The organism is Streptomyces sp. NPDC047525 (assembly GCF_040643025.1).
Classification (GTDB): domain Bacteria; phylum Actinomycetota; class Actinomycetes; order Streptomycetales; family Streptomycetaceae; genus Streptomyces; species Streptomyces durmitorensis.
Window position 1 is genome coordinate 1 of record NZ_JBEYTL010000030.1, and the last position, 54,924, is coordinate 54,924.

Genomic DNA, 54,924 nt, shown 5'->3' on the forward strand with positions numbered 1-54,924 from the left:
ATGTCCGTCCTCGCTATCGTCCGGTGGCCGTGGGGTTGCTTCGGTGGGGGAGTGCTGGGAGCCGTGCTCCGGGCGGACATACCGGCACGTCCCCTTGGGTGCGTTGCCGACTGCGGGCGCATTTGTGCTGCGGTGCCACTTGGCCTTGGGGGCGGGGCCGTGCCGGTATGTCCGTCCTCGCTATCGTCCGGTGGCCGTGGGGTTGCTTCGGCGGGGGAGTGCTGGGAGCCGTGCTCCGGGCGGACATACCGGCACGTCCCCTCGCGAGCGTTCCCGGCTGCGGGTGCGTGTGGGCCGACCTCCCTGGCTGAGGGGGCGTGACGACGCTCCCCACCCACCCCCGTCTCTGTCGGTCACCCACCCACCACGCGGCCCCCCCACCCACCCCTTGTCACCGCGGGGCAATCGGGTGGGTGGGCGGGAAAGGCTTGTTCGGTTGCTGAGCGCTGCGGGGGGCCGAGCCCCGCAGGGCTACGCCGGGAGGCGGGGGTAGCGGGACTGGAGGGTCCAGATCGCCGGGTTGTCTGCAAGGGTCTCGTGGAGGTCCGTGAGGTCCGCCAGGAGGTCCTGGAGGAAGTCCCGTGCCTCGCGGCGGAGTTCGGAGTGGGAGAAGGTCAGCGGGGGGTCCTCCGCCCGCATCCAGTCCGCCTCGATGTCCACCCAGCCGAACCGCCGCGTGAACAGCATGCGGTCCGTCGACTCCGTGAAGTCGAGCTCCGCGTACTGAGGGCGGGAGGCCCGGCTCCCCCGGGGATCCTGGTCCACGAGCTCGACGATGTCGCACAGCGCCCACGCGAAGTCGAGGACGGGAACCCATCCCCAGGCTGTGGACAGCTCCCGGTCCGCCTTCGTGTCCGCGAGATACACGTCCCCGCAGAACAGGTCGTGCCGCAGCGCGTGGACGTCCGCGCGGCGGTAGTCGAACTGCGGGGGGTCGGGAAAGCGGTGGGAGAGGGCGTAGCCGATGTCGAGCACGTGGTTGATGGTGTCATGGCCCGTGAGGGGGACGACCGCGCTGCTCACGGCAGCAGGCGTTGTTCCTTTGCCACCGCCACCGCTCCCGCCCTCGTGTCCACGCCGAGCTTGTCGTAGATGCGGCCCAGGTGCGTCTTGACCGTGGCCTCGCTGATGAACAGCGCGCGGGCGATGTCGCGGTTCCCGAGCCCGTGGGAGAGCTGCGCGAGGATGTCGAGCTCGCGGTCGGTCAGCGTGGGCAGCGGCTTGCGCATGCGGGCCATCACGCGGGACGCGACCGGCGGGGAGAGCGTGGTGCGGCCCTGCGCGGCGGCGTGGATCGCGGCGAAGAGCTCCTCGGGGCGTTCGGCCTTCAGGAGGTAGCCCGTCGCGCCCGCCTCGATGGCGCGGGTGATGTCGGCGTCCGTGTCGTATGTGGTCAGGACCAGGACGTGGGGTGGGCGGGGCGTGGCGGATGACGTGATGTGGCGCGTTGCCTCTACGCCGTCCATTCCCTCGCCCAGCTGCAGGTCCATCAGGACCACGTCCGGGGTCAGCTTCGCGGCAAGGGCGATCGCCTCCTCGCCCGTGCCCGCCTCGCCGACCACCTCGATGTCCGGCGCGCTGCCGAGCAGGGCGAGCAGTCCGGCGCGTACGACGATGTGGTCGTCGCAGACCAGGAGGCGGACCGGGGGTGCGGGGGGCGTCATGGGGACTCCTGGGGGGTCAGCGGGATCGAGACCGAGAGGACCGTGCCCTCGCCCGGTGCCGACTCGATCGTCAGTGTGCCGCCGAGCTGCCGCGCACGGGCGCGGATCGCGGGCAGGCCGTGCCCCCGCCGGTCCGATGCGGGCGGCTGCTGCGCCGGCGTGAAGCCGCGGCCGTCGTCCGCGACGTCGAGCACCACCTGGTCGTCCAGGTGCGTGAGCGTCAGCGCCGCCGTCGTCGCAAAGGCGTGCTCCGTCACGTTGGCGAGGGCGCCCTGCGCGATGCGCAGGAGCGCGGACTGCGTCTGGTCGGGGAGCGGGGCGGGGGTGCCCTCGGAGTGGAAGCGGACCGTGAGGCCCGCGTCCTGCGCGGTGCGCGCGGCCAGCGTCCGCAGCGCCTCGTCGACGCCGCCGCCGTCGGCGAGGTCGGCGGGCGCCAGGTCGTGCACGAAGCGGCGTGCCTCGGCCAGGCCGCGTTCGGTGATCGACTCGGCCGTACGGACATGGGTGCGGGCCTTGGCCGGGTCCGTGTCCCAGACGCGGTCGGCGGCCTGGAGCAGCATCTGCTGGCTGGACAGGCCCTGGGCGAGGGTGTCGTGGATCTCCATGGAGATGCGCTGGCGTTCGGCGAGGGTGCCTTCGCGGCGCTCGGTGGCGGCCAGTTCGCGGCGGGTGCGGATGAGGTCGTCGATCAGTTCGCGCTGGCGGGCCGCCTGGCGCTGCATGTAGGCGAAGACGGCCGTCGCGATCGCCGAAACGGCGGGCGGCCCGAGGATCAGGTCGGGGTCGTAGCGGCCCGCGAGCCGCAGCTGTGACGCGATGACGCAGCCGGTCAGGACGGCCACAAGGACCAGGGCCGCGCGCGGTGGCAGCGTACGCATCCCGGTGAAGAAGAGCGGCACCGCGCACCATCCGAAGCTCGGCGCGAGGATCACGAGGACCAGCCAGACCGCGACGACCAGGGCGAGCCAGGCAAGGCGGCGTGGGGTGCGGCGGGTGCCGGGTGCCGGGCCGCCGGGAGGCCGGGGCGCGGAACGGTTCCCCAGCAGCGGCAGGGCGTAGAGGACGGCAAGGACCACGGAGAGCGCGATGATCCACGGGACGCGCGCGCCGCCGGGGTGGCGCAGCAGGAAGCGGGCCAGCGAGGCGCCCAGGAGCAGGTAGAACGCCGTGTGCATGACGGCCGCGAGCCAGCGGGCGTCCGGGTCCGGCGTCCGGGGGGCCGGGCCGGGCGGGCGCTGACCCTGCCCCTGACCCTGTCCGTGACCGTGTTGTCCCTGTCCGTGTCCGTGTTCCTTGTCCACTGGGCGCCTCCTCTCGTAATGCCGTCACGCGGTCGCTGAACTGGGCAAACACCCTCATTGTGACCCGGTGGGGCCACGGGAGGGTCAACCGATCGGTTGACCCTGGTGTCGGCCGAGTCGCGCGCGGCTCCCAGCCGGTACGCCGAGGGGTTCGGACCGGAAATGGCCGGAGGATCGATGGCAGAGGAAACAACCTCCCTCCCTCCCGATCCCCGCCTCATCTCAAGGAGCCCCCGATGAAGAAGATCTCCCGCCGCACCCGTGTCCTGACCATCGCCGCGACCGCCGCCGTCCTCGGCGCCGGCACCTTCGGCGCCGTCTCCGCCAGCGCCGAGGCCCCGGCCGCCGCCGCGAAGGCCGCCGTCACCGCCGACGCGGGCAACAAGAACCTCACGCAGTCGACGCACCTGAACATCGACGCCGCGACCAAGGCCGCCCAGGCCACCCTCGACGCCGCCGAGAAGGAGAACCAGCGCGTCACGGTCGCCGTGGTCGACCGCAACGGCAACACCATCGTCACGCTGCGCGGCGACGGCGCGGGCCCGCAGTCGTACGAGTCCGCCGAGAAGAAGGCCTACACCGCCGTCTCCTGGAACGCGCCCACCTCCGAGCTGGCCAAGAACCTGGAGAAGACGCCGAACCTGAAGGACATCCCCGGCACCCTGTTCCTCGCGGGCGGTGCGCCGGTGACCGCCAAGGGCGCGCCCATCGCGGGCATCGGTGTCGCGGGCGCCCCGTCCGGCGACCTGGACGAGAAGTTCGCGAAGGCGGGCGTCGCGGCGCTCGGCCGCTGAAGCCGCTGAGCCGCTGAGCCGCTGAAGCCGAGACGCTGAGCTGCCGAAGCCGCCGGATCTCATCATGCCGAGGCTGTTCCCGGTCCGTACGACGACGAGGAGAACGATCATGACAAGGACCGCTGACGACCAGCGGCTGCTCGACGCCGCACGGGCCGGGAACACCGCCGGTGTGAGGGCGGCCCTCGACGCGGGCGCCCGCGTCGACGCCCGCGACACCGAGCTGCGCACGCCCCTGCTGCTCGCCGCACTCGGCGACCACGTGGAGGCCGCCCGGGTCCTGGTGGCCGCGGGCGCCGACGTCGACGCGCAGGACCACCGCGCCGACAGCCCCTGGCTCGCCACCGGCGTGACCGGCAGCGTCGCCATGCTGCACGTCCTGCTTCCCGCGGGGCCCGACCTGAAGCTGCGCAACCGCTTCGGCGGGATCTCCGTGATCCCGGCCTCGGAGCGCGGACATGTCGCGTACGTACGGGAAGTCCTGCGCGTCACGGACATCGACGTCGACCACGTCAACGACCTCGGCTGGACCGCCCTGTTGGAGGCCGTGATCCTCGGCGACGGCGGCCGCGCGCATCAAGAGATCGTGGAGCTGCTGCTCGCCGCGGGCGCCACGCCCGGCCTCGCCGACCGGGACGGCGTCACGCCCCTCGCGCACGCCGAGCGCCGTGGGTTCGCGGAGATCGCCGCGCTGTTGAGCGGCGCTGCCTCGTGAAGGCGTCCCGGACGGTCGTCGTGGCCCTCCTGGGCGCCGCCGCCCTCGCGGGCTGCGGTGCCGGCGGCGACGGGTCGGCCCCGTCCGAAGAGCCCGAGCCCGCCGCCGCCACGTCCACCCTCCCCGCCTCGCAGCGCACCCCCGAAGGCACCCTCCTGGTCGCCGACTTCGGATCCGACACCGTCACGTTCGTCGACCCCGAGCGCGGGCCCATCGGCTCCGTGAAGGTCGGCACCGCCCCCTACGGGATCACCGTGGGCGATGACGGCCGCGCCTGGGTCGCCACCGCCGACGCCGTCGCGGTCGTCGACACCGGCACCCGCGAACGCGTCGACCGCATCCCGTACGAGACGGACAGCGGCCCGGCGACGACCGGCGAGTACCGCGGCGGCGGCATGGGCATCGCCCTCGCCCCGGACGGCGAGCACGTCTATGTGGGGGTCAACGTCCCTGACGGAAAGGGCACGTTGGAGGTCATCGACACCAAGAAGCGCGAGGTCACCGACACCGTTCCGGTGGGCCGGCGCCCCTTCGACGTGGACGTCTCGAAGGACGGCCGCGAGGTCTACGCGACCAACCACGACTCCTTCGACGTCACCGTCGTACGCGCCGACTCCCTGAAGCCCCGCCGCATCGAAGTCGCCCCCTACGGCACCGAAGGCGGCCTCGGCTCCTGGCTCAAGCCGCACTACGCCGCCGTACGCCCCTCGGACGGCAAGCTCCTGTTCCCCTTCGAGGGAGAGAAGCTCGTCGTGGTCGATCCGCGCACCGGTGAGTCCGACATCGAGCCGATGACGGCCAACACCCATCAGCACGGCGCGCAGATCACCGAGGACGGCACCTTGTTCGCGGTCGGCACGGGACCCATCGATCCCGCGGAGGACAAGGGGCCCTCGCTGACCATGCGTACGAAGGACGGCGAGGAGAAGGTCTTCCCGCTCGAAGGCCCGCACGAGGACGTCGCCGTCTCCAAGGACGGCGGCACCGCCTACGTCTCCGGCGGCTTCACCCGCGACGGGTTCTGGAACGGGATCACCGTCATCGACCTGGAGAGCGGCGACACGCGTCGACTCCCGGCAGGGGAACGCCCGTTGGGCATCACCGTCCTCTAGGCCTTCCGCGCCTGTCCACAGGCCCAGGTGCTCCTGCTACAGGCCCAAGTGCGCTCCTACGTACGGAGTGCCTGGGCCGTGCGGGACGCCTGGGCCGCGATGCCGGGGACGCTCGACGTGATGAACGAGCCCCCGCCGGTCAGGTCTCCGACCACATGCACGCGCGGGTCGGCAGGTATCAGCCCGCCTGCCGGGTGGAGCGTGGCCAGGCCGGTCTCCACCAGGGACCGGACCAGGGGCCCGGCGGCGGCAGGGACCGCCTGCGGCGGCGGGTTCACGGCGTTGACGACTGTCTGCGCGGTGCGTTCGCCGCCGTCGTCCCGAACTCGCACCCGGAATCGTCCGCCGTCCGCGGGCTCGATCGACCGGAGTCCGCGGGCGACGGTGAGCTGGCCCGAATCCAGGAGCCGCAACAGGACGGTCGCGTTCCGCGGAATCATCGGCGAGGCCACGCCGGCGGCCGTGCGGAGGTGACGGCGCAGCCACGCGCGGTCGGTCTCCGGCAGCAGCCGCCATGCGTACGGGCCGACGGTGTGCGCCGTCTGCTGAAGCAGGCGGCGGCCGGTCCGGGGGTCGTCGACCGCGGCGAGCTGCCGCCGGAGCCGCTGGACCGGGTCCTCGGACGCGGCGCCGGCGAGGTCGGCCCTGAGGTCGTCGAAGTCCTCACCGGCGTCCGCCAGTTCCGCGCGCAGAAGCCCGGTGAGGTCGTCGAGGGTGATGCCGCCCCGCGCCCTGTGCAGCTCGGCCACGCGGTCGGTGGTCATGTGCCGGGGGCGCAGGTCGTCCGGGCGCTGCCAGACGTGCGGCAGCGCCCCGCCGCGCGAGAGGAGCGTGATCCGCCCCGTGTGCCCGCGCGCGGCCAGTGACACAACGACGTCCACGGCGGTCAGGCCGCTGCCGATGATCGCGACACCGCTCCCGACGGGCACGCGGTCGAGCGTGTCCGCCAGCGGATACGGATCGGCCGTGAAACCCGGGGTGCCTGCGAGGCCATGGAGGTCCGGTGGCGCTCCGCCGCCCACGCACAGCGCCGCGTGGGTGGCCCTGTGCTCCTGCCCGTCATGCGTACGCAGCACGAGATGTGCCCCGGAGCGGGCGGCCCCGGTCACGCGGGCGGCCACGACGCGTACGGGCCTGCCCTGTTCGGCCAGGGCCGCCATCGCCTTCTCCGCGGTGTGCTCCAGATACTCGCCGTAGAGCGCCCGCGGGACCAGCGGCTGGCCCAGGAGCTCGTCCAGGTGGGCGGCGCCCCGCTCTCCCAGCCAGGCCGCGTAGTGGCCGAAGTCGCCGCTTCGGATCGACATGATGGCGGGCGGGGCGTTCACAAGCACCGAGTCGAGGTCCGGGCCGTACGCCCGGCCGCGCCACAGCCGTGGCGACGGCTCAAAAACGGTGATCGTGCCGGTCCCGCCCTCCGTGGCAGCCGGTGCGGCCAGTGCGTCCAGCAGGCCGACCGCTGCCGCGCCTCCTCCGACGATCGCGATGTCCATGTGCGCCCTCTCCCTCTGCGTCCCTCTGTGTCCCTCTGCGTCGGCCGTGAGTCGTCAGGCCGTGTGTCATCGACCTTCGTCAACGCGGCCGCAGAGCCCCATCCCCCGCCCGCGGGCGACCGGCCCGGGGCGACCCCCTCAAACGGGGGGTTGGTGCCGTGCGAAGGACAGGGCAGGCTGACCCGCGGAGGGGATGCGCATGACCGATCCACGCCGTGCGGTGCTTTCGGCCGCCGAACGGGCCGCGAACGCGGGGGAGTTGTTCGGCCGGGCCTCGGCCGCTCTGCGGCGCCGCGTGCCGTTCCACTCCGCCGTGTGGACGGCCGCCGACCCGGAGACCGGCCTGATCACGGCGCCGATGCTGGTGGAGAACCTCGGCTCGGGGGACGGCTGTTACGCCTACTGGGAGAGCGAGCTCCTGGAGGAGAACGTCCTGCCGTTCCGCGAGCTGGCCCGCGCGGCCGTACCGGCTGCCGGGCTGCGCGCCGCCACCGGCGGTCTGCCCGCCCGCAGTGCCCGCTTCCGGCGCCTGTTGCTCGGCCAGGGAGTCCACGACGAGCTGCGCGCCGTACTGCGGACCGGCGGTCGCCCCTGGGGGCTGGTGAGCCTGTTCCGCACCTCCGAAGCGCTCCGGGCCACCGACGGCTCCCACTCCACCGACGCGCCCCACGCCACCGAAGCGTTCCGCCCCGACGAGATCGCGCTGCTCGCCGACCTGTCAGGGCCGCTGGCCGCCCGCCTCCGGGAGTTCGCCCGGCCGCCCGAAGCCGCGCCCCGCACGGACGCCCCCGCGCCCGGCCTGATCCTCTTCGACCCGTCCGGCGAGGCCATGTCCGTCAACGACGAGGCGCGGCAGCACCTCGCTCTGCTGCCGGACGGGCCGTCCTTCCCCTCGCCGCTGGGCCTGAAGCTGCCCATCTGGGTCATCGGCACGGCCTTCCAGGCGCGGGCCGTCGCCGAGGGCCGCGACCACTCCGGCAACGCCCGTGTGCGCATCAGGACCACCGAGGGCCGCTGGCTCGTCTGCCACGCCTCCTGCCTCACCGGGCCCGGCGGAAGGCCGGGCCCCGTGGCCCTCGTCGTCGAGCCCGCGACCCCCGCCGACCTGGCGGTCCTGGTCGCCGACGCCTACGGCCTGACCTCGCGGGAGCTCCAGATCACCCAGCTCGTCGCGCGCGGGATGACCACCGCCGAGATCGCCGCGACGCTGTTCATCTCCCCGCACACGGTCCGCGACCACCTCAAGACCGTCTTCACCAAGGCCCGCGTCTCCAGCAGGGGCGAGCTGGTCGCCCGGCTCTTCACCGACCACTACTGGCCCGCCCTGCCGCAGGCCGCCCCCGGGTGAAGCCGGAAGCCGACGCGGCCCCACCGAACATATGCCGCATAAGATCACAGGCGTGCACCCACGATCCACGGCGCTCCGCGGCACATCCGTCGCCGCCCTCACCGCCCTCGCCCTCACCGCCTGCAGCGGCTCCGGAGTGCACGGCACACCCGGAGCCGACGGCCTGCGTGACCCGTACTTCCCGAAACTGGGCAACGGCGGCTACGACGTCGCGCACTACGACCTGACCCTCGGGTACGACCCCGACGCGCGCCGCCTCACCGGCACGGCGGAGGTCACGGCGCGCGCCACCCAGGACCTGAGCGCCTTCAACCTCGACCTCAAGGGTCTGGACGTGAAGAGCGTGACCGTCGAGGGGAAGGACGCCTCCTTCCACCGTGACGGGCAGGAGCTGACGATCCGCCCGCCGGACGACCTCGACAAGGGCGAGACGTTCCGCACGGCCGTCCGCTACTCCGGCGACCCGGAGACCATCACCGACCCGGACGACTCCAAGGAGGGCTGGCTGCGGACGAAGGAAGGCTCCCTGGCCCTTGGCGAGCCGACGGGCTCCATGGCCTGGTTCCCCTCCAACAACCACCCCTCGGACAAGGCCTCGTACGACATACGCGTCACCGTCCCCAAGGGCCTGAAGGCCATCTCCAACGGCGAGTTGACGCGCGAGTCGACCAAGAACGGCCGCACCACCTTCGCCTGGCACAGCGCGGAGCCGATGGCGAGCTATCTGGCGACCGTCGCCATCGGGCCGTACGAGGTGAAGAAGTCGACGACGAAGTCCGGCATCCCGGTGCTCACGGCGGTGGAGCCATCCGAGGCCAAGGACAGCGCGAAGGCGCTCGGCCGCATCCCCGAGATCATGGAGTGGCAGGAGCTGAACTTCGGCCCCTACCCCTTCTCGTCGACCGGCGCGATCGTCGCCCGCGAGGGGGACGCGGGGTACGCCCTGGAGACCCAGACGCGCCCCACCTTCCCCGGCGCCCCCGACACCGGACTGGTCGTCCACGAGCTGGCGCACCAGTGGTTCGGGAACTCCGTGACGCCCAAGTCCTGGCAGGACATGTGGCTCAACGAAGGCTTCGCCACGTACGCCGAGTGGCTCTGGGAGGAGGACCACGACGGCGACAGCGTGCAGGAGACCTTCGACCAGATCTACGCCGGTGACTACTACGAGGACAAAGAGGACAACGACGCCATCTGGGCCTTCCCGCCCGCGAAGCCGCCGTCCGCCGCGAACATCTCGGACAGTCCGGTGTACGAGCGCGGCGGCATGGTCATCCACAAGATCCGCCAGGCGGTGGGCGACGACACCTTCTACGACATCGTGCAGGGCTGGACGAAGGCGCACCGCCACGGCAACGCGGACACCGAGGACTTCACGCGGTACGTGGAGAAGCACGCGGGCGGCGAAGCGGCGCGCGAGAAGGTGCGGGCGATCTGGGGCCCGTGGCTGTACGGGGACGGGAAGCCGGAGCGCCCGTGAGGCGTCACGGCAGCGGCTTGCGGAGCACGGAGCAGGGGCGGTCCGCGGCGAGGTCGCGCCGGTGGCCGATGACCTCGTAGCCGAGCGAGCCCCAGAAGGCCAGCCCGGCCTCGTTCCCGTCCAGGACGGCGAGCCGCACCCCTGTCCGCCCGTCCTGCCGGAAGCGCTCCTCGATCAGGCCCGCCAACTCCCGCCCGTATCCACGGCGTTGCTGATCCGCGTCGACCATGAGCAGGCCGATCCATGGATCGGGGTCGGCGGGGTCGGGGTGCCGGTCCAGCGTGATGCCGACCCCGACGACCCGCCCCTTCGACCGCGCGAGGAGCACCTGGGCCGCCGGCTCGGCCAGCTCGTCCGCGAGCGCGGCGGCGACCTGTTCGGGCCGGATGTCGTCCGGGTCGGGGAAGTCCCCGGAGAGGGCGTGGAAGGCGCGGTTCGACGCGTACAGGGCGGTGAGCTCGGTGAGCAGCTCACCGGGGAGTGCGCCGTCCTCCGCGGAGGTGAGCGGTTCGAGGATCATGCGGCGCAGGTTAGCCGTGTTCAGCCGTGCGGCTTCGGGGATTCGCCGTGTGCCGCCAGGGATTTGAAGGCCCGCGTCTGGTCCACGATCGCGCGCTCCGTGGGGAGGCGTTCGATCGACGAGGCGCCGAAGAAGCCGACGATTCCCGTGGTGCGCGACAGGACGTGGGCCGCGTCCTCCGGCTCCGCGATGGGGCCGCCGTGGCACAGGACCAGGATGTCGGGGTTCACGCGCTTGGCCGCGTCGTGCATCTCCTGGACCGCCGTCGCCGCCTGGTCGAGGGTCAGGGCCGTGCCCGCGCCGATCGCGCCCTTCGTCGTCAGGCCCACGTGGGGGACCAGGACGTCCGCGCCCGCCCGTGCCATGTCCGCCGCCTGGTCGGGGTCGAAGACGTACGGGGTCGTCAGGAGGTCGCGGGCGTGGGCCTCGCGGATCATGTCGACCTCCAGGCCGTACCCCATGCCCGTCTCCTCGAGGTTGGTGCGGAACGTGCCGTCGTACAGGCCGACCGTCGGGAAGTTCTGTACGCCCGTGAAGCCCATCCCCTTCAGCTCGTCCAGGAAGCGGCCCATGTCCCGGAACGGGTCGGTGCCGCAGACCCCGGCGAGGACCGGGGTGTCCTTCACCACCGGGAGCACCTCTCTGGCCATGTCCACCACGATGGCGTTCGCGTCGCCGTACGGGAGCAGTCCCGCGAGGGAGCCGCGGCCCGCCATGCGGTAGCGGCCCGAGTTGTAGATGATCAGGAGGTCCACGCCGCCCTCCTCGGCGCACTTGGCGGACAGGCCCGTGCCCGCTCCCGCTCCGATCACCGGACTGCCCTTCGCCACCTGGGAGTTGAGGCGAGCCAGTGCTTCCTTGCGGGTGATCTGTGTCATCAGCTTCTCCTCGGGTGAAGTCGTGCGGCACGGCGACGCGTGGGTCACGGCGGGTCGTGGGTCACGGCGTCCGCTTCAGCGCGCGTGCGGCGATCAGTTCGTCCAGGCGGTCCGCCATCGCCACCGCGAACTCCGCGTCGTTGATGTGCGCGTCCACTTCATGGAGCCGTACGCCGCTGCCCCGCACCGTCGTCCGCAGCGCGCTCAGCCCGGCCGCGTCCGCCGCCGGGTCCTCGAAAGGACCGCCCTCGACGTCCACCGCCGAGACCCCGCGCAGCGGCCAGAAGAACTCGACGGGGCCGCGCGCGGCGGCGAGCTTGTGGCCCAGGGTGGTGCCGAGCGCGGCCATCTCGTCGGCCGTCGTGCGCATCAGCGTGACCGTGGGGTTGTGCACGAGGAGCGTGCGGTCCGCGAAGCGGGGCGGGACCGTCGGTGCGGGGCCGAAGTTGACCATGTCGAGGGCGCCGGGGGCGACCACCTGCGGGATGCCCGCGCGGCCCGCCGCGGTGAGGCGCTCGGGGCCCGCGGACAGGACGCCGCCGACCAGTTCGTCGGCCAGCTCGGTGGTCGTCAGGTCCAGTACGCCGTCCAGGAGGCCGTCGGAGGCCAGCTTCTCCACCGCCCGGCCGCCCGCGCCCGTCGCGTGGAAGACGAGCACCTCGTAACCGAGTTGGTCGAGGCGGGCGCGGGCCGCGTCGATCGCGGGCGTCGTCACGCCGAACATCGTCGCGGCGACCACCTTGCGGCCCTGGCCCGCCAGTTCGTCGTGGTTGCGCTCGAAGCGGCGTGCCATGCCCGCGGCGGCCGCCGCCGCGTTGCCGAGTACCTGCCGGGAGACCGCGTTGATGCCGGAGATGTCCACGACGCTGTACATGAGCGTGATGTCGCTGCTGCCGACGTACGGCGCCACATCACCGCCCGCCATCGTGCTGACCAGCACCTTCGGCACCCCGATCGGCAGCGCGCGCATCGCCTGCGCGGCGATCGACGAGCCGCCGCTGCCCCCTGCGGCGAGCACCGCGTGCAGCTTGCCCTTCCGGTGCAGGTCGAGGACCACCTCGGTCACGCCGTCCGCCATCGCGGCGACGGCCGCACCCCGTTCGCCTGCGGTGCGCAGCTTCGCCAAGTCGTGCCCGGCCGCGCGGGCCACGGTGTCGGCCGTGACGTCGGGGGCGGGGGCCTGGGCGGGCGGGGGCAGTATGCCGGTGTCGACGAGCAGGGTGTCGCTGCCGTACTCCCTGAGCCGCTCGCGCAGCCAGGCGTACTCCGCGCCTTTGGTGTCGAGCGTCCCGACCAGCACCACGGTCGCCATGGCCCTCACACTCCCTCAAGTGGTGGGTGGTGCTGCCGATCCTGGTGCCGCCGCCGCGTGGAAGCAATGACCGGAGGGCCGGTCGACGGGGGCGCCGGACACACGAGGGCCCCCGGCGGAGACTCCGCCGGGGGCCCTCGTGAACGTGGCTGTGAACCTCAGTGGCTGTGAACCTCAGACGTTGACGCCGAAGTCCTGCGCGATGCCGACGAGGCCGGACGCGTAGCCCTGGCCCACCGCGCGGAACTTCCACTCCGCGCCGCTGCGGTACAGCTCGCCGAAGACCATGGCGGTCTCGGTGGCGGCGTCCTCGCTCAGGTCATAGCGGGCGATCTCCGCGCCGCCGGCCTGGTTGAGGATGCGGATGAAGGCGTTGCGCACCTGGCCGAAGTTCTGCGAGCGGTTCTCCGCGTCGTAGATCGAGACCGGGAAGACGATCTTGTCGACGTCGGCCGGGAGGCCGGCCAGGTTGACGTTGATCTGCTCGTCGTCGCCCTCGCCCTCACCCGTGACGTTGTCACCGGTGTGCACGATGGTCTGGTCCGGCGTCGCCTTGTTGTTGAAGAAGACGAAGTGCTGGTCCGAGAAGACCTTGCCCTGCGGGTTCACCGCGATGGCCGAGGCGTCCAGGTCGAAGTCGGTGCCAGTGGTGGTACGGACGTCCCAGCCGAGGCCCACGGTGACGGCGGTCAGGCCCGGAGCCTCCTTGGTGAGCGAGACGTTGCCACCCTTGGACAGGCTTACTGCCATTGTTGGGAGTCCCTTCCCTCGTTGCGTACGAACGGGCTTCGTACTGGGGACGAAGCTACCGTCACCCCTATGAACGTCGACCGGGGTCCCAGAGGTTCCAGGTCCTTTTACTTTCTTTACTCGTCTCTTGCGCCCCTCCCGTCACAAGCGGGGCGCGCCGTAAATACGGGTGACGTGGACCGGACAGACGCGGGACCATAGGACTCATGTCCGGTCCCTATGTCATCCGCGGCTCCGTCTGTCTGCCCGAGGCCGAGCTCATGTGGCGCTTCTCCAGGTCCTCCGGGCCGGGCGGTCAGCACGTCAACACCAGCGATTCGCAGGTGGAGCTGCGCTTCGACCTGGCCGGCACGGAAGCGCTGCCTCCGGTGTGGAAGGAACGCGCCCTTGAGCGGCTCGCGAGCCGTCTCGTCGGCGGCGTCGTCAGCGTGCGGGCATCCGAGCACCGTTCCCAGTGGCGCAACCGCGAGATGGCGGCCACCCGCCTCGCCTCGCTGCTCGCCGAGGCCACCGCGCCGCCGCCCCGGCCCCGCCGCGCCACGAAGATCCCGCGGGGGATCAACGAGCGGCGGCTGCGCGAGAAGAAGCAGCGCAGCCAGACCAAGCGGGGCCGCGCGGGGGAGGGCTGGGGCTGAGCCCCCGGCCCGCCCGGCAAAGGTGCGCGAGCAAAGACCGCGCAGCCCGGATCCGTCAGCCCAGCTGTCGGTACTTCCCCTTGAAATACATCAGCGGGCCCCCGTCGGCGCTCGGCAGATCAGCCGAAAGTACTCGCCCGATGACGAGGGTGTGATCACCCGCCGTCACTGTCTGTTCGGTCCGGCATTCCAGCGTCGCGAGCGCGCCGCCGACCAAGGGCGCCCCTGACGTCTCTCCCCTTGCGTAGGGGATGTCCTCGAAGAGCAGCCGGTCGCTGATCCTGCCCTTCATCGCGAACCGGCCCGCGATGTGGCGCTGGCTCTCGGAGAGCACCGAGACGCCCCACAGCGGCTGCTCGTCGAGCAGGTCGTCCATCCGGGAGCCCGCACGCAGGCTGACCAGCACGAGCGGCGGGTCGAGGGACACGGAGAGGAAGGCCGTCGCGGTCATGCCGACGTCCTCGCCGACCGGTGCCTGCGGGTCGTCCGCGTCGAGGGACGGCTCGCAGGCGGTCACCAGGACCACGCCCGCGGCGAGCCGGGACATGGCGGCGCGGAACTCTTCGTTGCTCACCCCCACAGGATGCCCGCCGGGGGACGGGACGCGTGGGGAGGGAGGTGCTGGGGGAGTCGCTGGAGCGCTCTCCGGAGATGTCTTCAGTACGGGAACCACGGGAGCGACGCTAGCCCCGCCGACCCCGTCACCACATCGGGCCCTGGGCCGAGACCAGGCCTAGGACCGATGGCCGAGGGAGGCCGTCGGTGGCCTCACCGGGCACGCTTCGGGCCCGCTTCGGGCAAGTGGACTGGACCAACGAAGGCTTCCCACCTGTGACTTGAGTCACAGGACCCATATTTTGTTGACCCTGTGTACCGGGTGAGCTGCTCGCTGTGATTCAGTGACGGTGGCAATCAGACACTGAGAGAACTCAGGTACTGAGAGAACAGTAAGGGCGCTGCGAATCCTGGAGTTGCTGTCGAGGTCTCGGGGAGAGCGAGCAATGGAGACCGAGTCGGAGCCGTACGTCCGTCTTGCGACCCTGCGGCAGCTGCATCAGGTGGTGGCGGATCTCAACACGGCCCGGAGCCTGGCGGACACGCTGCAGACCGTCGCCGACGGCGTGGTCAACGGCCTTGGCTATGAGCTGGCGTGCGTCAATCTCGTGCGCCCTGACGGCGATCTCGTCGTCGCCGCCTTCGCGGGCAACACCGCCGCCGAGGCGCTCATCACCGGCCGGGTCGGCTCCCGTGACGCCTGGGAGAAGCGGCTCTCCATGGGCGAGGCCTGGGGCGCCCTGAGGTTCATCTCGTACACCGAGGGCTGGGTCCTGGACGAGGACGACGTCCCGCAGTGGTACACCGACGGACCCGAGCCCCGCTTCGAGGACGAGTGGCACCCCGCCGACCGCCTCTTCGCTCCGATGTACGCCACCGGAGCCGCCGGCGGCGAACTGCTCGGCGTGATCTCCGTGGACCGGCCGCGCAACGGCCGCAGGCCCGGCGCCTGGGGCCGCGAGGCCCTCCAGATGTACGCCTTCCAGGCCGCGATCGCGATCAGCAACGCACGGCTCCGCGCCAACATGCAGCGCGCCCTGGTCCGCCTGGAGCGCGAGCAGCAGGCGCTGCGGGCCAGCGAGGAGTCCTTCCGGCAGGCCTTCGAGTACGCGCCCTCCGGCATGGCCATCGCCGAGATGGGCGGTGACCAGCACGGGCGGATCCTGCGCACGAACGACGCCCTGTGCCGCCTGCTCGGCCGCCCCGCGTCCGCGATGCGCCGCTATTCGTTCTCCGACCTGGTGCACCCCGAGGACATCGGCACGCTCCTGCGGACCTCCGCCGAGGGCGGCCGCGCCGAGCTGCGCCTGGCGCGGCGCGACGGGACGTACGTCTGGGTGTCCCTGCGCAACTCGGTCGTCGCGGACGCGGCGGACGGGCCGCGCTTCCTCCTGACCCACGTCGAGGACATAGAGGAGCGCAAGCGCCGCGAGCTCCAGCTCGCGCACCGCGCGTCGCACGACTCCCTCACCGGCCTGCCGAACTCCGCCGAGCTGCGCTCGCGCCTCAGCGCCCGTCTCTGTCGTCGGCCGCACGCGGGTCAGCCGAGCGCGGTGGACTCGCTGGATGCGGCGTACGACGGCGTGTACGACGCGGACGGGCAGCACAGCTTCGACTACGGCTCGAACAACGCGCACGCCCTCCAGCAGGGCGGCGAGGGCTTCGACCACCACGTGCACACCGTCGCGCCGCCCGAGGGGCACGGCGACACGGACGACGGCACCAAGGGCCTCGCGGTGCTCTTCTGCGACCTCGACGGCTTCAAGTCGATCAACGACCGCTTCGGGCACCACACCGGTGACGCCGTCCTCATCGAGGTGGCGAGGCGGCTGACCAGCGGCGTCCGCGACGGGGACACGGTCGCCAGGCTCGGCGGCGACGAGTTCGTCGTCCTCGCGGACGGGCTCGGCCGCGCCGACGCGCAGGACCTCGCGGTGCGGCTGCGGAACGCGATCATCCCGCCGATCCGGGTGGACGGGCGTGCGGTCCGTGTGGGGGCCAGTTTCGGCATCGGCTGGGCGCACTGCGGGATGTCGGCAGACGAAGTCTTGCACTCCGCTGACCAGCGGATGTACGTGGAGAAACGGTCCCGTGCCAAGCAGCACAGGCGGGCGGGCTGAGGGTCCGGATGAGGTCAACGCCACCCCGTGACCTCACCCGGAGCGGGTAGGCTCCCCCGGTCAGCGATATGAGGGAGTGACCTGGGAATGACGCCCGGCAATAACGGCGAACCTACGCCGAACGCGCCAGAGGGCGACGACGACGTGTTCGGCTATCTGTACGAAGACGGACAGGCGGCCGGCGCCACCCCGCCCAGCGGCGGGGGCGGCTACGGATACCCGGGCACCCGGTCCTCGTACAACCAGGTGCGCGCGGTCGGCGACCGCCGCCCGAACGCCTACGGCACGCAGGCCGCGCCCACGTACGGCCAGCAGGTGCCCCCGCAGCAGCAGCAGGCCTACGGCCAGCCGAACGCGCACTACGCCGCCCCGGAGACGCAGCCCGGCGGAGCCCCCGCGGGACCGCAGTACACCCCGGCGTCCCGAGGCTCCGGCGGTCGCGGCGGCGGCCCCAACACCAAGGGCCTCCTGATCGCGGCGATCGCGGTCGTCGCGGTCGTCGCCATCGGGATCGCCGCGGCGATGCTGTCCGGCGGCGGCGACGAGGGCGACGGCAAGGAGGCGGGCGGCGGCTCGACGCAGGGCGAGACGGTCAAGCCCAGCGAGAAGCCGACGAAGGACCCGGCGGACCCGGTCGAGCTCCCGAAGACGGACGCGAAGGCGCTGAAGCTGGAGGGCGGCACGACGACGGCCTCGGACATAGAGGGCGCCGAGTCCGCGGGCGGTTCCTATGTGGCCGGGTTCGACAAGGTCGGCGCCCAGGTGACGTGGACCGTCAACGGCATCCCCAAGGCAGGCTCGTACAGCCTCCACGTGAAGTACGGCGTCCCCGGCAAGGACTCCAACGCCACGATCCTCGTGAACGGCAAGAAGCAGACCCGTCCCCTGAACATGAAGAACTTCGCCCACGCGGAGGAAGGGGACTGGGAGAAGGGCTGGACCAACACCTGGGCGGTGGTCCAGCTCAACAAGGGCACCAACGCGGTCACGCTCACCTGTGCCCAGAGCGACCTGTGCGGGACGACCGGGGCGAACATCGACCAGATGTGGCTCGTGGAGGGCAGCAACGGCTGACCCTCCACCGCCCGCCCGGGGTCAATCCTGGGGCTGCTTCAGGAGCCCCAGGAACCCCGCCACCGTCCCGGCCATCGCCTCGCGAGCCGGGGCGAGGTATTTCCGGGGGTCTACGCCCGTCTCGTGGGTGGTGAGGTACTCCCGGACCGCTCCCGTGAACGCCGTGTTCAGGGCCGTGCCCACGTTGATCTTCACCATGCCGGACGCGATCGCCGCCCGGATCTCCGTGTCCGGTACGCCACTTGAGCCGTGGAGCACCAGCGGGACCGGGACGGCGGCCGTGAGGGCGGCTATCAACTCGTGGTCCAGTGTTGCCGTGCGGGACGTCATCGCGTGCGAGGAGCCGACGGCCACCGCGAGGGCGTCCACTCCTGTGTCCGACACGTAGGACGCCGCTTCCGTGGGGTCCGTGCGGACGCCCGGAGCGTGTGCGTCCAGCGGGGCCTCGCCCTCCTTGCCGCCCACCTTTCCCAGCTCCGCCTCGATCCAGATGCCCCGCTCGTGGCCCCAACGCACCGCGTCCGCGGTCGCCTTGACGTTCTCGCCGTACGGCAGCTTCGACGCGTCGAACATCACCGAGCTGAAGCCGTCGGGGTGCGCGGCCCGCAGCAGTTCCGGGTCCGTGACGTGGTCCAGGTGCAGGGAGAGCGGGGACGAGGAACTCTTCGCCACCGCCGCTGCCGCCGCCGCGATCGCGGACAGGTTGCCGCCGTGGAACTTCACGGCGTTCTCGGAGATCTGGAGGATCGCGGGGCTGCCCGCCTGCTCGGCGCCCGCGGCGATCGCCTCCGCGTGCTCCAGCGTGATCACGTTGAACGCGGCGACTCCGCGCCCCGCGGTGCGCGCGTCGGCTACCAGGTCGCCGGTGGATACGAGTGGCACGATGAATGTCCCCAATTCCTGGGCCGGTACGGCCCGTTGTGCGTCGCCCACGCGGTGACGCGTGCCGTCACGCCGCGGTGGCCTCCCCGGTCACCGCGACCCGCGTGAGCAGGTCTTCGTACACAGAGGGCACGAACTCGCCCGCCACGGGGGACGAGACCGTCGCCGCCGAGAGCGCCACGGCCCGTGCGAGGCGCTCGGGCCACGGGAGTTCCTCCACCAGGGCGGAGAGCAGGCCCGCCACCGCCGAGTCACCGGCGCCGGTCGGATTGCCGCGCACGAGGGCGGGCGGGGCCGCCTGCCAGGTGCCCTCCGGAGTGACGGCACGCAGGCCCTCCGCGCCCAGCGATGCCACCACCGCGTGCGCGCCCCTGCGGCGGGCGTCACGGGCCGCCTGGGCGGGCTCGTGGGAGCCGGTCAGCTCGGCCAGCTCGTCGGCGTTCGGCTTGACGATGTCGGGGCGGGCCGCGACGCCACGGCGCAGCGCCTCGCCGCTGGTGTCCAGGAGGACGGGGACCTTGGCGGCGCGCGCCGCCCGTACGAGCGTCGCGTACGCGCCGACCGGGACCCCCGGCGGCAGGCTCCCGCAGAGCGCGACCGCGGTCGTGCCCCGGCGCAGCAAATCCTCGTACGACTCACGGAACGCGGACCACTCCGCGGGTGAGATCGCGGGGCCCGGCTCGTTCAGCTGCGTGGTGTCGCCGGTGGCCGCGTCGACCACGGCGAGCGTGCGGCGGGTGGAGCCCTCCACGGGCACGAGCGCGTCCGTGACGCGGGGCTCGTGCGCGAGGCGCTCGTGCAGGACGCGGCCCGTGTCGCCGCCCGCGAAGCCCGTCACCGTCACGTCGTGGCCGATGGCCGCGAGGACGCGGGCGACGTTCAGGCCCTTGCCGCCGGGGCGTTCGGTGACCTCGGTGACGCGGTGCGAGGCGTGCGGGACGAGGGCGGGGACGCGGTAGGTGATGTCCAGGGCGGCGTTCAGCGTCACTGTGAGGATCACTTGTCACTCACCCCCGAGATCACGTGCGAACGCGCTTGCTGTCGGCTTCTTTCGGGGCTGATCATGCCAAAGAGAAGGCGGTTGGCCCAGAGGTCCGGGCCAACCGCCTGCTGTTTGTTGCCACTTCAACGGCGCGGCAGCGGGAGGTGAAATCGCCCCAGTTGCGCCTAATGGGGCGCAACCACCCACTCGCCCTTGCGCATGACGCCCTTCAGCTCGAACTCCGCGTCCAGGACCACCAGGTCGGCGTCCTTGCCGGGCTCCAGCGAGCCGACCGTGTCGTACATCCCCAGCAGCCTGGCCGGGTTGGCGGAGATCGCCCGCACGACGTCCTCGACCGGGAGGCGGTCGACGGTCACCGAGCGCTTGAACGCGCGGTCCAGGGTGAGGGTCGAGCCCGCGATCGAGCCGCCCTCGACGAGGCGCGCGACGCTGTCCAACACCACGACCTCCAGCGGGCCGAGCATGTACTGCCCGTCGCCGAAGCCCGCCGCGTCCATCGCGTCCGTGATGAGCGCGGTGCGGGCCGCGCCCGCGTGGTGGAAGGCCAGCTCGAACGAGGCGGGGTGCAGATGCGTGCCGTCGTTGATCAGCTCGACCGTGATCCGCTCGTCCTCCAGGAGCGCGGCGATCGGGCCCGGCGCGCGGTGCCCGAGGGCCGGCATCGCGTTGTAGAGGTGCGTGGCGACGGTGGCGCCCGCGTCGATGGCCTCCTGCGTCTGCTCGTACGTCGCGTCCGTGTGGCCGATGGCCGCGATCACGCCGTGCTCTGCGAGCAGGCGCACGGAGTCGATGCCGCCCGGCAGCTCGGTGGCGAGCGTGAACATCTTGGCCCGCCCGTGGGCCGCGTCCATCAGCTTGCGGACGTCGGCGGGGTCGGGGTCGCGCAGGAGCGCCTCGCTGTGCGCGCCCTTGCGGCACGGCGAGATGAAAGGACCCTCGAAGTGGATGCCCGCGATGTCGCCCTGCTCGGCCAGCTCGGCCAGCAGCCCGGCCCGCTGGGCGAGGAAGTCCATCTCGCCGGTGACGGTGGAGGCGACGACGGTCGTGGTGCCGTGCAGGCGGTGCGTGTGGACGCCCTTGAGCACGTCCTCGACGCTGCCGGAGGTGAAGGAGGCACCGCCGCCGCCGTGGTTGTGGATGTCGACGAAGCCGGGGACCACCCAGTGGCCGGGCGGGAGGTCGATCGTCTCGGCGTCCGCGGGAGCGCTCCCGGAGATGCGCGTGCCGTCGACGATCACACGGCCGTTGGAAAGGGTCCCGGTGGGCAGGACCACCTGAGCACCGGCGAGGACCTTGCTAGTGGCCATCAGGCGGTTACCTCCGTGGATTGGGTGGGGTCGGGAGCGGGGTCGGTTCCTTCGAGCAGATCCCAGGCGAGCAGGCCCGCGCCCAGGCACCCGGCGGTGTCCCCCAGGGCGGCCGGGACGATGACGGGCTGGGTCTGGAACGTGACGATGCGTGCCGTCATGGCCGCCCGCAGGGGTGTGAACAAGGTTTCCCCGGCCTCGGCCAGACCGCCACCGATGATCAGAGTGTGCGGGTCCAGGAGGGTGAGGGCCGTGATGAGGCCGTCGGCGAGCGCGTCGACGGCGTTCTGCCAGACCTCCCGTGCCCGCGGGTCGCCCGACTCCACGGCCTTCGCGCAGTCCGCGGCGTCCGCGTCCGGGTCACCGCTTGCCGCGGCCCAGGCCTCGCTCACCGCGGACGCGGAGGCGAGCCGCTCCAGGCAGCCGCGCTGGCCGCAGCCGCAGGGGGGTCCGCCGGGGCGCACGATGATGTGGCCGATCTCGCCCGCCGAGCCGTGGGCGCCGGGCTCGATGCCGCCGCCGATGCCGATGGCTCCGGCGATGCCGGTGCCCAGCGGCACGAACAGGAACCGGTCGGCACCCTTGCCCGCGCCGATCCGGCCCTCGGCGAGGCCGCCGGTGCGGACGTCGTGGCCCAGGGCCACGGGTACGCCTTCCAGCCTGCGGCTGAGGAGCTCGCGCATGGGGACGTCGCGCCAGCCGAGGTTCGAGGCGTAGACGGCGATGCCGCGCTCGGTGTCGACGATCCCGGGGATCGCGACGCCTGCCGCGGCGGCGGGTTCCCCGAACTCCTTGATCCCGTGGGCGCGGAGGTCGGCGGCGAAGTCGAGGATGGACTCGACCACGGCGTCGGGCCCGCGCTCCCGGCCGGTGGCCCGCCGCGCCTCGTGGAGCAGCGCGCCGTCCGTCCCGACCAGGGCGGCCTTCATTCCGGTGCCGCCCACATCGAGGGCGATGACGTGTCTCACGGGGACAGTCTCGCGCGTCGGCCGCGAGAGGTCTAGTCCACTTTGGGTAATCGCTGCGGGGTAAACGGGTGGGTGGGTGGGAGACATCCGCCGCGAAGCGGCGGTTTAGGGTCACCCACCCACCCTCCGGAGGAGACCGGGCCCGCTCAAGACGGGACGGGACTAGCTCAGGATGACGCTCCGCGTCAGGTTCCGCGGGCGGTCGGGGTCGAAGCCCCGGGACTCGGCCAGGGCCACGGCAAGCCGCTGGGCCCGTACGAGGTCCGCCAGGGGATCCAGCTCCTCGCGGGCGACCAGTTCCCCGCCCACCCGGGCCACGTCCCCCGCGAGCCCCTCAGGAAGCACGCCGAACATCCACGCCACCCGGCCGGGGCCGGTGATGGAGATCGGCCCGTGGCGGTACTCCATCGCCGGGTACGACTCCGTCCACGCCCCCGCCGCCTCCCGCATCTTCAGCGCGGCCTCAAGGGCGAGCCCGTACGTCCAGCCACGCCCCAGGAACGTCCACTGCTCAGCGGCGACCACGGAGGCCGGCAACGGCTCCGTCACCGCGAGCTCCGCGTCGACCGCCGCGTCGGCGATCGACTTCACGCCGGGGATGTCCCCGAGCCCGGCCCGCAGGAAGGCAAGGGCGGTCGTGGCGAAGCGGGTCTGGACGACCGACTCCTCGTCCGCCCAGTCCAGGACCGCCACCGAGTCGGCCGCGTCCATGACCGGCGTCTTCGGGTCGGCGGTCAGGGCCGTGGTGGGGACGACGCCCTTCAGCTCGCCGAGGAGTTCCAGGACCTCCGTCGTCGTACCGGAGCGGGTGATCGCGACCACCCGGTCGTACTTCCGCCCGGCGGGGAACTCCGACGACGCGAACGCGTCCGTCTCGCCCTGCCCGGCGGCCTCGCGCAGCGCCGCGTACGCGATGGCCATGAACCACGACGTCCCGCACCCGGTGACGGCGACCCGCTCGCCCGGCTTCGGCAGTCCGTCGAAGGCCGAGGCGGCATCGGCCGCCCGGTGCCAGCAGGCGGGCTGAGTTGCTATCTCTGCTGCGGTACGCGACATGCGTCAAGGCTCCTTGCCGGTGGGACGTCATTGGTACGCCGTTGCACAAGCGATACTGAGGTGGTGTAGACCTCGTGTCCATACGCGAGGGAAAATCGCAGTTCACGTAGATCATCGAGGGTGGGAACAGCTGTGCAGCGGCGCGCGACAGGACTGACCGCGGCGATAGCCGCACTGGGCATGGCGGCGGTACTCGCCGGCTGCGGCGGTCCGGGCGACTCCGGCGACGTCACCCTCAAGCTGGTGGCCGCCGACTACGGCGACTCCAAGGCCAACAGCTCCCAGAAGTACTGGGACGCGCTGGCCGAGAAGTTCGAGGCCAAGAACCCCGGCATCAAGGTCGACGTCGACGTCTACTCCTGGACCGACGTCGACCGCAAGGTCAAGGAGATGGTCAAGGCGGGCGACGCCCCTGACATGGCCCAGATCGGCGCGTATGCCGACTACGCCGCGCAGGACAAGCTGTACCGCACCGAGGACCTGGTCTCCATCTCCACCCAGGCCGACTTCATGGCCCCCCTCTCCGAGGCGGGCGAGGTCAAGCGCGTCCAGTACGGCATGCCGTTCGCCTCCTCCACGCGCCTGCTCTTCTACAACGAGAAGATCTTCAAGGACGCCGGCCTCACCCCGCCGCAGAGCTGGACCGATCTCGCGGCCGACGCCAAGGCGCTCAAGGCGCGCGGCGTGAAGATTCCCTACGCCCTGCCGCTCGGCAAGGAAGAGGCGCAGGCCGAGACGATGCAGTGGCTGCTCAGCGGTGGCGGCGGCTACACCGACAACGTCGGCACGTACGACATCGACTCCACGCAGAACGTGAAGACCTTCACCTGGCTGAAGGACGAGCTGGTCGGCAAGGGCCTGACGGGCCCCACGCCCCCCGCCAAGCTCGACCGCGCCGAGGCCTTCGCCGCCTTCACACGCGGCGACGTGGGCATGCTCAACGGCCACCCCACGCTGATGCAGATGGCCGCGAAGAAGGGCGTGAAGTACGGCATGGTGCCGATGCCTGGGGTGAACGGCAAGGCCCAGGCCACGATGGGCGTCGCCGACTGGATGATGGCCTTCAAGCAGAAGGGCCACCGCGAGGAGGTCGGCAAGTTCCTCGACTTCGCCTACAGCACCAAGAACGTCCTGGACTTCTCGCGCGAGTACGACCTGCTGCCCGTGACGACCTCCGCCGCGCAGGAGATGACGGGCAACAAGAACGACAAGGCGCTCGCCGAGTTCCTCGACGAGCTGCCCACCTCGCAGCTGTACCCCGTGGGCAAGACGTCCTGGGCGCAGGTCTCCGTCGACGTCAAGAAGTACATCGGCAAGACCGTCGACGAGAACGGCAATCCGGCGTCGATCCTCGGTCAGATCCAGACCAAGGCGGCGACGGAGGAGAACGCGGAATAGCGTGGCCGGTATGACGGACGACACCGGCCTCTCCGAGCGCGACCGCGCGATCCTCGCCCTGGAGCGCCGCGACTGGGTGAGTGGTCCCGGCGCCAAGGAGCGGGCCGTGCGCGAGCAGCTCGGCCTGGTGCCGGTGCGCTACTACCAGCTCCTGAACGCCCTGCTCGACGACCCCCGCGCCCTGGCGCACGATCCGGTCACCGTCAACCGGCTTCGGCGCGTCAGGGAGTCCCGGCGCGGGGAGCGTTGAGCGTAGGGTCAGGCCCATGGGTGACCTTGTGTACTCTCCCGAGCTGCCCGAGCCCGTGACCGCCGCGGGGCGCGAGGGGCTCGCCGCGCTCCTCGCGCGGCCCGAGAAGGCCGTGATCGCGCTCGACTTCGACGGCACGCTCGCCCCGATCGTGCCCGACCCCGAGCAGGCCCGCGCCCACCCCGACGCCGTCCCCGCACTCGCGGCGCTCGCGCCGAAGGTGCTGTCCGTCGCCGTCGTCACCGGCCGCCCCGCGGGCGTGGCGGTGCGCTACGGCGGCCTCGCGGGCGTCCCTGCCCTCGAACACCTCGTCGTGCTCGGGCACTACGGAGCCGAGCGCTGGGACGCCGTCTCCTCCACCGTGCACGCGGCCGAGCCGCACCCGGGCGTGGCGTCCGTGCGCGCCGAACTGCCGGGCTTCCTGGACACGATCGGCGCCTGGCGCGGCACGTGGATCGAGGAGAAGGGCCGCGCGGTCGCGGTCCACACCCGCCGCGCACAGGACCCGCAGGCCGCCTTCGAGGCGCTGCGCGAACCCCTCGCCGAGCTGGCGTCCCGCCACGGCCTGATCGTCGAACCGGGCCGCCTGGTCCTGGAGTTGAGGCCCCCGGGCATCGACAAGGGCGTGGCCCTCGCCGACTACGTACGCGAGGTGGGCGCCGAGACCGTCCTGTACGCGGGCGACGACCTGGGCGACCTGCCCGCCTTCGCGGCCGTGGAGAAGCTCCGCTCGGACCAGGTGAAGGGCCTCCTGGTGTGCAGCGGCAGCGGTGAGGTGGCGGAACTGGCCGAGCGGGCCGACCTGGTGGTGGACGGCCCGCCGGGCGTGGTGGAGCTGCTTGCCGCGGTGGCGGCTCAACTCCCCTGATCGGCGCCGAGGTTGGGCGGGTCGGGGATGGGATTCCCGAAGTAGTCGCGGACGGTCCCGTCGTCGACGGCGGTGCCGATCCCGCGAGCGGGCGATCCCGGCTTGAGCCGTATGTCGCCGGGGGAGCCCGGAGCCGTGGAGACGAACTGCGGGTCCGCGTTGACGGCGCTGGTGTCGCGGGGCTGAGAGGTGCGCCAGTACAGGTTGTTGCTGAAGGTGCTGACGGTGTCCTTGATGGGTGACCCGGCGCCAGGAGCACCCACGAAGACATTGTCGCGGAAGGTGACGCCGGTGGGCCCGTTGTTGGAGACGAGAGCGGTGTCGGCGCGGTCGGTCACGACGGTGTTCCGATAGACCTGAGTATCGGTGGCGGCTCCGCAGACGACGGAGATCACGGCGTAAGGAGATGCCGTGTTGCGGTCGTTGACGCTGATGTTGTCGTGGATGCGGTTGCCGTCGCTGACCTTCCCCTCGCCGTTGCAGACGAGGAGGAATCCCCCCTCGTTGTCGTGGCTGTAGTTGTAGCGGTAGGTGTTGCGTACGTTGCCGCCGTCGATGTCGTACGCCATCGAGTCGCGCGTCCCGTGGCCGCCGGTCACCTCGTTGTACTGGTAGAGCGCGTCCTGCGACTCCCAGGCCCAGATGCCCGCGTTGTATCCGGCCGAGCGCATGTTGAAGCCGTCCACGTAGTTGTGCTCGACGCGGGCCTTGCGGGTCTCGTGGATCACGATGCCGTCGCCGCCGATGTCGTACGCCTTGTTGCGTACGAACTCGACGCCGCTGGCGAGGAGTTCGGCGTCGGCGTCCGTGCCGCTGCCCCAGGTCGACATGGTGCCGATGCCGGTGCGGTCGACGCGGCGGACGGTGGAGTCCTCGACGCGGAGGCCGTTGAAGCGGGTGGGGGTGGTGTCGCCCTGGACGACGAAGAGGATGCCGCCGGAGGGGTCGGGGTCCTTGAAGTCGGCCCCGTTCACGTCGTGGACGTCGACTCCGTCGACGAGGAAGTGGTCGGCCGTGCCGTAGTCGGTGAGCTGGACCAGGAGCCCTGCGCGGCGGTCGGTGGTGGTTGCGGGCCCGGTGTTGGAGAGATCGAGATTCTTGATCTCCCACTGCTCGGTGTTGACGAGGTGGAGGGCGGCGCGGGCGCCGTTCGCCTCGATGCGCGGCTTGGCGGCGCGCTTGCTCCCGTAGGCGTCGATCAGCACGGGGGCGCCGGCCGCACCCGCACCTTTGGGAGCCAGCACCCCCGTGCAGCTTGTGCCTCGCTTGAGGAGGAGTTTCTCGCCGGGGGCGTAGGTGTGGGCGCCGGCCTTCTCCAGGCTGCGCCAGGCGGTCCCTCCGGTGGTCCCGGCCGCGGAGTCGTCGCCTTTCTCGCAGTCGAGGTAGTACGTCGCCGCTTTGGCGGCGGTGGCTGGGCCTGTTGTGGCCCCTGCCAGGGCCAGGGCGGTGAGGGCCACGATGCTTGTGCGGCGTAGGGGCATGTGCGGGAACGTAGTGACTCAGGTTGCCGCGGGCCCATGGACAAACGTGGGCCGTGGTTGGACGGAGTTTTGTCCCCAACCCCGCCCCTTCCCGGCTGCATCTATTGGCGGCTCCGCCGCGGGCCGCTGGCGCGGGGGGCCTTGGTTGCCGTCATCACCGGCTTCGCCGAGTTCGTCCTCAAACGCCGGACGGGCTGACAGTCCAGCCCGGCCGGCGTTTGAGGCCATCTTGTTCGGGGTCTGGGGCGGAGCCCCAGTCAGGCCCTCGCGCCCAGCGAGTTTTCGGGAAGGGGCGGGGTTGGGGACAAAATCAGTTCTCCAGCGCCCGCAGCTGATCCAGGAACCACTGCGCCGGGGGCAACGCCGTAGCCGCCGCAGCGAGCCGCTTCGTTCGTTCCGCCCGCTCCTCCACCGGCATCGTCAGCGCAGCCCGCAACGCGGCCGCCGTCCCCGTCACGTCATACGGGTTCACGACAAGCGCGTCCTCGCCCAGCTCCTCGTACGCCCCCGCCTCCCGCGAAAGCACCAGCACGCACCCCTCGTCGGAGACGACAGGCACCTCCTTGGCCACCAGGTTCATCCCGTCCCGGATCGGATTCACCAGCGCCACGTCCGCCAGGCGGTACGCCGCCAGCGACCGCGCGAAGTCGTCCTTCACGTGCAGCACGACCGGGGTCCAACCCTCCACCCCGTACTCGGAGTTGATCTCGTCGGCCACCCGCTGCACTTCCGCCGTGTAGTCGCGGTACACCGCGAGGTCCTGCCGCGAGGGGTAGGCGAACGCCACGTGCACCACCCGCTCCCGCCACTCCGGCCAGGACGCCAGCAGCTCCCGGTAGGCCAGCAGCCCCCGCACGATGTTCTTCGACAGCTCCGTCCGGTCCACCCGGACGATCACCCGTCGGCCCGCACCGACCTGCTCCCGCAGTGCGACAAGACGCTCCTCCACGTCCTCCCGGTGCGACCGCTCCCGCAGGAAGTCCGCGTCGGCGCCGAGCCCGTGCACCCCGATCCGCGTACCCGACGTACCGCCGAGGACCGCCACGCAGCACTCCGTGAACGCGTCCGCCCACCGCCCCGTCAGGAACGCCGCACGGTCGGCGCCGAGGATGCCCCGCAGGAGCTGTTCCGCGACGTCGTCCGGCAGCATCCGGAAGTAGTCCACCGGCGCCCACGGCGTGTGCGAGAAGTGGCCGATGCGCAGGTCCGGGCGGAGTTCGCGCAGCATGCCCGGCACCAGCGCCAGGTGGTAGTCCTGGACGAGGACCGCCGCACCCTGAGCTGCGCTCTCCGCGAGCGCCTCGGCGAAGGCCCGGTTGTAGGTCTCGTACGACGCCCACTGGGCCCGGAACTCCGGTCCGAAGGCCGGTTCGAGCGGCGTCTGGTAGAGCATGTGGTGGACGAACCACAGCACCGAGTTCGCGATGCCGTTGTACGCGTCGGCGTGTACCCCCTCGTGCGAGCCCGCGTCGATGTCGAGCATCCGGACCCCGGGCTCGCCCACCCCGCGCCGCACGGCCTCCCGGTCGCCGTCACCCAGCGCCGCGCAGACCCAGAGGGCAGCAGGATCGGAACCGTCGGAGTCCCCGATCGCGCTCAGCCCGGAGACGAGTCCTCCGCCGCCCCGCTTGGCCGTCAGTTCCCCGTTCTCCTCCAGGGCGTACGTGACGGGGCCGCGGTTGGACGCGACGAGGACCTGGGCGGTGGCGTGCTCGGAGACCATGTGCCGAACCTAGCCCTTCCCGGAAGCGGTCAAACGTACGGCCGGACCCGTGGCGGGCCCGGCCGTATACATTCAGCGAAATCAGGGAATCCGGGGAACCCGGGGAACCCAGGGACCCGCGGCTAGTCCCGCCTGCTCCTCGCCGCCGCCACCGCGAGCGCGCCCAGTGCGCACAGGGCGATCGCGAGGCCCGCGTACAGCATCGTGTCCGAGTCGCTGCCCGTGTCGGCCAGCTGAGGCGGGCCGTCCGCACGTCCCACGGGGCCGTTCTGCGGCTCCTGCGGCGCAGGACGTGCCTGCACCCGCTGGGCGAGGACCGCCGAGGTGCACGGGTCGTCGCCGCCCCGGACGGATGCGGGGCAGTTGCTGCCGGGCGCCGTCACGGTGACCACCCTGACCTGGCCCGCCGTGCAGGAGACCGTCAGCTTCTGGGTGACGGTGACCTTGCCGTGCGGGCGGACGTCGCCCTTCCAGACGTACTTCGAACCCTGCTTGGTGACCTTCCCGCTGCTCGCGACGGGCTTCGAGCCGGGCGTCACCTGCCAGGACGCGGTGGCTCCGGTCCGTGTGCTGCCCGAGGGGTTCTTGATGGTGATGGTGTTCTTGACGTCGCTGCACACCGGCGCGGTCCGCCGTGCGGGCACGTTGGTGATCCTGACCGGCGGCTGCTTCCGCTCGATGACCGGCGCGGCCCCGCACTTGGGGTCGGTGCTGCCCGCGTCGCAGTTGGAGCGCGGGGTCTCGACATCGACGTTGTTGAGCAGCTTGCCGTCGCCGCTGACGGGGTCCTTGATCTTGACCGAGTACGTCACCGTCGCGGTCTCACCGGCCGGGATGTCGCCGGTGTAGCTGATCTTCGGCTTGGTGTACGAGACGTCGCCGGTGCTCGCCTGCGCGTCGTCGTTGTACGTCGCGTCGTCGAGGTTGTCCGTCAGGTCGTCGCTGAACTTGGCGTTCGGGTAGTCGAGCTTGCTGATGTTCTTCGCCTTGACCGTGTAGGTCAGGGTGGAGCCCGGCTTGATCGTCTTGGGGCTCGCCGTCTTCGTCACCTCCAGGTCGGGGACCGGGACGGAGAGCGCGAACGCCGAGGGGACGTAGGTGTCGCCCTTCGTGGAGAAGCTCAGCGTCGTGGAGGTCGCGCCGACGGGGATCGGCTGCTCGGCGGCCGGCGCGCGGGTCCCGCTGCCGGTGACGTCGAACTCCTTGGCGTCGATGGACAGGTTGTTGGTCATCTTCGGGTCGAGGGCGCCGTCGTCCTCGCTGATGAAGAAGTTGTTGGTGCTGCCCGTGTGCGCCTCGGTCATGGTCTGGCCGCCGACCAGGAAGCGGTCGCCGGGGGTGTTCCAGTCGCCTTCGTACGCGGTGACGCTGGCGCGCGGCTTGCCGTCCGTGCGGTAGAAGCCGTCGACCGTGACGCTGGTGGCGGGCGACGTGGAGCGCTGCAGGACGTGACCGCCGTAGACGTAGACGTTGCGGCGGTCGGGGGCGTGGTCGTCGTTGGGGCCGTCGTACTTGTAGACGACGGTGAGCGACCAGCCCGCGACGCAGCCCTTGCCGGTGGGCGCCCAGATGTCGCCGACCGCGACCGGGACGGGCGCTCCGGTGCCGGTGACGCCGCTGAAGAGGCCCGTGATGTCGGCCTCGCCGGTGTAGTAGTGCGGGCCGTTGGCCGACGCCGGGTCCTTGACCAGGTTCGCCGGGGTGACCTTCGAGGGAGGCGTGCCGTCCACGCCGACGGCGGGCACCGCGTCCAGCGGCTCGCCGGGCGATGGCTGCACATCGGCGCCCGAGATGTCGCAGCGCTTGAGCTGGGCGCCGCTGGGCCCCTTGTACGTTCCGTCGTTGCCGCCGAAGAAGAGGCGCGCGTACGCGACCTTCGCGCCGGGCGGGATCGTGACCTGTCCGGTGCTCGATCCGTGTTCGGGGTCCATGCCCGCGGCGTTGATCCGCTGCATGACGAAGGTGTTGTTGTTGTCGCGGCCCTGGCCGTCCGCGGCGGTGGCGCAGCGCGCCGCCATGTCCGCGGGCGTCGTCGGGCAGCCCATGACCGTGTTGCCGATGGTCCTGAAGTCGCCGTACAGCGATTCGTCGTAGCGCTTGGCGAAGGGCTCGATCACCTCCGCGGCGGCGGGTGCGGCCGCGGCGCCGAGCGCCCCTGCCGCGAGTCCGGCCGTGGCCATGGCCACGCCGCCGATGCGTCGCGCGCTTCCCATTACCTGTCTGACCCACATAAGTGGGAAATGTAGACAAAACGCCCGGTCTTGGGTGGTTACGCCACGCGGCGGGCGGTGTACTCCGCGATGTCGGCCATCGGCGGCCGCTCCTCCGTGTCCACCGAATGGGTCCGCGGCTCGAACCCGTCCTCGCCCCGCTCGAACTGCGTGAGCTCGGGGCGTACGAGATGGCCGCGCGCGAGCCGCAGCTGCGCCGTCCGGTAGATCGCCGCGGCCATCCGGCCGAGCGCCTGCCCGTCCTGGTGCCGGTGCTTGCGCACGCCGACGTCGACCTGCGCGAGCGCGTCCAGGCCCACGGTGTGCAGCGCGTCCACGAGCAGGCCCAGCTCCACTCCGTAACCGACGGGGAACGGCAGCCGCTCAAGGAGTGACCTGCGCGCCGCGTACTCGCCGCCCAACGGCTGGACGAAACCGGCCAGTTGGGGCCAGTGCATGTTCAGCAGCGGGCGCGCCATCAGCTCGGTGACCCGGCCGCCCTGACCTGCGGCTGTGGCCAGCGGGCGGTCGTACATCGCCTTCACGAAGTCCACGTCGGGCTCGGTCAGGAGCGGGCCCACGATGCCGGTGACGAAGTCCGCGGAGAACTCCCTCAGGTCCGCGTCGACGAACGCGACGATGTCACCGCCGGTCACCAGGAGTGAGCGCCACAGGACCTCGCCCTTGCCGGGCACGGCCGGGATGCGCGGCAGGATCTCGTCCCGGTGCACGACCCGCGCGCCCGCCTCACGGGCGACCTCGGCCGTGCGGTCCCGGGAGCCGGAGTCGATCACCACGAGCTCGTCGACCAGGCAGGCCTCCTCGACCAGCTCCCGGCGGATCTCGGCGACGATCTCCCCGACCGTCTCCTCCTCGTCGAGCGCGGGCAGGACGACACTCACCGAGGCTCCCGACGCCCGTTTGGCGGCGACGAGTGCGCTGAGCGGACGGTCGGCAACGGACCAGGAACGCCTGGTCAGCCAGCGCTCGGCCTCTTCCAGCACGGGTTGCTCCTCCTGTGTGTGGCCTACATGTGATCCATCTCGCGGTTCGGACGACTATCTCAAGGGTCCAGGCCGTCGGTTACAGTCTTGAACAACGCGGATGACCATCGCATGTCGGGGGTCGACGCGTAACAAATGCCCTGGGCCCCTGAAGCCCCGGCGCCATACCGCTCATCCAGAGGGGCAGAGGGATACGGCCCGTTGAAGCCCCGGCAACCATCCCGCCGACCGCGCACGCGAGGTCTCGGTGGGGAAGGTGCCAATTCCGTCTCGTGACGAGATGCGTCACGGGGAAGATGAGGAGAAAGGGCCTCGCCTCCATGGCTGCGCAGACTGTCGCAACGAACGAAAACACCCCCTCCACGACGCCTTCCCACAGTGGGTCCGTGGACCTCGGCCCCGCATCGGGCCTTTCCTGCCGCGAGTGCGGCGAGCTGTACGCGCTCGGCCCGATCTTCGCCTGCGAGGCCTGTTTCGGCCCGCTCGAAGTCGCGTACGACCTGCCGACCGGTGACCCCGAGGCACTCCGGAAGCAGATCGAGTCCGGCCCCGACAACATCTGGCGTTACGCGCCCCTGCTGCCCGTCCCGGCGGACGTGGCGTCCAAGCCGAACATCAACCCCGGCTGGACCAAGCTCGTCAAGGCCGACAACCTCGCGCGTGAACTCGGCGTCGAGCAGGGCAAGTTGTTCGTCAAGGACGACTCCGGCAACCCGACGCACTCCTTCAAGGACCGTGTCGTGGCGCAGGCCATCGAGGCGGCGCGCGCGTTCGGCTTCACCACCCTCTCCTGCTCCTCCACCGGCAACCTCGCGGGCGCCGTCGGTGCCGCAGCGGCCCGCGCCGGCTTCCGCTCCTGCGTGTTCATCCCGCACGACCTGGAGCAGGGCAAGGTCGTCATGGCCGCGGTCTACGGCGGCGAGCTCGTCGGCATCGAGGGCAACTACGACGACGTGAACCGCTTCTGCTCCGAGCTCATCGGCGACCCGCTGGGCGAGGGCTGGGGCTTCGTGAACGTGAACCTGCGGCCGTACTACGGCGAGGGCTCCAAGACCCTCGCGTACGAGATCTGCGAGCAGCTGGGGTGGGTCCTTCCCGACCAGCTGGTCATCCCGATCGCCTCGGGCTCGCAGCTCACGAAGATCGACAAGGGGCTCAAGGAGCTCATCGCGCTCGGCCTCGTCGAGGACAAGCCGTACAAGATCTTCGGTGCGCAGGCCGAGGGCTGCTCGCCGGTGTCGACCGCCTTCAAGGCCGGGCACGACGTGGTCCGGCCGCAGAAGCCGGACACCATCGCCAAGTCGCTGGCCATCGGCAACCCCGCCGACGGGCCGTACGTCCTGGACATCGCGCGTCGCACGGGCGGTGCGGTGGAGGACGTGAACGACGAGCAGGTCGTCGACGCGATCAAGCTGCTCGCCCGGACCGAGGGGATCTTCGCGGAGACCGCCGGTGGTGTGACGGTCGGCGTCACGAAGAAGCTGATCGAGGCGGGGCTCATCGACCCCTCCCTGACCACGGTCGTCCTGAACACCGGTGACGGCCTCAAGACGCTTGACGCTGTCGCTGAGACTTCGCAGGCCACCGCTACCATCCGGCCCAGCCTTGACGCGTTCCGCGCCGCAGGGCTTGCAGGCTGAGCCTGTTCGCTTGACTGCGAGCCGGCTGTGGCTGGTCGCGCAGTTCCCCGCGCCCCTGACGGGGCGCCCCAGACGGGCGCCCCTCCTGAACTACCGAGGTGAATTCATGAGCGTCAAGGTTCGCATCCCCACCATTCTTCGCACCTACACCGGCGGTCAGTCCGAGGTCGCCGCCGAGGGGGCGACCCTCTCCGAGGTCATCGCCGACCTGGAGGCCAAGCACGCCGGTATCGCGGCCCGTGTCCTGGACGACCAGGGCAAGCTGCGGCGCTTCGTGAACGTGTACGTGAACGACGACGACGTCCGTTTCGAGCAGGGCCTGGAGACCGCGACGCCGGACGGCGCGGGGGTCTCGATCATTCCCGCCGTCGCCGGTGGTTGATCCTTTAAAGAAACACCCTGCGTAATCTTCATTGCCCCCTCCGCGAGAGAAGTGGAGGGGGCAATTCCATGTGGTTGAGCGCGGTACAGTTGGGAAGCGAGCTTCCCCGTTTGTGCCGAGCGCATATACGAAGTCGCCCCGAGGGCGACAAGAAGTAGCCAAAGTGCACTGCCCATTTGCCCTTCTCGTGGCATTTGTCTGGCCCGACTTGCCCTGAACTCCGGTAAATCCTCCGCATATTTCCGATCAGGCGTGCCCAGAATTCTCGTCCGATTGACCTGTTGCAGAGGGCAGTTGGACAGATACATTCAGCCGCGGTCGACGCGTTCCGGCGCACGCCTCCACAACCCATTGGGGGGGTGAGGTCTGACCCGGGTCCGCGAAGTGCGGGTCCGTGCAAGGGCCAGTAATAGGGGAGTTAGGCATGGCTCAGGGCACCGTCAAGTGGTTCAACGCGGAGAAGGGGTACGGCTTCATCGCGGTCGACGGTGGTGCGGATGTTTTCGTCCACTACAGCGCGATTCAGATGGACGGCTACCGCACCCTTGAAGAAGGTCAGCGAGTTGAGTTCGAGATCTCGCAGGGCCAGAAGGGTCCGCAGGCGGACATGGTCAAGCTCGCCGTTTGATCTCGGCGCGATCGGCCAGCGACTTAGCGAGTGACGAGGGCCCGCATCCCACAGGGGTGCGGGCCCTCGTGCGTCCTGTAGTACGCACCTGTAGTACGCACCCGCACGCGCGCCCCCTCCTCCGTCTCCTCGTACGTCTCCTCGTACGTCTGGGATCCGTGAGAGGCGCTTGCACTCGCAGGGGTCGAGTGCTAATCATTGGGCTTAGCACTCTCCCAGTGAGAGTGACAGAACTTGGATCGGGTCGGTGAGGCCCGCAGGCCGGGTGGGGCAAGGAACCACACGGTTTGCAGGCCGTCCGTCGCGGGCACTGGCGCGATCCGGAGCATGCCACCCCTGTCCGGGAGGACCACTTCACATGGCCAAGATCATCGCGTTCGACGAGGAGGCACGGCGCGGCCTCGAGCGCGGCATGAACCAGCTCGCCGACGCCGTCAAGGTGACCCTGGGCCCCAAGGGTCGCAACGTCGTCCTCGAGAAGAAGTGGGGTGCCCCCACGATCACCAACGATGGTGTTTCCATCGCCAAGGAGATCGAGCTCGAGGACCCGTACGAGAAGATCGGCGCCGAGCTGGTCAAGGAGGTCGCGAAGAAGACGGACGACGTCGCCGGTGACGGCACGACGACCGCGACCGTCCTGGCGCAGGCGCTGGTCCGCGAGGGCCTGCGCAACGTAGCCGCCGGTGCCAACCCGATGGCCCTCAAGCGTGGCATCGAGAAGGCCGTCGAGGCCGTCTCGGGCGCCCTGCTCGAGCAGGCCAAGGACGTGGAGACCAAGGAGCAGATCGCTTCGACCGCCTCCATCTCCGCCGCCGACACCCAGATCGGCGAGCTCATCGCCGAGGCGATGGACAAGGTCGGCAAGGAAGGCGTCATCACCGTCGAGGAGTCGCAGACCTTCGGGCTCGAGCTTGAGCTCACCGAGGGCATGCGCTTCGACAAGGGCTACATCTCGGCGTACTTCGCCACCGACATGGAGCGTATGGAGGCGTCGCTCGACGACCCGTACATCCTGATCGTCAACTCGAAGATCTCGAACGTGAAGGACCTCCTTCCGCTCCTCGAGAAGGTCATGCAGTCCGGCAAGCCGCTGCTGATCATCGCCGAGGACGTCGAGGGCGAGGCCCTGTCGACCCTGGTCGTCAACAAGATCCGTGGCACCTTCAAGTCCGTCGCCGTCAAGGCCCCGGGCTTCGGTGACCGCCGCAAGGCCATGCTCGGCGACATCGCCATCCTCACCGGTGGCACCGTCATCTCCGAGGAAGTCGGCCTCAAGCTGGAGAACGCGGGCCTCGACCTCCTGGGCCGTGCCCGCAAGGTCGTCATCACCAAGGACGAGACCACGATCGTCGACGGCTCCGGTGAGAGCGACCAGGTCCAGGGTCGCGTCAACCAGATCCGCGCCGAGATCGAGAACTCGGACAGCGACTACGACCGCGAGAAGCTGCAGGAGCGCCTGGCGAAGCTCGCCGGCGGTGTTGCGGTCATCAAGGCCGGTGCCGCGACCGAGGTGGAGCTCAAGGAGCGCAAGCACCGCATCGAGGACGCCGTTCGCAACGCGAAGGCCGCCGTCGAAGAGGGCATCGTCGCCGGTGGTGGCGTGGCCCTCATCCAGGCCGCCGCTGTCTTCGAGAAGCTTGAGCTCGAGGGCGACGAGGCCACCGGTGCCGCCGCTGTGAAGCTGGCCCTGGAGGCCCCGCTGAAGCAGATCGCGGTCAACGCCGGCCTTGAGGGTGGCGTCATCGTCGAGAAGGTCCGCAACCTTCCCATCGGCCACGGCCTGAACGCCGCGACCGGTGAGTACGTCGACATGATCGCCGAGGGCATCCTCGACCCGGCGAAGGTCACGCGCTCTGCCCTGCAGAACGCCGCGTCGATCGCCGCGCTGTTCCTCACCACCGAGGCCGTCATCGCCGACAAGCCGGAGAAGGCGGGCGCTGCCCCGGCCGGCGGCGGCATGCCGGGCGGTGACATGGACTTCTGAGCCTCTTCGGCTCGGTAGTTCATCGCTTCACGCGAACCGAGGGCGGCACTCCTTCTCACGAAGGGGTGCCGCCCTCGGGCGTTCTGTTCAGCGTTCGTAGTGGTAGCGGCAGGCCGCGACGCGGATCTCGTCCTCGACGACCTTGTAGACGAGCCGGTGCTCGTCGGTGATGCGGCGGGACCAGTAGCCGTGGAAGCCGTGCTTCAGGGGCTCGGGTTTGCCGATGCCCTCGGCGGGGCCGTTGCGGGCGATGTCCTGGAGGAGGGTGTTGATGCGCTTCAGTACCTTGCGGTCCTGCTCCTGCCACCGGACGTAGTCGGCCCAGGCCTTCTCTTGCCAGACGAGCTTCAATCGAGCAGCTCCCTGACCGTGCCGCCGCCGTTCTCCAAGTCCTCGATGGCGGCCAGAATGCGCCGCGCGTTCTCCGGGCTGCGCAGCAGGTACGCCGTCTCCTTCAAGGACTCGTACTCGTCGAGTGCCACGATGACGACCGGTTCGCGGCCCGCGCGGGTCACTATCACCTCTTCACGGTCGTCGACCACCGCGTTGAGCGTCTCGGCGTAGTTGGCCCGGGACTCGGTGTAGGTCATCGTGCGCATCGCGGCCTCCTCAAGAACGTACAGTTTCCTGTACGTACAGGAAACTGTACGCCGAGATGGCCGGAGGGCCAAGCGCGTCCTGCCGAGGGCGGCGCTGGGCTGGCCTCAGCAGAGGCTGCGATACGGCTCGTCCGGGACGTACGTGCGCCATTCCTCGCGTGTGATGTCGCGGCCCGCCTTCTTGCAGACCGTGGCGGCCAGTCGGTCCGGCGTCAGGTCGAGTGCCTGGGAGCGGTTGCCGCTGAGGGTGCGGAGCACTCCGTCGCTGTCGAAGGCCAGAGCGTCGATGTCGCGGCCCATCAGTTCCAGCGGGTCGCCGAGCGACAGGCGGGAGTCCAGGTCCCAGAGCTGGACGGAGTTCGCGTCGACGATGGTCGCGAGGAAGGTGCCGTCGGGGGACACGACGGGGCGGCGCATGGACTCACCGCCGTGGGAAGCGCCGCGGACCGTGCTGCTGGGCATGCGGGCCCGGCGCCCGGTGACCTTGCTGTCCCACAGCTCGACCCAGCCGGTGTCCTTCACGACGGCGAGGTGCTTGCCGTCGGGGGAGAAGACCAGGTCGACGGCGTCGTCGGAGCCGAAGTCGGTGCGGCGGGCGGAGCCGGTCGCCAGATCGAGGACATCGCCCTTGACGGTGACGAAGCGGCGGCTGTCGTGGCTGAACTGCCCGGCGGCGTCCGACTTCTCGTATGTGTGCACACGCTTGCGGGCCCGTACGTCCCAGACTTCGGAGGTGCCTCCCTCAGGTGCCGGGGTGCCCGCAGGTTCGTGGAGGTACGAAATGTGGCTGCCGTCGGGCGAGACGGTGATGCCGGAGACCGACTGGCCACCAGGGACGGGCGCACGGAGCAGTTCCTTGTGAGAGCGGGTGTCCCACACGCTGATGGAGAGCTTGAAGTCGCCGTCGCCGGACGACTTGAAGTCGGTGAAGGCGAGGTAGCGGCCGTCGGCGGACAAGGCGCTGATGCGGTTCGCCGAAGCCTGACCCGGCCCCAGGTGCTGGGGGACGGGGTCGGCGAACTCCTTTCCCGTGCGGGGGTCCCTGAGGTGCTGAGTGACCTGTTCGTCGCCTCCTTCGCCCGAGATGCCCGCCAAGCCCTCGCGGAACACGACCACGCGGCCGTTGGCGGAGACCGCGGCGCTCTCGACGTCCTGGCCGGACGCGTCACTGGACAGAGCGCTCGACACGTCGAGGCGGTGGACCTGGTGCGGGCTCTCGGTCAGGTAGACGAGGGTCTTGTTTCTGGCGTCGTACCCGAGGTCGCTGACGTCCGAGCCGCGGCGCGGGACGAAGCGGAAGAGCGGACTGCGGGTGTTGCCGAGACCCCAGATCTGCACGGTGTCTTCCGCGGTGCGGCCCAACACGTGACGGCCGTCGGTGCCCAGTGAGGGGCTCTCCAAATGCTCGTTGAGGCCCGTGGAGCCCACAGTGGCTCCGGTCGCGGTCTTCCAGACGTACGTTCCCGCGCCGTTGGACAGCCCCACCCGGGCTCCGTCCCCGCTGAAGCTGATGCTCCGGCCGCACTGCACGCCGTCGTTCCGCGAGGTGAACAGCCGCTCGGTGCCGTCGGAGTCTGCCGACCACACCTCCATGTAACTGTCGGGGGACTTCCCGACGCAGGTCGCGTAGTGCGTGCCGTTCGGCGAGAGAGTGACACCGCTGCCCGAGGACCACTCGGCGATCCTGTTGCCCGAGGGGGCTTGCAGACGGTACTCGCGGGCTTTCTTGATTTCGTCTTCGGCGAAGAGCACCTGACCCTTGTCCGACAATTGCTCGGGAACATAACCGGGTTGGCGCTTCACAGGCTTCCCGACCGGCTCGCCGTCGCGCGTGGAGACGATCCGGTACGGCTCGGTATCGCCCTTGCCCACAAGGAGCAGGAGACGCCCGTTCGGGCTGGTCCGGAGCTCCGGTACCTCGTTCGACAGAGCGGTGCCCTTGACCGTGAGGCGGGGCTCGGCTGCTCCCTTGGGCCCCTTGGTCAGATCCCAGAACGTGATCGTGCCCGGCGTGTGCTGCATCAACGTGCGCCCACCGTCCAGCAACTTCTCGCTGTTCGCGTCGGAGTCCCTGAGGGTGGGCAGTCCGATGACTGCGGTCTCCCGCTGTGTGCCCGCCGAGTTGAGTGCCGAGCGTGACTCCGGGATCTGCGCGATGCGCCACGACGCGAGGCTCAGGAGCAGAGCCGTGTCCGGCTGGTCGCCGCGCAGGTTGTCGGCGGCCTGGGCAACGGATCGGGCTGTGGCCTGGGTGCGACGCCGGTCCGCCTCCTCGCCGTTGCGGCGGCTCTCGCGGGCCTGGAACCAGGCGAAGGTCCCGGCGAGCAGCGCGAGCGCGGTCAACACGGCCAGAGAGGAGAGGAGCTGGCGCCGGCGGCGGGCGATACGGGCCGATTCGGCGCGGGACGCGGTGAGGAAGCGGAGTTCCAGAGGACTGGGGCGGAGTTGGAAGGGGGCGGTCGCCAGCCAATCGAGGCCGGACCGCAGCGAGGAGCCGCGCAGCAGGTCTTCCCCCCGCTCGCCATCCGCCTCCCAGGACAGCGCGGCGAGACCGAGTCTTCGGTGGACGACAAGCCCCGCGCGATCGGCGGCCATCCACTCGCGAAGGCGCGCCCAGGCGGGTATCAGGGCCGCGCTGACGGGGCGTATCGAACCGTCCTCGTCCGCGCGTACCAGCACGCCGGCGGCGATGAGGCCGTCGATGGCCGCCTCGGTCGTCCGCTGCTCGCTTTCGGGCCGCCCGCCGCACAGTTCGGCGTGGCTCACGGTGCGGACGGCGTCCTGTGAGCCGTCGTCCGCGTCGCCGGGTACGACGAGGCGCAACAAGACTTGCTGCGCCGCGAGTTGCGCATCGGGCGGCAGTTCGCCGAAGGCGGCGTCGGCGCGCTCGCCGAGGGGCGGGACCACGTCGGTGGCGGGGCGGTCCGCCGCCCGGTCGGCTTCCGGTACGGCGGCGCGGCGCACCCCCACCTCAAGCAGCCCGTTGCGAGGGTCGGCGGACTTCGGCAGCTCGCCCACGAGGCCGAGCAGCAACTCCTGGGCCGTGGGCCGCAGTGCGGGTTCCTTGGCGAGGGCGGCCGCGACGAGAGGGCGCATGCGGTTGGGCAGGGCGGACAGATCCGGATCGAGCGCCGCCGTCCTGTGGATGACCTCGCCGATGTGAGCACCCCTGAAGGGTTCGGTGCCGCTCGCCGCGTACACGACGACGGCCGCCCAGGCGAAGATGTCGGAGGCCGCGGTGGCGCGCTGCCCGGAGAGAACCTCGGGGGCCATGTAGCCGAAGGTCCCCATGATCTTCCCGGTGGCGGTCTGGGACATGTCGGGGGCGCGGGCGATGCCGAAGTCGATGATGCGCGGCCCGTCGGGTCCGAGCAGGACGTTGCCGGGCTTCAGGTCGCGGTGGACGACGTCCGCGCTGTGGATCGCGGCGAGTGCGGTGGCGGCGCCGGTGGCGAGGCGTGTCAGGGCGTCCACACCGAGTGGCCCCTTCTCGTGCACCTCCTCGGCGAGCGTGGGCCCGGAGACGTATTCGCTGACGATGAACGGGGTGCCGGTGTCCCCGTCGGTCGAGGCGTCCAGGACGCGTGCGGTGCAGAACGACGCGACCCGGCGGGCCGCGACCGCCTCCCGCCCGAACCGTTCCCGGACGAAAGGCTCGGCCCCCCGGTGCAGGGCCTTGAGTGCGACACGGCTGCCGTGTACGTCGTAAGCCTCGTACACGACCCCCTGACCGCCCGCCCCGAGCCGTGCGGCGAGCCAGTACCCCCCGAGCCGTTCGGGATCCTCCGGTGCGAGTGCCGACGTCAACTCACGTTCCCCCATGCGTAGTTGAGCGGAATCTGTGGTGGCGCGCGGGGGATCTTACTCCGGCAGGAGCGGGACGGGCAGGGCTTGGTGGGCGGCGAGCGGGCCGTGGCCGTCTCCGCCTGCAAGGGCCCCGTGCCCGACGGTGCGGGGCCCTTGCAGGGACACGGGTGGGTTGCGCTACGGCAGCCGGTCCAGGATCCAGGTGCAGAGTTCTTCCGTGACCAGGGTGTGGCCCTCGTTCTGGGAGGCGCAGAGGTACTCGTCCAGTTCGCTGTCCTCGGAGTCCGCGACCGGGTCGTACAGCTTGCTGTGGTCGTCGATCTCGCGCAGGGCGATGGCGCTGACCGACGGGACGAAGCAGTGCTCGCGGATCTCCGCCTCCGAGCCGAGGCCGATGAGCGCCGGGATCTTGTCGAGCTCGTCGGCGAGGATGCCGAAGCCCTCCAGGGTGCCGCCGGGTGCGCCGTCGATCTCGGGCAGGGCCGAGGTGTGGATCTTCGGCTTGCGCAGGGTCACCACCCTCAGCTGGGCGATCAGTTGGTCCACCCCCGCTGACTGGGTGTAGAGGTTGGTGCCCGTGATGGCCAGGCCCTTGCCGCGGAACGCCCGCTCGCCCGCCGGGACGCCGTTGCTCTCACCGGTGCGCACGCCGTTGGCCACACCGATCTTGTGCGGGTGCCGCGGCCAGCTGCCGACCCGCTCCAGCTCCGCGAGGAACTCGGTGCGCTCCTTGTCGGTCTCCGGGGTGTCGTCCCACTCCGCGATGTGCTGCCACAGCAACTGCCGCGCCGCCGTGCTGTTCATCTGCGTCGAGAACGAGTCGTTCAGGCGCCGGATGTAGTGCGCGAAGGCCTGGAGCGCGAGGGGGATCCAGGCGCCCCGGTGCGGGCTGTCGTAGGAGAAGTACAGCGTCGTCTCGTGCTCGTCGCCGTCGTGCTCCATCTTCGCAAGGGCGTACCGGGCGACGAGGCCGCCCATGCTGAAGCCGCCGACCGTCAGCCGGTGCTCGCCCGTGCGCCGCCGGATCGCCTCCTGGATCGCGGCCTTGGCGACCGCCGCGTTGTCCAGGATCGAGGCACTGCGCTCATCGAAGCCGACCAGGATGACGTCCCTCTCGCGGGCCCGCAGTTCGCTGATGAACGCGTACGGGCCGCGCTCCAGGGTCTCCCAGGAGAAGTCGAGATCACTGGGCCCGATGTTGAAGCCGTCCGCGAGGATCACCGGGCGGCGCAGGCCCTGCTCGGCATCGGCGAGATACACCCACGCGGTGCCGCCCGGCAGCTCCCAGGTCTGGTCGGGGTCGGGCGCGGCCGCGGGCGCCTCCCTGGGGCCCGGCGCGAGGGCGATCGGCGGGTGGGCGCGCAAGGCCTCGGCGATCTGCTGTTCGTTGGGCTCGGTCATGAGGGTCCCCTCCGGGGGTGCGACTCCGACTTCGATGACATGCACTCCGATGACGTTCGGTGTCATCTTCGATACGTCGGGTAGCAGCCGGTAGGTGGTCCCGGCTTTCCACGCGGGGAGCGGGGGCCTTTCGGACAGGGGCGCGGTGGCCGGTTCGTCCGGCGCCCATCGCCTTCCGGGACATGCGTGTTCCGGAGGTGGGCCCCCGACCGGCGAGGGCCCGGCCGGGGGCCTACGAGGGCGGGGCCTCGTGGGCCGTGTCAGCGCCCAACTCGGTCAGCCTGGGGGTGCCGTGAGGGCGGAAGTCTGTCGCGAAGGTGAGGGGCGGTGAGGGGCGTGAAGGGCTGGGTGGTCAGTCGGCGTAGTCCTTGAGCGCTTCGGTTTCCAGGGTGAGGGCGACGGGGGCGGGGATGCGGACGGTGGAGCCGTAGTGGAAAGGGCGTCGGTTCTGGTAGACGCCGTTCTCGGGGGAGCTGTATACGACGACGGTGTGATTCTCGCGGTCGATGAGCAGATAGACGGGGATGTCGACGTAGGCGTAGGCGCGCGGTTTGTCTTGGCGGTCGCGGCGATCGGTGTCCCGGTCGCGGGAGGTCACCTCGACGGCCATCAGGACGCCGTCGGGTGACGCCCACTCGCCTTGCCCGGCGAAAAAGCCGACGGGAGCCAGGGCGCCATCCGGTTTGATGCAGCCCTTCCTGTACGTGTCGATCCGCAGGCCTTGCTCCGGATACAGAGCCAGTTCGGGGCGCTGCATCATGCACTGACGGAGCACCCACATGATGATCTCGCCGTGGTCGCCGTCGGGCACGGGCTTGACCTCAAGCCTTCCGTTGATGAGTTCGAGCGTGACCGTCTCGGGGGCCACGCGGGCGAGCTCCTCGAAGTCCTCGATGTCGATCGGGCCGTGCTTGACGTACACGCGGCCGTAGAGGAATTCGAGAGACACGGTCTCCGGGGCCCGACGGTCCAGTTCCTCGAATTCCTCGACGGACATCTGCGGGCGCTCATCGGTGCCAGGGGTCATGGTGGTGCCTCCTCCCTTCCATCGTGCCCCGGCTGTGTGCCGTCGGACCGTTGGGGCGCTCATGCGTGTGCCCTTTCGTGTGGGCTGCGGGTGGCGGCGCGCGCAGCCGCCGCGTGGGAGTGGACCGCTGTGGGCGGCAGGGGTGCCGCCGCGCGAGGTGGTCCGGGTTCGCCCCGGCAGGGGCCGCAGGTGCCGCCTGGCAGGGCTTCGGGGCGGCCGGGGGTGCCGCATCTTCCGCATTCCAGTACGCGCAGTACGGGGCGGGGGGCTGGCTCTGGCGGGAGCTTTGTCGTGAGGCGGCTGCGGATGAGGGCCGCCGGGCTGTGGACGGGGGTGGGGAGGCCTGCGGTGAGGGCGCGGAGGATGTCCGGCTCCGTGGCGCCCCGCGTGAACCACTCGGTGACCTGGGGTTCCAGGGCGACGCAGTCCGCGTACGAGAGGGAGAGCACGGGGGCCGTCCGGCCGAGGGCGGCCAGGAGGATGAACGCGCGGCTGCGGGTCGGGTGCCGGGGTCTGTCCGGTTCGGGATCCGGTACGTCGCCACGCGTGAAGGCCGCCCACCAGGCGTCGTCCCGCGCGGTTCGCGAGAACCACGTTCGAGTGATCCAGCGGGCGCTTTCGGAGCCGCGCAGGTGTTCCCTGCCGCGCCTCAAGTGCCCTGCATCCTGAAGCCTGTTGAGGGCGGTCCGGAGCGCGCACTGGCCGTACGGAAGGTGCTTGGCCAGGGTCTTTACGGAGATGTCCGCGCCGTCGGGGAGCCGGTCGAGGCAGGCTGCGATGGCTGCCTCTCGGGGCGGGAGGTGCGTGAAGTCGTTGTTCGTGCGGGGCCGTTGTTCGGGCGCCGAACGTTTTCCGTAGCCCGGATTGGCCATCGGGTGCGGGGTCGCGTGCGCGGGGCGGAAGGCGGCACTAAGCTGGGCGTCAGCCATGGGTCGAACTCGTGCTTTCGATCGATGGTTAAACCCCCGCAGGTGTTCGCAGCACCGGGCGGGGGTTGTTTTTGTTCGTTAATCGGGCACGCTAGAGCGTCGTCACGTTGCGTGGCAAGTCGAAGCCCGAAAGTGATCGACTGTGCCAACTCCAAGGGAGGGAGGGCGGGTTGAGACCCTCCTCCCGTTCCTTGAAAAGAAGGCTCGGTGCTTGTGGCTTGAGCCTCGGGGTCAGTTGTCCTTGAGGTTCGCGATGAACTCGGTCCAGCTGGAGGCCCGGAACACGAGCTTCGGGCCGGTGGGGTTCTTGGAGTCGCGGACGGGGACGATCTCGGGGTGCCCGTCAGCTACTTCGAGGCAGTCGCCGCCCTGGCCGCCGCTGTACGTGGACTTGCGCCAGCGGGCCATCTCCAGGCAGTCGCCGCCACTGCCGCCGCTATAGCTGGACTTGTGCCAGACGGCCGCGCTCAGGTCGTACTCGTACTCACGGGTGCTGTTCTCCATGCCCGTAATCCTGCGCCACTGACTCCAGCAGGGCCAGGGACTTCTTCGGGGAGAGCGCCGTGGCCTGGAGGAGGTTGAACATGAGGGTGTGGCGGGCGACCGTTGCCGGGTCGTCCAGCAGTTTCCCCATGTTCGGCCCTTCCACGAAGGAGAGTGGGGGCGCGTCTTCGAACTCCATGACCTTCAGGGAGCCTTCCATCGAAGCGTGTGCCCCGGCGCCGAACGGCAGCACTTGCGCGATGATCCGGTGCTCGCGTGCGAGACCCGCCACATGTCGCAGCGCCTCTGCCATCACTGCGCCGCCGCCGACCTCCCGCCTGAGTGCGGCCTCGTCAACAATCGCCCACAACAGCGGCGTTGTTGGGTTGTCGAGGAGGTGGGCGCGTTCGAGTCGCACCTCAACCTGGGCGTCGATCGTGTCGTCTGTCGCCGTCGGGTGATAGGCGCGGAAGATCTCCTTCGCGTACGCCCTCGTCTGGAGCAGCCCAGGGATCAGCAAGGTCGCGTACTGCTTGATGGCGGTGGCGTCCGCCTCCGCCTCAGCCGCCTCCGCGAAGTGATCCGGATACTTCGACTTCGCCACCGCTCTGCAATTCCGGGCGAAGAAGCCCCCCGTACCCAGAACCTCGTCGAAGTGCTGCGCGTACTCCAAGTGCATCCGACGCGTACCGGCCTCCAGTTGGCCGATGAACGAGCCGCTCACGAACAGGGGCGCGCCCAGGGCCTCCTGGCTGATCCCCTTCCGCTCCCGTGCGTGACGGAGTTCGCAGCCCAGGAGGGCGCGGGGGTTGGACGAGGGGTCGAGGTCCTTGGGGCGCGTCATGGGGCAACTCCTCATCCAACAAGCCGGTTTGTTGGGGCGTGGCTGCTTCTCAGGCTACGCACCGACGACCACGCTGGGTGAGGAATCAGCAACACCCAGTGTGAAAGGCAGAGACCATGGCGCTGACGGCGGAGGAGCGGGTGAGGGCGGCGGAGGAGGCCGTGCGGCAGTTGAGAGCGGGGCTCGAAGAAGTCGGCGTCAGGCTGCCGTCCCTGCGGATGGACCCGCTGACGGCGGCGGCCGAAGGGGCGCTCCCCTTGGTCGAGTTGGGGCGCTGCAACCTCGACACCGCGCTGCGGCTCGCCGCCGTACTGGAGGGTGCGCGATGAACGGCGACCCGATGGTTCCGGAGACAGGGACGTACGCCGTCGACTTCAGGGACGGCAGTGTCGGGCAGGTCATGGGGTGCGAGGGAGGCCTCGTGCAGCTCAGGCCGCTGCGTGGCGGGCGGGAGTGGGACTGCCCGCCGGAGTCCGTCGGGCAGGCACCGCCAGGGGAGGTGCTGCGGGAGAAGGTGCGGCAGCTCAACCGGGAGAGGCGGTTGCCATGAGCGGATCGCGGAGGCAGGCGACGGCCACGCTTTGTACGCACATCGAGATCGACGACGAGGCAGTGGAGACGGCCAAGCGTCTTGGCGGCCACAAGACGAAGACGGCTGCGGTGGCGCACGCGCTGGAGGAGTACAACAAGCGGCTGGAGCGGGCGGCCGCGTACGACAGGTTCATCGAGCTCGGCCGGGACTGGGAGGTCGAAGGGGCTGAGGCGGCGCACCTTGCCGAGAAGGAGGCATTCCGTAGGTGAACGGCTACCTGCTGGACTCCTCGGCACTGTGGCGACTGCTGCGCGACAAGACCTGTACGCGACGTGGCACCCGGCGCTCATGGATGGCCTGGTGCGTTCCTGCTATCCGCAACGGACGGAATCAGGTGCTCGGCGCGGAACCTCAGGGAGTACGAGGAGTGCAGCTCGATGTTCACGGACATCCACGAGGACGTGGGGGCCGCTCGGGGACCGGTAGCGGCGGCTGCCGTGAGGGTCAGCGGACCGGGAAACCGAAGGTGTAGCCCTGGTTCTTGAGCCGGGGGATGAGCGTGCGCAGGGACTCGACGGTCTGGGTGCGGTCGCCGCCCGCGTCGTGGAAGAGGAGCGTCGGCCCGTTGGGCAGCTCTCGCTCGACCGTGGCGACGATGGCGTCCGTGCCCGGGCGCTCGAAGTCCTTGGTGTCCACGTTCCAGCCGAGCGGGCGCATGCCACGCTCGGCGGCGAGCTTGCGGCTGTGCGGGGTGAAGGCGCCGCCGGGCGCGCGGTAGTACATCGGGCGCACGCCGCCGGACGCCTTGGTGATCATGCGTTCGGCGTCGAGGATCTGCTGGGACTGGTAGGCCTTGGAGTCCTTGTCCATGCCGGTGTTGTGCGACACCGAGTGGTCGCACAGGCGGTGCCCGGCCGCGACCACCTTCTTCACCATGTCCGGGTGGGCCTCGGCCTGCGTCCCCACCATGCAGAACGTGGCCTTCACGTCGTACTCCCGCAGTACGACGAGGACTTCGGGCGTCCACTTGGGGTCGGGGCCGTCGTCGATGGTGAGGTTGATGCCGCGCTCACCGGCCTCCGAGGAGTGGGCGATGGTCGCCGCGACCGGCTTGACGGCGCTGGGCTTCTTCGCTGGCGGTGACGAGTCGCCCGAGGCCTGGGCGGTCCACACCGAGGCGCCGGTGGCGAGCATCGTCACCCCGAGTGCAGCCCCGATCAACTTGCCGTACCAGCCACGTCCACCGCTGTGCCGTGCCATGTCCGCCCCTTTGCGTCCCGTCCCTCGCCGCGCTCCGGTCCCTCGCGGCCACCTGGCAGGACGAGGTTCGGCGGCCGGAGGATGCACTGAGGGCGCGTCCGTTACCGATCAAGGACAATTCCGGGGGAGTTCGCGGACAACCCCGAGCGGCGACCGGGGGCGGGGCGGTGTGCGGGGTTAGCGTCGGCGGCATGGACGTTGATCAACGACGTTGGCGGCAGTGTCTCCTCAGCGGGGCGGTGTTCGCCGTGTGCATGGCCGGCACCACGCTGCCGACCCCTCTCTACGGCCTCTACCAGGAGAAGTTCGGCTTCTCCGAGCTGACGGTCACCGTCGTGTACGCCGTGTACGCCTTCGCGGTGATCGGCGTGCTGCTTCTCGCGGGCAACGTCTCGGACGCCGTGGGCAGGCGTCCGGTACTGCTGTGGGGCCTGGCCTGCGCTGCGGCGAGCGCCGTCTGCTTCCTGTGCGCCGTCGGGATGGGCTGGCTGTACGCGGGGCGGCTGCTTTCGGGCCTGTCCGCCGGTCTTTTCACCGGGGCCGCCACGGCGTACGTGATGGACACCGCGCCGCACGTGGGCGCATCGCGGGCCACGTTCGTGGCGACGGCCGCCAACATGGGCGGCCTCGGCTGCGGTCCGCTGCTCGCGGGGGTGCTCGCGCAGTACGCGGCCTGGCCGCTGTACCTGCCGTTCGCGGTGCACCTCGCCCTTGTCGCGGCCGCGGCCGTCGTCCTGCTGCGGCTTCCGGAGACGGTGCGGGAGCCGCGTCCGCTGAGCACGGTGCGGCCGCAGCGGCCCGGGGTGCCGCCGCAGGTGCGGGCGGTGTTCGTGCCCGCGGGGATCGCCTCGTTCGTGGGGTTCGCGCTGTTCGGGGTGTTCACCTCGGTCAGTCCTGCGTTCCTCGCGGAGTCCCTGGACGTGGAGAACCACGCGGTGAGCGGCCTCGTCGTGGCGCTGGCCTTCTTCGCCTCCACCGCCGGGCAGTTGGCGACCGGCCGGGTCGGGGTGGGGCGGTCGCTGCCGCTGGGGTGCGCCGGACTCCTCGTAGGCCTCGCGCTGCTCGCGGGCGCGCTGCGGTGGGACCTGCTGGTGCTGGTGGTGCTCAGCGCGCTGGTCGGCGGGTGCGGGCAGGGTCTCGCGTTCCGCGGGGCGCTGGCGGCGGTGGCCGAGGCGTCTCCCGCGGACCGGCGCGCCGCGGTGATCTCGACGCTGTTCGTGGTCGCGTACACGGGCATCTCGCTGCCGGTCATCGGGGTGGGCCTGCTCACGGGTCCGATGGGCCTGGAGGGGGCGGGGCTCGTGTTCATCGCGTGCATGGCGGTGCTGGTCTCGACCGCGGGGGTTTATCTGCTGCGGCGGCCGGTGCAGGGGACGGCGTAGGCGGCACCCCGTCGTACAGGGTGCCGCCTACGAGTGCCGCCTTCAGGTACCGGAGGTCAGACCGCCGCAGGCGACTTGGCCGGGTCGGCCGGGTCCGCGGTCGTGGCGGGGGAGCCCGCGACGACCTGCTCGTGGGCGGTCGTGTCGACGTTCAGCTCGGTCAGCATCTGCTTGCTGAAGCCGAAGAAGTACGTCGCGACGAAGCCCACCACGTAGCCGACCAGGAGCCCGCCGCCGTAGATCGCGATCGTCAGGCCCAGGCCCTTGTTGCCGTCGAGGAGCGGGAACAGGGCCCAGCCCGACGGGCCGATCGCCGTGGAGCCGACCTTCTCGCCGATCATCGAGAAGAACCCGATGAACGCGCCGCCCGCCGCGCCGCCCACGCACGCCGTGATGAAGGGGCGCCCCAGGGGGAGCGAGACGCCGTAGATCAGGGGTTCGCCCACGCCCAGGAAGCCTGCGGGGAGCGCCGACTTGATCGTCGTACGGATCGACTTGTTGTGCTTGAGGCGCTTGTAGACCGCGATCGCGCAGCCGACCTGGCCCGCGCCCGCCATCGCCAGGATGGGGAGCAGGACCGTGAAGCCCTGCTGCTCGATCAACGTCGTGTGGATGGGGATCAGGGCCTGGTGCAGGCCCAGCATGACCAGGGGAAGGAACAGGCCGCCCAGGACCAGGCCCGCGAACGCGCCCGTGTTGTCCAGGAGCCAGTTCGCCGCCGTGCCGATGCCCGTCGAGACCTCGCCCGCCAGGAACATCAGGCCGAAGATCGTGACCAGGCCCGAGAGCAGGACCGTGATCGTCGGGGTCACGAGGACGTCGAGCGCCTCCGGGACCCACCTCCTGCACCACTTCTCGATGTACGTGGCGAGGACCGCCGCGCCGAGTGCGCCGAGGACGCCGCCCTGGCCCGGCGACAGCTTCTGGCCGAACGCCTCGATGTTCGCGACACCCGGGAACACGATGATCGCCGCGACCGCGCCGCCCAGGATCGGCGTACCGCCGAACTCCTTCGCCGTGTTGAAGCCCACGAACACCGCGATCAGCGCCATGAACCCGGAGGCGATCGCCGCGAGCGCCGGGGTGATGCCCGGCAGCCACTCCAGGTTGATCAGCAGGCCGTTGATGCCCGCGATGATGCCGCAGCCGATCAGGGCCGGGATCAGCGGCACGAAGATGTTCGCGATCCGGCGCAGGAAGAGCTTGAAGGGGGTGGAGTTCTTCGCCTTCCTCGCCGCCCTGATCTCGGCACCCTGCGCCGCCAACTCATCGGCGGTCAGGACATGTTCGGGGGCCGCGGTGGGCTCCGCCGACCTGCCCTCCTCCACCAGTGCCTCGAACTCGGGGGTGACACGGGCGACCGTGCCGGGGCCGAGGACGATCTGGTACGTGTCGTCCTCGACCACGCCCATCACGGCGGGCAGCGCCTTCAGGGCGTCGTCGTCGACGAGGGAGCGGTCGGCGAGGCTCAGACGCAGGCGCGTCATGCAGTGGGCGATGGAGGTGACGTTCTGGGCTCCGCCGACGAGGGGAAGGATCGCGGCGGCTGTGGCGCGGTTCTTGTCAGTTGCCATGGTGCGGGGTGCCTTGCTGTGCGTGCGGGGTGGCGCTGTTCTTCCAGCGGCTCGGGGTCAGGTGGTACGGGTCGTGCGCGAGGTGTCGAGGGCGGCCCTGAGGTGGCCGTCCGAGGAGGAGAGGAGGTCTGCGGCCGTGGGGCCGTCCACTCCGCCGAGGATGGTGAGGATGGCGTTCTTCACCTCCCCGTCGGTGGCTGCGAGGGCCGTCTCGATCTCCTCGTCGGAGGCACCGGTGGCCAGCGAGACGATCCGTCGCGAGCGGGCGCGCAGCTTCTCGTTCGACGCGCGTACGTCCACCATCAGGTTTCCGTAGGTCTTGCCGAGGCGGATCATGGTGATCGTCGACAGCATGTTGAGGACGAGCTTCTGGGCCGTGCCCGCCTTCAGACGGGTGGAGCCGGTGAGGAGTTCGGGGCCCACGACGACCTCGATGCCGTGGTCGGCGGCCGCCGCGAGACCGCTGTCCGCATTGCAGGAGAGGCCGATGGTGAGCGCGCCCCTGGCCCGCGCGTGCTCGACCGCGCCGATCGCGTACGGGGTGCGGCCGGAGGCGGAGATCCCGACGACCACGTCGTCCGCCGTGAGCCGGAGCCCGTCCAGGTCCTCGGCCGCGAACTCCTTGCTGTCCTCCGCGCCCTCGACCGCCGTGACCATGGCGCTCGGGCCGCCCGCGATGAGGCCGACGACCTCGGCCGGGTCGGTGTTGAAGGTGGGCGGGCACTCGGAGGCGTCGAGCACCCCGAGGCGTCCGGCCGTGCCCGCGCCCGCGTAGATCAGCCGTCCGCCGCGGGCCATGCGCTCCGCCGTGCCGTCGATGGCTGCGGCGATCGCCGGGAGCTGCTCGGCGACGGCCGCGGACACCGTGGCGTCCTCGCCGTTCATGATCTTCGCGATCTCCAGCGTGGGCTGCCGGTCGATCTCGGAGAGCTCGGGCCGGAACGCCTCGGTGGTGAGGGTGTCCAGCTGGGCGCGGAGTTCGCCGTACGTGTCCCCGGACCCGGATCCGCTTCCGGGGGCGGGGGAGGGGGTGGCGTCGGTCGTGGAGGTCATGAGGTGCGGCTCTTTCGTGTGCGGCGGGGGGTGGCGGTTGATCGCGGGGCGCCCTGGGGCGGGGAGGTCAGCGGCTGCCGCCGCGCGGGCTGTGCCGGTGCGCGAGTGCTTCGTACGAGGCGGCGAGTGCGGGCGCCGCGGTCTCGTACGTCCGCTGGGCGACGCCCACGAACAGGCAGTCCACGACGAGCAGCTGGCTCGTGCGCGACGACATCGCGGCGGGCCTGAGCTCGCTCTCGCGGGCGGTGGAGGTGGTCAGTATGTGATCCGCGTACTGCGAGACGGGGCTGCCGGGGCGCCCGGTGATCGCGATGGTCGTCGCCCCGCGCTCGAAGGCGACCCGCAGCGGCTCGATGACGTCGCCGGTCGATCCGGAGTGCGTGATCGCGATGGCCACGTCCTTGGAGTGCAGCGTGACGGCGTTCGTGACGGCCAGGTGCGGGTCGGAGTGCGCGTGGGCGATGTGGCCGATGCGAAGCAGCTTCTGCGCGAGGTCCTGGGCGACGAGGCCGGACGCGGCGACGCCGTAGATCTCGGCGCGGGGCGCGACGGCGAGCGCGGCGACGGCGGCGCCGAGCTGGACGGTGTCGAGTCCGGCCGCGGTGTCGGCGAGGGTCTGCTGCTCGTCGTACGCGAGCTTCGCCACGACGTCCGCGATCGGGTCGTCGACGGCGATGTCGGCGGTGACGGCGGGCGCGCGGCCCGACTGCTGCTGGGCGGCGAGTCCGGCCAGGGCGAGCCGCAGGTCGCGGTAGCCGGGGTAGCCGAGGAGGCGGGCGGTGCGGACCACCGTGGCCTCGCTGGTGCCGGTGAGCTCGGCGAGGCCGGTAACCGTGAGGGCGGCGCAGCCCGCGGGGTCGCCTGCGACGGCCTCGGCGACGAGCTGCATGGAGCGGGTCATGGACGGCGCGAGGGTCCGCACCTTGGCCGCGAGGGCGGCGGGGGCGGGGGGCGCCGCGCCCGCGAAAATTTCCTTCACGTTGTTGGTCACGCTTGAAAGATATTTTCGGACGCGTGATGGGTCAAGGGTCCTTTGGTCCCGATCTCGGATGATCTTCCGGCCCCGATGCGGGTGGGTGCTCCGGTCCGATCTCGGATGGATCTTCGAGTGAGTTGCGCGTGGGGTGGACAATGGCTGCATGGACGCGATCGACCCCCTGGAGCAGGCGCTGCACGCCGCTCGTGCACTTGTCCTCGCCGACCTGGTGACCCGCGAGGTCGCCCAGGCAGAGGTCGTCTCGCTGGTCGAGGAGTCGGTGGCGCACCGCCGCTGGTGGGTCGAGCAGTGGCCCGAGGGCGTCGAGTACGTCGCGGGGCTCGTCGCCCAGGACGTCCAGGACGCGCTCCTGGAGCGCTACGGCCGCTGGCCGCTGTGCCCGGTCTGCGGCACGGGTGATCCCCACGCCCTGGACGTGGAACCGGAGTTGGGCCCCGACCCGCACTGGGTGTGCGGCAAGGCGGGCGTGGTCGTGGCGCCGGTGGGCGGCCTGACGTGAGGGGTCCTCGCGGGGCGAAGGGCGACCCGGCATGACGGTCTACATCGACCCGCCGACCTGGCCCGGCCACGGCCGCATGTGGTCGCACCTGGTCAGCGACGTCTCGTACGAGGAACTGCACGCGTTCGCGGCGGGCATCGGCGCCCCGGCGCGCGCCTTCGAGCGCGACCACTACGACCTGCCCTCGCACCGCTACGACGACGCCGTGCGCGCGGGCGCGGTCGAGATCGGCTCCAAGGAGCTGGTGCGCAGGCTGACGGATGCGGGGCTGCGGAGGCCCAAGGGCAGGCCCGCCTAGGGTGAGTTGAGCCTAGGCTGGCCCGCATGATCACGGTTCACCTGAAGTACGAGATCGATCCCGACCGCATCGACGACTTCGAGGAGTACGGCCGCCGCTGGGTCGTCCTCGTCAACCGCTTCGGCGGCGACCACCACGGCTACTTCCTGCCCAGCGAGGGCGACAGCGACATCGCGTACGCCCTCTTCTCGTTCCCGAGCTTCGCCGCGTACGAGCAGTACCGCACGGACAGCGCGACCGACGCCGAGTGCCAGGAGGCCATCGAGCTCGCGCGCCGGACGGGGTGCATCCGGCGCTACGAGCGGCGGTTCCTACGGCCCCTGGAGTGAGGGAGTCTGGGTCTCGGCCTGGGGCTCGGCTCCGGCTGAGGAAGCCGTGACCACGCGGCTCGGTGTCCTGCGGTGCAGCCGCAGGGAGACGGTGACCGCCGCGATCGCGATCGCCGTCATGGCCGCGCCCGCCCATGCCGTGGAGGCGTAGCCCAGCTTGAGGTCGATCACCGTGCCGCCGAGCCAGGGGCCACCGGTGTTGCCCAGGTTGAACGCGGCCGTCGTGGTCGCGCCCGCGAGGGTGGGGGCGGCGCCCGCGACGTTGAACATCCGGGCGTTGAGGGCCGGGGCGGTGTAGAAGGCGGAGACGCCGAGGAGGAACGAGAGGGAGATCGCCACGGCCGCCGTGCCGGAGAAGAGGGCGAGGGCGACGAGGAAGACCGTCGAGGCCACGATGCCGCTCAGCAGGACGCCGAAGAGGTGCGCGTCCGCGATGCGGCCGCCGATCGCCGTGCCGAGGAGCGCGCCCGCGCCGAAGAGGCCGAGGACGGTCGGGACCCAGCCCTTGTCGAGCCCCGCGACGTCCGTCAGGAGCGGGGAGAGGTACGAGAACGCGCAGAAGACGCCGCCCGCGGCGAGCGCGGTGATCGCGATGGAGAGCCAGACCTGCCGGTCGCGGTAGATGGCGAGCTCTTGCTTCAGGCGGGGCTTCTCGGCGGGGAGGGGGATGCGGGGGATGAGGGTGAGTACGCCGACGAGGGCGATGGCGGAGGCGGCACCGACCGCCCAGAAGGCGGACCGCCAGCCGAAGTTGTCGCCGAGGAACGCGCCTGCGGGTACGCCGAGGACGTTCGCGATGGAGAGTCCGCCGATCATCACGGCCATGGCGCGGGCGCGCTGGTTGACCGGCACCATCGCGATGGCGACGGCCGCGCCGACGGCCCAGAACCCGGCGCAGGCGAACGCGCTGATGACGCGGGACGCGAAGAGGATCTCGTAGGTGGGCGCGAGGGCGCCGGCGACCTGGCCCAGGCCGAAGACGGTGATGAGGGTGATGAGGGTCGTGCGGCGGGGGAGGCGGAGGGTCGCCACGGCGAGGAGGGGTGCGCCGACGACCATGCCGATGGCGAAGGCGGAGATGAGCAGACCGGCGCGGGGGATGGAGACGTCCATGTCGTCCGCGATGGGGGGCAGGAGCCCCGAGAGCATGAACTCGCTCGTGCCGAGGGCGAAGACGGCGAGGCCGAGGATGTAGACGGCTATGGGCATACGGGTGCGGCTGGCGCTTTTCCCTGGCTCGGGGGCCTTGGGGGCAGGGGCCTTTGGGTCAGGTGTCGGCATAACAGTGGTGAACGCTGGGGGTGGGGCTTACATTCCCGGGGCTGGTGGTGCGTCTGGTGTGTGCTGCGGGGCAATCGGGTGGGTGGGCGGGAAAAGA

The 54,924-nt window shown here is 70.8% G+C and carries 53 protein-coding genes and 1 riboswitch; of the genes, 22 read left to right on the forward strand and 31 right to left on the reverse strand.

Features of this window, described 5'->3' with window-relative positions; translation table 11 throughout:
- Positions 1–471: 471 nt before the first annotated feature.
- Genes ABZ833_RS43460 through ABZ833_RS43470 form a run of 3 tightly spaced genes read right to left on the reverse strand, consistent with a single transcriptional unit; the run spans position 472 to position 2,965 of the window.
- On the reverse strand, positions 472–975 hold the full coding sequence (locus ABZ833_RS43460) for a hypothetical protein (RefSeq protein ID WP_361059175.1): 504 nt from the start codon (positions 973–975) through the stop codon (positions 472–474).
- Positions 976–1,019: 44 nt separating this feature from the next.
- Positions 1,020–1,664, reverse strand: a complete 645-nt coding sequence (locus ABZ833_RS43465; protein ID WP_361059075.1) for a response regulator transcription factor — start codon at positions 1,662–1,664, stop codon at positions 1,020–1,022.
- Positions 1,661–2,965 carry a sensor histidine kinase gene (locus ABZ833_RS43470; protein WP_361059077.1) on the reverse strand — a complete coding sequence of 435 codons (1,305 nt, stop codon included), beginning with the start codon at positions 2,963–2,965 and terminating at the stop codon, positions 1,661–1,663. The genes ABZ833_RS43465 and ABZ833_RS43470 overlap by 4 nt, the downstream gene beginning before the upstream one ends.
- A 236-nt stretch (positions 2,966–3,201) precedes the next feature.
- Between ABZ833_RS43470 and ABZ833_RS43475 the strand changes: the two genes are divergently transcribed.
- The 3 genes from ABZ833_RS43475 (at position 3,202) to ABZ833_RS43485 (ending at position 5,586) form a co-directional block, all read left to right on the forward strand.
- Complete coding sequence (locus ABZ833_RS43475) at positions 3,202–3,759, forward strand: heme-binding protein (RefSeq protein ID WP_361059079.1); 558 nt, start codon at positions 3,202–3,204, stop codon at positions 3,757–3,759.
- 109 nt (positions 3,760–3,868) lie between these two features.
- On the forward strand, positions 3,869–4,474 hold the full coding sequence (locus ABZ833_RS43480) for an ankyrin repeat domain-containing protein (protein WP_361059081.1): 606 nt from the start codon (positions 3,869–3,871) through the stop codon (positions 4,472–4,474).
- A complete protein-coding gene (locus ABZ833_RS43485; RefSeq protein WP_361059083.1) occupies positions 4,471–5,586 on the forward strand; it encodes a hypothetical protein in 1,116 nt (371 codons plus the stop codon). The genes ABZ833_RS43480 and ABZ833_RS43485 overlap by 4 nt, the downstream gene beginning before the upstream one ends.
- Positions 5,587–5,642: 56 nt before the next feature.
- On the opposite strand, the gene ABZ833_RS43490 is transcribed toward ABZ833_RS43485, so the two are convergent.
- Positions 5,643–7,076: an FAD/NAD(P)-binding protein gene (locus tag ABZ833_RS43490; protein WP_361059085.1), complete on the reverse strand. Its 1,434-nt coding sequence runs from the start codon at positions 7,074–7,076 to the stop codon at positions 5,643–5,645.
- 199 nt (positions 7,077–7,275) lie between these two features.
- On the opposite strand from ABZ833_RS43490, the gene ABZ833_RS43495 reads away from it, so the two are divergent.
- Both ABZ833_RS43495 and ABZ833_RS43500 read left to right on the forward strand, forming a co-directional pair.
- Positions 7,276–8,424: a helix-turn-helix transcriptional regulator gene (locus tag ABZ833_RS43495; protein WP_361059087.1), complete on the forward strand. Its 1,149-nt coding sequence runs from the start codon at positions 7,276–7,278 to the stop codon at positions 8,422–8,424.
- Positions 8,425–8,476: 52 nt separating this feature from the next.
- Positions 8,477–9,904, forward strand: a complete 1,428-nt coding sequence (locus ABZ833_RS43500) for a M1 family metallopeptidase (protein ID WP_361059089.1) — start codon at positions 8,477–8,479, stop codon at positions 9,902–9,904.
- Between the two features lie 4 nt (positions 9,905–9,908).
- On the opposite strand, the gene ABZ833_RS43505 is transcribed toward ABZ833_RS43500, so the two are convergent.
- The 4 genes from ABZ833_RS43505 to ABZ833_RS43520 form a co-directional block, all read right to left on the reverse strand.
- The gene (locus tag ABZ833_RS43505; protein ID WP_361059091.1) at positions 9,909–10,424 is read right to left on the reverse strand and encodes a GNAT family N-acetyltransferase; all 516 of its coding nucleotides are present in this window, start codon (positions 10,422–10,424) and stop codon (positions 9,909–9,911) included.
- Positions 10,425–10,444: 20 nt separating this feature from the next.
- Positions 10,445–11,302, reverse strand: coding sequence for a phosphoenolpyruvate hydrolase family protein (locus tag ABZ833_RS43510; protein WP_361059093.1), 858 nt, complete (start codon positions 11,300–11,302; stop codon positions 10,445–10,447).
- Between the two features lie 61 nt (positions 11,303–11,363).
- On the reverse strand, positions 11,364–12,614 hold the full coding sequence (locus ABZ833_RS43515) for a Tm-1-like ATP-binding domain-containing protein (protein WP_361059095.1): 1,251 nt from the start codon (positions 12,612–12,614) through the stop codon (positions 11,364–11,366).
- Between the two features lie 174 nt (positions 12,615–12,788).
- The gene (locus tag ABZ833_RS43520) at positions 12,789–13,364 is read right to left on the reverse strand and encodes a TerD family protein (RefSeq protein WP_361059097.1); all 576 of its coding nucleotides are present in this window, start codon (positions 13,362–13,364) and stop codon (positions 12,789–12,791) included.
- A 197-nt stretch (positions 13,365–13,561) separates the two neighbouring features.
- Between ABZ833_RS43520 and arfB the strand changes: the two genes are divergently transcribed.
- Complete coding sequence (gene arfB / locus ABZ833_RS43525; RefSeq protein WP_361059176.1) at positions 13,562–13,999, forward strand: alternative ribosome rescue aminoacyl-tRNA hydrolase ArfB; 438 nt, start codon at positions 13,562–13,564, stop codon at positions 13,997–13,999.
- Positions 14,000–14,054: 55 nt separating this feature from the next.
- Here arfB and ABZ833_RS43530 read toward each other — a convergent pair whose 3' ends face one another.
- Positions 14,055–14,579 carry a flavin reductase family protein gene (locus ABZ833_RS43530; RefSeq protein WP_361059099.1) on the reverse strand — a complete coding sequence of 175 codons (525 nt, stop codon included), beginning with the start codon at positions 14,577–14,579 and terminating at the stop codon, positions 14,055–14,057.
- 421 nt (positions 14,580–15,000) lie between these two features.
- Here ABZ833_RS43530 and cdgB point away from each other — a divergent pair, with 421 nt between their 5' ends.
- Together cdgB and ABZ833_RS43540 are read left to right on the forward strand one after the other, a co-directional pair.
- Positions 15,001–16,674: a diguanylate cyclase CdgB gene (cdgB, locus tag ABZ833_RS43535; RefSeq protein WP_249589188.1), complete on the forward strand. Its 1,674-nt coding sequence runs from the start codon at positions 15,001–15,003 to the stop codon at positions 16,672–16,674.
- Positions 16,675–16,761: 87 nt separating this feature from the next.
- Positions 16,762–17,748: a carbohydrate-binding protein gene (locus ABZ833_RS43540; protein ID WP_361059101.1), complete on the forward strand. Its 987-nt coding sequence runs from the start codon at positions 16,762–16,764 to the stop codon at positions 17,746–17,748.
- 21 nt (positions 17,749–17,769) lie between these two features.
- Here the strand turns inward: ABZ833_RS43540 and ABZ833_RS43545 are convergent, their stop codons facing one another.
- The 5 genes from ABZ833_RS43545 to ABZ833_RS43565 form a co-directional block, all read right to left on the reverse strand.
- Positions 17,770–18,630 (reverse strand): class II fructose-bisphosphate aldolase, encoded by an 861-nt coding sequence (locus ABZ833_RS43545; RefSeq protein WP_361059102.1) that lies wholly within the window; start codon positions 18,628–18,630, stop codon positions 17,770–17,772.
- 67 nt (positions 18,631–18,697) lie between these two features.
- Entirely contained in the window at positions 18,698–19,630 is a 933-nt protein-coding gene (locus tag ABZ833_RS43550; protein WP_361059104.1) for a 1-phosphofructokinase family hexose kinase, read from the reverse strand.
- A gap of 167 nt (positions 19,631–19,797) precedes the next feature.
- Positions 19,798–20,940: an N-acetylglucosamine-6-phosphate deacetylase gene (gene nagA / locus ABZ833_RS43555; RefSeq protein ID WP_361059106.1), complete on the reverse strand. Its 1,143-nt coding sequence runs from the start codon at positions 20,938–20,940 to the stop codon at positions 19,798–19,800.
- A complete protein-coding gene (locus ABZ833_RS43560; RefSeq protein WP_361059108.1) occupies positions 20,940–21,908 on the reverse strand; it encodes an ROK family protein in 969 nt (322 codons plus the stop codon). The genes nagA and ABZ833_RS43560 overlap by 1 nt, the downstream gene beginning before the upstream one ends.
- A 162-nt stretch (positions 21,909–22,070) precedes the next feature.
- Complete coding sequence (locus tag ABZ833_RS43565) at positions 22,071–22,964, reverse strand: sugar isomerase (protein WP_361059110.1); 894 nt, start codon at positions 22,962–22,964, stop codon at positions 22,071–22,073.
- Positions 22,965–23,144: 180 nt separating this feature from the next.
- On the opposite strand from ABZ833_RS43565, the gene ABZ833_RS43570 reads away from it, so the two are divergent.
- From ABZ833_RS43570 to otsB, 3 genes are read left to right on the forward strand one after another with little or no spacing between them, the layout of a single operon-like run.
- Entirely contained in the window at positions 23,145–24,362 is a 1,218-nt protein-coding gene (locus ABZ833_RS43570) for an extracellular solute-binding protein (protein ID WP_361059178.1), read from the forward strand.
- A 10-nt stretch (positions 24,363–24,372) separates the two neighbouring features.
- Positions 24,373–24,612 carry a DUF3263 domain-containing protein gene (locus ABZ833_RS43575; protein WP_249589195.1) on the forward strand — a complete coding sequence of 80 codons (240 nt, stop codon included), beginning with the start codon at positions 24,373–24,375 and terminating at the stop codon, positions 24,610–24,612.
- 16 nt (positions 24,613–24,628) lie between these two features.
- Positions 24,629–25,480, forward strand: a complete 852-nt coding sequence (gene otsB, locus ABZ833_RS43580; protein ID WP_361059111.1) for a trehalose-phosphatase — start codon at positions 24,629–24,631, stop codon at positions 25,478–25,480.
- On the opposite strand, the gene ABZ833_RS43585 is transcribed toward otsB, so the two are convergent.
- From ABZ833_RS43585 to ABZ833_RS43600, 4 genes are all read right to left on the reverse strand, one after another.
- The gene (locus ABZ833_RS43585; protein ID WP_361059113.1) at positions 25,468–26,961 is read right to left on the reverse strand and encodes a right-handed parallel beta-helix repeat-containing protein; all 1,494 of its coding nucleotides are present in this window, start codon (positions 26,959–26,961) and stop codon (positions 25,468–25,470) included. The genes otsB and ABZ833_RS43585 overlap by 13 nt on opposite strands.
- Before the next feature lie 310 nt (positions 26,962–27,271).
- Positions 27,272–28,684, reverse strand: coding sequence for a trehalose-6-phosphate synthase (locus ABZ833_RS43590; protein ID WP_361059115.1), 1,413 nt, complete (start codon positions 28,682–28,684; stop codon positions 27,272–27,274).
- Between the two features lie 122 nt (positions 28,685–28,806).
- The gene (locus tag ABZ833_RS43595) at positions 28,807–30,897 is read right to left on the reverse strand and encodes a hypothetical protein (protein WP_361059117.1); all 2,091 of its coding nucleotides are present in this window, start codon (positions 30,895–30,897) and stop codon (positions 28,807–28,809) included.
- Between the two features lie 56 nt (positions 30,898–30,953).
- Complete coding sequence (locus ABZ833_RS43600; RefSeq protein ID WP_361059119.1) at positions 30,954–31,898, reverse strand: glucosyl-3-phosphoglycerate synthase; 945 nt, start codon at positions 31,896–31,898, stop codon at positions 30,954–30,956.
- A 168-nt stretch (positions 31,899–32,066) separates the two neighbouring features.
- Positions 32,067–32,201: riboswitch (SAM riboswitch) on the forward strand.
- Here ABZ833_RS43600 and thrC point away from each other — a divergent pair.
- From thrC to groL, 4 genes are all read left to right on the forward strand, one after another.
- Positions 32,195–33,538 carry a threonine synthase gene (thrC, locus tag ABZ833_RS43605; protein ID WP_361059121.1) on the forward strand — a complete coding sequence of 448 codons (1,344 nt, stop codon included), beginning with the start codon at positions 32,195–32,197 and terminating at the stop codon, positions 33,536–33,538. Its footprint overlaps the riboswitch before it by 7 nt.
- Before the next feature lie 106 nt (positions 33,539–33,644).
- A complete protein-coding gene (locus ABZ833_RS43610; RefSeq protein ID WP_361059123.1) occupies positions 33,645–33,920 on the forward strand; it encodes a MoaD/ThiS family protein in 276 nt (91 codons plus the stop codon).
- A gap of 424 nt (positions 33,921–34,344) precedes the next feature.
- Positions 34,345–34,548 (forward strand): cold-shock protein, encoded by a 204-nt coding sequence (locus tag ABZ833_RS43615; protein ID WP_005315736.1) that lies wholly within the window; start codon positions 34,345–34,347, stop codon positions 34,546–34,548.
- Positions 34,549–34,906: 358 nt separating this feature from the next.
- A complete protein-coding gene (gene groL / locus ABZ833_RS43620; protein WP_160505762.1) occupies positions 34,907–36,532 on the forward strand; it encodes a chaperonin GroEL in 1,626 nt (541 codons plus the stop codon).
- A gap of 87 nt (positions 36,533–36,619) precedes the next feature.
- On the opposite strand, the gene ABZ833_RS43625 is transcribed toward groL, so the two are convergent.
- The 8 genes from ABZ833_RS43625 to ABZ833_RS43660 form a co-directional block, all read right to left on the reverse strand.
- Positions 36,620–36,883: a Txe/YoeB family addiction module toxin gene (locus tag ABZ833_RS43625; protein WP_361059125.1), complete on the reverse strand. Its 264-nt coding sequence runs from the start codon at positions 36,881–36,883 to the stop codon at positions 36,620–36,622.
- Entirely contained in the window at positions 36,880–37,131 is a 252-nt protein-coding gene (locus ABZ833_RS43630) for a type II toxin-antitoxin system prevent-host-death family antitoxin (RefSeq protein ID WP_361059127.1), read from the reverse strand. The genes ABZ833_RS43625 and ABZ833_RS43630 overlap by 4 nt, the downstream gene beginning before the upstream one ends.
- A gap of 105 nt (positions 37,132–37,236) precedes the next feature.
- The gene (locus tag ABZ833_RS43635) at positions 37,237–40,938 is read right to left on the reverse strand and encodes a serine/threonine-protein kinase (protein WP_361059129.1); all 3,702 of its coding nucleotides are present in this window, start codon (positions 40,936–40,938) and stop codon (positions 37,237–37,239) included.
- Positions 40,939–41,115: 177 nt separating this feature from the next.
- A complete protein-coding gene (locus ABZ833_RS43640; protein ID WP_361059131.1) occupies positions 41,116–42,339 on the reverse strand; it encodes a hypothetical protein in 1,224 nt (407 codons plus the stop codon).
- Between the two features lie 352 nt (positions 42,340–42,691).
- Positions 42,692–43,366, reverse strand: coding sequence for a Uma2 family endonuclease (locus tag ABZ833_RS43645; protein ID WP_361059133.1), 675 nt, complete (start codon positions 43,364–43,366; stop codon positions 42,692–42,694).
- A gap of 59 nt (positions 43,367–43,425) precedes the next feature.
- Positions 43,426–44,295, reverse strand: a complete 870-nt coding sequence (locus ABZ833_RS43650; RefSeq protein ID WP_361059134.1) for a hypothetical protein — start codon at positions 44,293–44,295, stop codon at positions 43,426–43,428.
- Positions 44,296–44,526: 231 nt separating this feature from the next.
- Positions 44,527–44,799, reverse strand: a complete 273-nt coding sequence (locus ABZ833_RS43655) for a DUF397 domain-containing protein (protein ID WP_361059136.1) — start codon at positions 44,797–44,799, stop codon at positions 44,527–44,529.
- Positions 44,780–45,622: a helix-turn-helix transcriptional regulator gene (locus ABZ833_RS43660; protein WP_361059138.1), complete on the reverse strand. Its 843-nt coding sequence runs from the start codon at positions 45,620–45,622 to the stop codon at positions 44,780–44,782. Before ABZ833_RS43660 ends, ABZ833_RS43655 begins: the two co-directional genes overlap by 20 nt.
- Positions 45,623–45,738: 116 nt before the next feature.
- Between ABZ833_RS43660 and ABZ833_RS43665 the strand changes: the two genes are divergently transcribed.
- Genes ABZ833_RS43665 through ABZ833_RS43675 form a run of 3 tightly spaced genes read left to right on the forward strand, consistent with a single transcriptional unit; the run spans position 45,739 to position 46,423 of the window.
- Positions 45,739–45,951, forward strand: a complete 213-nt coding sequence (locus ABZ833_RS43665) for a hypothetical protein (RefSeq protein ID WP_249589206.1) — start codon at positions 45,739–45,741, stop codon at positions 45,949–45,951.
- Positions 45,948–46,172 carry a hypothetical protein gene (locus ABZ833_RS43670; protein ID WP_361059140.1) on the forward strand — a complete coding sequence of 75 codons (225 nt, stop codon included), beginning with the start codon at positions 45,948–45,950 and terminating at the stop codon, positions 46,170–46,172. Before ABZ833_RS43665 ends, ABZ833_RS43670 begins: the two co-directional genes overlap by 4 nt.
- Positions 46,169–46,423 (forward strand): type II toxin-antitoxin system VapB family antitoxin, encoded by a 255-nt coding sequence (locus tag ABZ833_RS43675; protein ID WP_361059142.1) that lies wholly within the window; start codon positions 46,169–46,171, stop codon positions 46,421–46,423. The genes ABZ833_RS43670 and ABZ833_RS43675 overlap by 4 nt, the downstream gene beginning before the upstream one ends.
- 235 nt (positions 46,424–46,658) lie before the next feature.
- Here ABZ833_RS43675 and ABZ833_RS43680 read toward each other — a convergent pair whose 3' ends face one another.
- Entirely contained in the window at positions 46,659–47,414 is a 756-nt protein-coding gene (locus ABZ833_RS43680; protein ID WP_361059144.1) for a polysaccharide deacetylase family protein, read from the reverse strand.
- Between the two features lie 191 nt (positions 47,415–47,605).
- On the opposite strand from ABZ833_RS43680, the gene ABZ833_RS43685 reads away from it, so the two are divergent.
- Positions 47,606–48,796: an MFS transporter gene (locus ABZ833_RS43685; RefSeq protein ID WP_361059146.1), complete on the forward strand. Its 1,191-nt coding sequence runs from the start codon at positions 47,606–47,608 to the stop codon at positions 48,794–48,796.
- A 56-nt stretch (positions 48,797–48,852) separates the two neighbouring features.
- On the opposite strand, the gene ABZ833_RS43690 is transcribed toward ABZ833_RS43685, so the two are convergent.
- The 3 genes from ABZ833_RS43690 to ABZ833_RS43700 all read right to left on the reverse strand — a co-directional run bounded on the left by ABZ833_RS43690 (position 48,853) and on the right by ABZ833_RS43700 (position 52,414).
- Positions 48,853–50,370 carry a PTS transporter subunit EIIC gene (locus tag ABZ833_RS43690; RefSeq protein WP_361059148.1) on the reverse strand — a complete coding sequence of 506 codons (1,518 nt, stop codon included), beginning with the start codon at positions 50,368–50,370 and terminating at the stop codon, positions 48,853–48,855.
- A 57-nt stretch (positions 50,371–50,427) separates the two neighbouring features.
- Positions 50,428–51,423, reverse strand: a complete 996-nt coding sequence (gene murQ, locus ABZ833_RS43695) for an N-acetylmuramic acid 6-phosphate etherase (RefSeq protein WP_361059150.1) — start codon at positions 51,421–51,423, stop codon at positions 50,428–50,430.
- Positions 51,424–51,490: 67 nt separating this feature from the next.
- Positions 51,491–52,414, reverse strand: a complete 924-nt coding sequence (locus tag ABZ833_RS43700; RefSeq protein ID WP_361059152.1) for a MurR/RpiR family transcriptional regulator — start codon at positions 52,412–52,414, stop codon at positions 51,491–51,493.
- Between the two features lie 148 nt (positions 52,415–52,562).
- Between ABZ833_RS43700 and ABZ833_RS43705 the strand changes: the two genes are divergently transcribed.
- Genes ABZ833_RS43705 through ABZ833_RS43715 form a run of 3 tightly spaced genes read left to right on the forward strand, consistent with a single transcriptional unit; the run spans position 52,563 to position 53,546 of the window.
- On the forward strand, positions 52,563–52,919 hold the full coding sequence (locus ABZ833_RS43705) for a hypothetical protein (RefSeq protein WP_249589216.1): 357 nt from the start codon (positions 52,563–52,565) through the stop codon (positions 52,917–52,919).
- A gap of 31 nt (positions 52,920–52,950) precedes the next feature.
- Positions 52,951–53,217 carry a DUF4031 domain-containing protein gene (locus tag ABZ833_RS43710; protein WP_361059154.1) on the forward strand — a complete coding sequence of 89 codons (267 nt, stop codon included), beginning with the start codon at positions 52,951–52,953 and terminating at the stop codon, positions 53,215–53,217.
- 26 nt (positions 53,218–53,243) lie between these two features.
- The gene (locus ABZ833_RS43715; RefSeq protein ID WP_361059156.1) at positions 53,244–53,546 is read left to right on the forward strand and encodes an NIPSNAP family protein; all 303 of its coding nucleotides are present in this window, start codon (positions 53,244–53,246) and stop codon (positions 53,544–53,546) included.
- On the opposite strand, the gene ABZ833_RS43720 is transcribed toward ABZ833_RS43715, so the two are convergent.
- Positions 53,529–54,755 carry a Cmx/CmrA family chloramphenicol efflux MFS transporter gene (locus tag ABZ833_RS43720; protein WP_361059158.1) on the reverse strand — a complete coding sequence of 409 codons (1,227 nt, stop codon included), beginning with the start codon at positions 54,753–54,755 and terminating at the stop codon, positions 53,529–53,531. The two genes, ABZ833_RS43715 and ABZ833_RS43720, sit on opposite strands and share 18 nt — an antisense overlap.
- Between the last annotated feature and the right edge of the window lie 169 nt (positions 54,756–54,924).

Coding starts and splice junctions, on each gene's coding strand:
- thrC (WP_361059121.1), top strand. CDS start 32,195: ATGAGGAGAAAGGGCCTCGCCTCCATGGCTGCGCAGACTGTCGCAACG.
- murQ (WP_361059150.1), bottom strand. CDS start 51,423: ATGACCTCCACGACCGACGCCACCCCCTCCCCCGCCCCCGGAAGCGGA.
- ABZ833_RS43660 (WP_361059138.1), bottom strand. CDS start 45,622: ATGACGCGCCCCAAGGACCTCGACCCCTCGTCCAACCCCCGCGCCCTC.
- ABZ833_RS43670 (WP_361059140.1), top strand. CDS start 45,948: ATGAACGGCGACCCGATGGTTCCGGAGACAGGGACGTACGCCGTCGAC.
- nagA (WP_361059106.1), bottom strand. CDS start 20,940: ATGGCCACTAGCAAGGTCCTCGCCGGTGCTCAGGTGGTCCTGCCCACC.
- ABZ833_RS43590 (WP_361059115.1), bottom strand. CDS start 28,684: ATGGTCTCCGAGCACGCCACCGCCCAGGTCCTCGTCGCGTCCAACCGC.
- ABZ833_RS43575 (WP_249589195.1), top strand. CDS start 24,373: ATGACGGACGACACCGGCCTCTCCGAGCGCGACCGCGCGATCCTCGCC.
- ABZ833_RS43665 (WP_249589206.1), top strand. CDS start 45,739: ATGGCGCTGACGGCGGAGGAGCGGGTGAGGGCGGCGGAGGAGGCCGTG.
- ABZ833_RS43595 (WP_361059117.1), bottom strand. CDS start 30,897: ATGGGAAGCGCGCGACGCATCGGCGGCGTGGCCATGGCCACGGCCGGA.
- ABZ833_RS43650 (WP_361059134.1), bottom strand. CDS start 44,295: ATGGCTGACGCCCAGCTTAGTGCCGCCTTCCGCCCCGCGCACGCGACC.
- ABZ833_RS43675 (WP_361059142.1), top strand. CDS start 46,169: ATGAGCGGATCGCGGAGGCAGGCGACGGCCACGCTTTGTACGCACATC.
- groL (WP_160505762.1), top strand. CDS start 34,907: ATGGCCAAGATCATCGCGTTCGACGAGGAGGCACGGCGCGGCCTCGAG.
- ABZ833_RS43720 (WP_361059158.1), bottom strand. CDS start 54,755: ATGCCCATAGCCGTCTACATCCTCGGCCTCGCCGTCTTCGCCCTCGGC.
- ABZ833_RS43515 (WP_361059095.1), bottom strand. CDS start 12,614: ATGGCGACCGTGGTGCTGGTCGGGACGCTCGACACCAAAGGCGCGGAG.
- ABZ833_RS43615 (WP_005315736.1), top strand. CDS start 34,345: ATGGCTCAGGGCACCGTCAAGTGGTTCAACGCGGAGAAGGGGTACGGC.
- ABZ833_RS43510 (WP_361059093.1), bottom strand. CDS start 11,302: ATGACACAGATCACCCGCAAGGAAGCACTGGCTCGCCTCAACTCCCAG.
- ABZ833_RS43475 (WP_361059079.1), top strand. CDS start 3,202: ATGAAGAAGATCTCCCGCCGCACCCGTGTCCTGACCATCGCCGCGACC.
- ABZ833_RS43640 (WP_361059131.1), bottom strand. CDS start 42,339: ATGACCGAGCCCAACGAACAGCAGATCGCCGAGGCCTTGCGCGCCCAC.
- otsB (WP_361059111.1), top strand. CDS start 24,629: ATGGGTGACCTTGTGTACTCTCCCGAGCTGCCCGAGCCCGTGACCGCC.
- ABZ833_RS43680 (WP_361059144.1), bottom strand. CDS start 47,414: ATGGCACGGCACAGCGGTGGACGTGGCTGGTACGGCAAGTTGATCGGG.
- ABZ833_RS43610 (WP_361059123.1), top strand. CDS start 33,645: ATGAGCGTCAAGGTTCGCATCCCCACCATTCTTCGCACCTACACCGGC.
- ABZ833_RS43570 (WP_361059178.1), top strand. CDS start 23,145: ATGGCGGCGGTACTCGCCGGCTGCGGCGGTCCGGGCGACTCCGGCGAC.
- ABZ833_RS43685 (WP_361059146.1), top strand. CDS start 47,606: ATGGACGTTGATCAACGACGTTGGCGGCAGTGTCTCCTCAGCGGGGCG.
- ABZ833_RS43705 (WP_249589216.1), top strand. CDS start 52,563: ATGGACGCGATCGACCCCCTGGAGCAGGCGCTGCACGCCGCTCGTGCA.
- ABZ833_RS43710 (WP_361059154.1), top strand. CDS start 52,951: ATGACGGTCTACATCGACCCGCCGACCTGGCCCGGCCACGGCCGCATG.
- ABZ833_RS43495 (WP_361059087.1), top strand. CDS start 7,276: ATGACCGATCCACGCCGTGCGGTGCTTTCGGCCGCCGAACGGGCCGCG.
- ABZ833_RS43655 (WP_361059136.1), bottom strand. CDS start 44,799: ATGGAGAACAGCACCCGTGAGTACGAGTACGACCTGAGCGCGGCCGTC.
- ABZ833_RS43585 (WP_361059113.1), bottom strand. CDS start 26,961: ATGCCCCTACGCCGCACAAGCATCGTGGCCCTCACCGCCCTGGCCCTG.
- ABZ833_RS43645 (WP_361059133.1), bottom strand. CDS start 43,366: ATGACCCCTGGCACCGATGAGCGCCCGCAGATGTCCGTCGAGGAATTC.
- ABZ833_RS43565 (WP_361059110.1), bottom strand. CDS start 22,964: ATGTCGCGTACCGCAGCAGAGATAGCAACTCAGCCCGCCTGCTGGCAC.
- ABZ833_RS43490 (WP_361059085.1), bottom strand. CDS start 7,076: ATGGACATCGCGATCGTCGGAGGAGGCGCGGCAGCGGTCGGCCTGCTG.
- ABZ833_RS43520 (WP_361059097.1), bottom strand. CDS start 13,364: ATGGCAGTAAGCCTGTCCAAGGGTGGCAACGTCTCGCTCACCAAGGAG.
- ABZ833_RS43715 (WP_361059156.1), top strand. CDS start 53,244: ATGATCACGGTTCACCTGAAGTACGAGATCGATCCCGACCGCATCGAC.
- ABZ833_RS43505 (WP_361059091.1), bottom strand. CDS start 10,424: ATGATCCTCGAACCGCTCACCTCCGCGGAGGACGGCGCACTCCCCGGT.
- ABZ833_RS43480 (WP_361059081.1), top strand. CDS start 3,869: ATGACAAGGACCGCTGACGACCAGCGGCTGCTCGACGCCGCACGGGCC.
- cdgB (WP_249589188.1), top strand. CDS start 15,001: ATGGAGACCGAGTCGGAGCCGTACGTCCGTCTTGCGACCCTGCGGCAG.
- ABZ833_RS43630 (WP_361059127.1), bottom strand. CDS start 37,131: ATGCGCACGATGACCTACACCGAGTCCCGGGCCAACTACGCCGAGACG.
- ABZ833_RS43540 (WP_361059101.1), top strand. CDS start 16,762: ATGACGCCCGGCAATAACGGCGAACCTACGCCGAACGCGCCAGAGGGC.
- ABZ833_RS43465 (WP_361059075.1), bottom strand. CDS start 1,664: ATGACGCCCCCCGCACCCCCGGTCCGCCTCCTGGTCTGCGACGACCAC.
- ABZ833_RS43690 (WP_361059148.1), bottom strand. CDS start 50,370: ATGGCAACTGACAAGAACCGCGCCACAGCCGCCGCGATCCTTCCCCTC.